General features: G+C 53.9%; 47 protein-coding genes and 5 pseudogenes (2 of these 52 cut by a window edge). 33 read left to right on the top strand and 19 right to left on the bottom strand.

The window, feature by feature from the left end; genetic code table 11:
• The 4 genes and pseudogenes from GOW92_RS04415 to GOW92_RS04400 all read left to right on the top strand — a co-directional run.
• On the top strand, window positions 1-848 hold the 3' portion of the coding sequence (locus GOW92_RS04415; RefSeq protein WP_170558333.1) for an L-idonate 5-dehydrogenase. It extends 211 nt beyond the left edge of the window; 848 of the gene's 1,059 nt are visible here — the last part of the coding sequence; its start codon lies off the left edge, out of view; its stop codon occupies window positions 846-848.
• 4 nt (window positions 849-852) lie between these two features.
• The gene (locus GOW92_RS04410) at window positions 853-1,659 is read left to right on the top strand and encodes a phytanoyl-CoA dioxygenase family protein (protein ID WP_254452894.1); all 807 of its coding nucleotides are present in this window, start codon (window positions 853-855) and stop codon (window positions 1,657-1,659) included.
• A 306-nt stretch (window positions 1,660-1,965) separates the two neighbouring features.
• Window positions 1,966-2,672 (top strand): annotated as a pseudogene (locus GOW92_RS04405) (IS6 family transposase).
• A 54-nt stretch (window positions 2,673-2,726) separates the two neighbouring features.
• Window positions 2,727-3,327 (top strand): annotated as a pseudogene (locus GOW92_RS04400) (IS6 family transposase); the annotation flags it as partial.
• 587 nt (window positions 3,328-3,914) lie between these two features.
• Here GOW92_RS04400 and GOW92_RS04395 read toward each other — a convergent pair.
• Together GOW92_RS04395 and GOW92_RS25305 are read right to left on the bottom strand one after the other, a co-directional pair.
• Window positions 3,915-4,574, bottom strand: coding sequence for a LysR substrate-binding domain-containing protein (locus GOW92_RS04395; RefSeq protein ID WP_368040260.1), 660 nt, complete (start codon window positions 4,572-4,574; stop codon window positions 3,915-3,917).
• A 42-nt stretch (window positions 4,575-4,616) separates the two neighbouring features.
• Window positions 4,617-4,787: pseudogene (locus GOW92_RS25305) on the bottom strand (LysR family transcriptional regulator); the annotation flags it as partial.
• Between the two features lie 38 nt (window positions 4,788-4,825).
• Between GOW92_RS25305 and GOW92_RS04390 the strand changes: the two are divergent.
• From GOW92_RS04390 to GOW92_RS04380, 4 genes and pseudogenes are all read left to right on the top strand, one after another.
• On the top strand, window positions 4,826-5,779 hold the full coding sequence (locus tag GOW92_RS04390) for a TauD/TfdA dioxygenase family protein (protein WP_217356498.1): 954 nt from the start codon (window positions 4,826-4,828) through the stop codon (window positions 5,777-5,779).
• A 54-nt stretch (window positions 5,780-5,833) separates the two neighbouring features.
• Window positions 5,834-6,223: pseudogene (locus GOW92_RS25300) on the top strand (alcohol dehydrogenase catalytic domain-containing protein); the annotation flags it as partial.
• A 138-nt stretch (window positions 6,224-6,361) separates the two neighbouring features.
• Complete coding sequence (locus tag GOW92_RS25295; protein ID WP_368040259.1) at window positions 6,362-6,862, top strand: zinc-binding dehydrogenase; 501 nt, start codon at window positions 6,362-6,364, stop codon at window positions 6,860-6,862.
• A 78-nt stretch (window positions 6,863-6,940) separates the two neighbouring features.
• Window positions 6,941-7,834, top strand: coding sequence for a YegS/Rv2252/BmrU family lipid kinase (locus tag GOW92_RS04380; RefSeq protein WP_170558324.1), 894 nt, complete (start codon window positions 6,941-6,943; stop codon window positions 7,832-7,834).
• Between the two features lie 126 nt (window positions 7,835-7,960).
• On the opposite strand, the gene GOW92_RS04375 is transcribed toward GOW92_RS04380, so the two are convergent.
• The gene (locus GOW92_RS04375) at window positions 7,961-9,055 is read right to left on the bottom strand and encodes an AI-2E family transporter (protein WP_170558322.1); all 1,095 of its coding nucleotides are present in this window, start codon (window positions 9,053-9,055) and stop codon (window positions 7,961-7,963) included.
• Window positions 9,056-9,539: 484 nt separating this feature from the next.
• Between GOW92_RS04375 and GOW92_RS04370 the strand changes: the two genes are divergently transcribed.
• The 3 genes from GOW92_RS04370 (at window position 9,540) to mgrA (ending at window position 11,743) form a co-directional block, all read left to right on the top strand.
• Window positions 9,540-9,809: an HlyU family transcriptional regulator gene (locus GOW92_RS04370; RefSeq protein ID WP_170544884.1), complete on the top strand. Its 270-nt coding sequence runs from the start codon at window positions 9,540-9,542 to the stop codon at window positions 9,807-9,809.
• A gap of 216 nt (window positions 9,810-10,025) precedes the next feature.
• Window positions 10,026-10,550 (top strand): hypothetical protein, encoded by a 525-nt coding sequence (locus tag GOW92_RS04365; protein ID WP_254452893.1) that lies wholly within the window; start codon window positions 10,026-10,028, stop codon window positions 10,548-10,550.
• Window positions 10,551-10,675: 125 nt separating this feature from the next.
• Window positions 10,676-11,743 carry an L-glyceraldehyde 3-phosphate reductase gene (gene mgrA / locus GOW92_RS04360; protein WP_170559341.1) on the top strand — a complete coding sequence of 356 codons (1,068 nt, stop codon included), beginning with the start codon at window positions 10,676-10,678 and terminating at the stop codon, window positions 11,741-11,743.
• Between the two features lie 577 nt (window positions 11,744-12,320).
• On the opposite strand, the gene GOW92_RS04355 is transcribed toward mgrA, so the two are convergent.
• Entirely contained in the window at window positions 12,321-12,545 is a 225-nt protein-coding gene (locus GOW92_RS04355) for a DUF1127 domain-containing protein (RefSeq protein ID WP_254452892.1), read from the bottom strand.
• Complete coding sequence (locus tag GOW92_RS04350) at window positions 12,535-12,759, bottom strand: DUF1127 domain-containing protein (protein ID WP_170558318.1); 225 nt, start codon at window positions 12,757-12,759, stop codon at window positions 12,535-12,537. The genes GOW92_RS04355 and GOW92_RS04350 overlap by 11 nt, the downstream gene beginning before the upstream one ends.
• A gap of 100 nt (window positions 12,760-12,859) precedes the next feature.
• On the opposite strand from GOW92_RS04350, the gene GOW92_RS04345 reads away from it, so the two are divergent.
• On the top strand, window positions 12,860-13,783 hold the full coding sequence (locus GOW92_RS04345; protein ID WP_254452891.1) for a LysR family transcriptional regulator: 924 nt from the start codon (window positions 12,860-12,862) through the stop codon (window positions 13,781-13,783).
• 546 nt (window positions 13,784-14,329) lie between these two features.
• Here the strand turns inward: GOW92_RS04345 and GOW92_RS04340 are convergent.
• Genes GOW92_RS04340 through GOW92_RS04330 form a run of 3 tightly spaced genes read right to left on the bottom strand, consistent with a single transcriptional unit; the run spans window position 14,330 to window position 23,084 of the window.
• Complete coding sequence (locus GOW92_RS04340; RefSeq protein ID WP_170558316.1) at window positions 14,330-15,355, bottom strand: adenylate/guanylate cyclase domain-containing protein; 1,026 nt, start codon at window positions 15,353-15,355, stop codon at window positions 14,330-14,332.
• Window positions 15,348-15,689, bottom strand: coding sequence for an Hpt domain-containing protein (locus GOW92_RS04335; RefSeq protein ID WP_170558314.1), 342 nt, complete (start codon window positions 15,687-15,689; stop codon window positions 15,348-15,350). The genes GOW92_RS04340 and GOW92_RS04335 overlap by 8 nt, the downstream gene beginning before the upstream one ends.
• A gap of 3 nt (window positions 15,690-15,692) precedes the next feature.
• The gene (locus GOW92_RS04330; protein ID WP_170558312.1) at window positions 15,693-23,084 is read right to left on the bottom strand and encodes a GAF domain-containing protein; all 7,392 of its coding nucleotides are present in this window, start codon (window positions 23,082-23,084) and stop codon (window positions 15,693-15,695) included.
• Between the two features lie 869 nt (window positions 23,085-23,953).
• On the opposite strand from GOW92_RS04330, the gene GOW92_RS04325 reads away from it, so the two are divergent.
• From GOW92_RS04325 to GOW92_RS24840, 3 genes are all read left to right on the top strand, one after another.
• Window positions 23,954-24,160, top strand: coding sequence for a cold-shock protein (locus GOW92_RS04325; protein ID WP_170558310.1), 207 nt, complete (start codon window positions 23,954-23,956; stop codon window positions 24,158-24,160).
• A gap of 114 nt (window positions 24,161-24,274) precedes the next feature.
• Window positions 24,275-24,844, top strand: coding sequence for a fatty acid desaturase (locus GOW92_RS24845; protein ID WP_368040245.1), 570 nt, complete (start codon window positions 24,275-24,277; stop codon window positions 24,842-24,844).
• Between the two features lie 19 nt (window positions 24,845-24,863).
• Window positions 24,864-25,244 carry a fatty acid desaturase gene (locus tag GOW92_RS24840; RefSeq protein WP_254452889.1) on the top strand — a complete coding sequence of 127 codons (381 nt, stop codon included), beginning with the start codon at window positions 24,864-24,866 and terminating at the stop codon, window positions 25,242-25,244.
• Here GOW92_RS24840 and GOW92_RS04315 read toward each other — a convergent pair.
• From GOW92_RS04315 to GOW92_RS04305, 3 genes are all read right to left on the bottom strand, one after another.
• Entirely contained in the window at window positions 25,236-25,484 is a 249-nt protein-coding gene (locus GOW92_RS04315) for a ParB N-terminal domain-containing protein (protein WP_170357377.1), read from the bottom strand. The two genes, GOW92_RS24840 and GOW92_RS04315, sit on opposite strands and share 9 nt — an antisense overlap.
• 74 nt (window positions 25,485-25,558) lie before the next feature.
• Window positions 25,559-26,248, bottom strand: a complete 690-nt coding sequence (locus tag GOW92_RS04310; RefSeq protein WP_170558308.1) for a hypothetical protein — start codon at window positions 26,246-26,248, stop codon at window positions 25,559-25,561.
• Between the two features lie 189 nt (window positions 26,249-26,437).
• A complete protein-coding gene (locus GOW92_RS04305) occupies window positions 26,438-27,220 on the bottom strand; it encodes a hypothetical protein (protein WP_170558306.1) in 783 nt (260 codons plus the stop codon).
• A gap of 555 nt (window positions 27,221-27,775) precedes the next feature.
• Here GOW92_RS04305 and GOW92_RS04300 point away from each other — a divergent pair.
• Window positions 27,776-28,561, top strand: coding sequence for a hypothetical protein (locus GOW92_RS04300; protein ID WP_170558304.1), 786 nt, complete (start codon window positions 27,776-27,778; stop codon window positions 28,559-28,561).
• A 150-nt stretch (window positions 28,562-28,711) separates the two neighbouring features.
• Here the strand turns inward: GOW92_RS04300 and GOW92_RS04295 are convergent, their stop codons facing one another.
• A complete protein-coding gene (locus GOW92_RS04295) occupies window positions 28,712-30,478 on the bottom strand; it encodes an adenylate/guanylate cyclase domain-containing protein (protein WP_174822408.1) in 1,767 nt (588 codons plus the stop codon).
• A 328-nt stretch (window positions 30,479-30,806) separates the two neighbouring features.
• Here GOW92_RS04295 and GOW92_RS04290 point away from each other — a divergent pair, with 328 nt between their 5' ends.
• A complete protein-coding gene (locus GOW92_RS04290) occupies window positions 30,807-32,039 on the top strand; it encodes a flavin-containing monooxygenase (RefSeq protein ID WP_170558302.1) in 1,233 nt (410 codons plus the stop codon).
• 55 nt (window positions 32,040-32,094) lie between these two features.
• On the opposite strand, the gene GOW92_RS04285 is transcribed toward GOW92_RS04290, so the two are convergent.
• Window positions 32,095-32,991 carry a LysR family transcriptional regulator gene (locus tag GOW92_RS04285; RefSeq protein WP_170558301.1) on the bottom strand — a complete coding sequence of 299 codons (897 nt, stop codon included), beginning with the start codon at window positions 32,989-32,991 and terminating at the stop codon, window positions 32,095-32,097.
• A gap of 155 nt (window positions 32,992-33,146) precedes the next feature.
• Between GOW92_RS04285 and GOW92_RS04280 the strand changes: the two genes are divergently transcribed.
• The 4 genes from GOW92_RS04280 to GOW92_RS04265 all read left to right on the top strand — a co-directional run bounded on the left by GOW92_RS04280 (window position 33,147) and on the right by GOW92_RS04265 (window position 35,436).
• Window positions 33,147-33,557 (top strand): GFA family protein, encoded by a 411-nt coding sequence (locus GOW92_RS04280; RefSeq protein WP_170558299.1) that lies wholly within the window; start codon window positions 33,147-33,149, stop codon window positions 33,555-33,557.
• Between the two features lie 32 nt (window positions 33,558-33,589).
• Entirely contained in the window at window positions 33,590-33,784 is a 195-nt protein-coding gene (locus GOW92_RS04275) for a DUF1059 domain-containing protein (protein ID WP_058272354.1), read from the top strand.
• A gap of 232 nt (window positions 33,785-34,016) precedes the next feature.
• Window positions 34,017-34,637 (top strand): DUF1326 domain-containing protein, encoded by a 621-nt coding sequence (locus GOW92_RS04270; RefSeq protein ID WP_170558297.1) that lies wholly within the window; start codon window positions 34,017-34,019, stop codon window positions 34,635-34,637.
• Window positions 34,638-34,665: 28 nt separating this feature from the next.
• Window positions 34,666-35,436: a DUF2182 domain-containing protein gene (locus GOW92_RS04265; protein WP_170558295.1), complete on the top strand. Its 771-nt coding sequence runs from the start codon at window positions 34,666-34,668 to the stop codon at window positions 35,434-35,436.
• Window positions 35,437-35,617: 181 nt separating this feature from the next.
• On the opposite strand, the gene GOW92_RS04260 is transcribed toward GOW92_RS04265, so the two are convergent.
• The 4 genes from GOW92_RS04260 to GOW92_RS04245 form a co-directional block, all read right to left on the bottom strand.
• Window positions 35,618-37,327 (bottom strand): adenylate/guanylate cyclase domain-containing protein, encoded by a 1,710-nt coding sequence (locus GOW92_RS04260; RefSeq protein ID WP_368040258.1) that lies wholly within the window; start codon window positions 37,325-37,327, stop codon window positions 35,618-35,620.
• Window positions 37,328-37,531: 204 nt separating this feature from the next.
• Window positions 37,532-38,152, bottom strand: a complete 621-nt coding sequence (locus tag GOW92_RS04255; protein WP_170558291.1) for a class I SAM-dependent methyltransferase — start codon at window positions 38,150-38,152, stop codon at window positions 37,532-37,534.
• Window positions 38,153-38,356: 204 nt separating this feature from the next.
• Complete coding sequence (locus tag GOW92_RS04250) at window positions 38,357-39,169, bottom strand: hypothetical protein (protein WP_170558289.1); 813 nt, start codon at window positions 39,167-39,169, stop codon at window positions 38,357-38,359.
• 347 nt (window positions 39,170-39,516) lie between these two features.
• Entirely contained in the window at window positions 39,517-40,149 is a 633-nt protein-coding gene (locus GOW92_RS04245) for a tyrosine-type recombinase/integrase (RefSeq protein ID WP_170559336.1), read from the bottom strand.
• 301 nt (window positions 40,150-40,450) lie between these two features.
• Here GOW92_RS04245 and GOW92_RS04240 point away from each other — a divergent pair, with 301 nt between their 5' ends.
• Window positions 40,451-42,160 carry a sulfatase-like hydrolase/transferase gene (locus tag GOW92_RS04240; RefSeq protein WP_217356497.1) on the top strand — a complete coding sequence of 570 codons (1,710 nt, stop codon included), beginning with the start codon at window positions 40,451-40,453 and terminating at the stop codon, window positions 42,158-42,160.
• A 442-nt stretch (window positions 42,161-42,602) separates the two neighbouring features.
• Here the strand turns inward: GOW92_RS04240 and GOW92_RS04235 are convergent, their stop codons facing one another.
• Window positions 42,603-43,496, bottom strand: a complete 894-nt coding sequence (locus tag GOW92_RS04235) for a LysR family transcriptional regulator (protein ID WP_170558287.1) — start codon at window positions 43,494-43,496, stop codon at window positions 42,603-42,605.
• A 105-nt stretch (window positions 43,497-43,601) separates the two neighbouring features.
• Between GOW92_RS04235 and GOW92_RS04230 the strand changes: the two genes are divergently transcribed.
• Both GOW92_RS04230 and GOW92_RS04225 read left to right on the top strand, forming a co-directional pair.
• The gene (locus tag GOW92_RS04230; protein ID WP_170558285.1) at window positions 43,602-43,892 is read left to right on the top strand and encodes a putative quinol monooxygenase; all 291 of its coding nucleotides are present in this window, start codon (window positions 43,602-43,604) and stop codon (window positions 43,890-43,892) included.
• 81 nt (window positions 43,893-43,973) lie between these two features.
• Complete coding sequence (locus GOW92_RS04225; protein ID WP_170558283.1) at window positions 43,974-44,987, top strand: zinc-binding alcohol dehydrogenase family protein; 1,014 nt, start codon at window positions 43,974-43,976, stop codon at window positions 44,985-44,987.
• A 292-nt stretch (window positions 44,988-45,279) separates the two neighbouring features.
• Here the strand turns inward: GOW92_RS04225 and GOW92_RS04220 are convergent, their stop codons facing one another.
• The gene (locus tag GOW92_RS04220; protein WP_170558281.1) at window positions 45,280-45,738 is read right to left on the bottom strand and encodes an Lrp/AsnC family transcriptional regulator; all 459 of its coding nucleotides are present in this window, start codon (window positions 45,736-45,738) and stop codon (window positions 45,280-45,282) included.
• A gap of 114 nt (window positions 45,739-45,852) precedes the next feature.
• Here GOW92_RS04220 and GOW92_RS04215 point away from each other — a divergent pair, with 114 nt between their 5' ends.
• The 9 genes and pseudogenes from GOW92_RS04215 to GOW92_RS04175 all read left to right on the top strand — a co-directional run.
• Window positions 45,853-47,055: a methionine gamma-lyase gene (locus GOW92_RS04215; RefSeq protein ID WP_170558279.1), complete on the top strand. Its 1,203-nt coding sequence runs from the start codon at window positions 45,853-45,855 to the stop codon at window positions 47,053-47,055.
• Between the two features lie 10 nt (window positions 47,056-47,065).
• Window positions 47,066-49,456 carry a 1-deoxy-D-xylulose-5-phosphate synthase N-terminal domain-containing protein gene (locus GOW92_RS04210; protein ID WP_170558277.1) on the top strand — a complete coding sequence of 797 codons (2,391 nt, stop codon included), beginning with the start codon at window positions 47,066-47,068 and terminating at the stop codon, window positions 49,454-49,456.
• A gap of 156 nt (window positions 49,457-49,612) precedes the next feature.
• Window positions 49,613-50,316: pseudogene (locus GOW92_RS04205) on the top strand (IS6 family transposase).
• 438 nt (window positions 50,317-50,754) lie between these two features.
• Complete coding sequence (locus GOW92_RS04200) at window positions 50,755-51,756, top strand: Gfo/Idh/MocA family protein (RefSeq protein WP_170558275.1); 1,002 nt, start codon at window positions 50,755-50,757, stop codon at window positions 51,754-51,756.
• Entirely contained in the window at window positions 51,756-53,327 is a 1,572-nt protein-coding gene (locus GOW92_RS04195; protein WP_170558273.1) for an acyl CoA:acetate/3-ketoacid CoA transferase, read from the top strand. Before GOW92_RS04200 ends, GOW92_RS04195 begins: the two co-directional genes overlap by 1 nt.
• Window positions 53,324-54,091: an enoyl-CoA hydratase/isomerase family protein gene (locus GOW92_RS04190; protein ID WP_170558271.1), complete on the top strand. Its 768-nt coding sequence runs from the start codon at window positions 53,324-53,326 to the stop codon at window positions 54,089-54,091. The genes GOW92_RS04195 and GOW92_RS04190 overlap by 4 nt, the downstream gene beginning before the upstream one ends.
• Before the next feature lie 4 nt (window positions 54,092-54,095).
• Window positions 54,096-55,619, top strand: a complete 1,524-nt coding sequence (locus GOW92_RS04185; protein ID WP_170558269.1) for an aldehyde dehydrogenase family protein — start codon at window positions 54,096-54,098, stop codon at window positions 55,617-55,619.
• Window positions 55,620-55,675: 56 nt separating this feature from the next.
• Window positions 55,676-56,926 carry an ABC transporter substrate-binding protein gene (locus GOW92_RS04180; RefSeq protein ID WP_170558267.1) on the top strand — a complete coding sequence of 417 codons (1,251 nt, stop codon included), beginning with the start codon at window positions 55,676-55,678 and terminating at the stop codon, window positions 56,924-56,926.
• A gap of 101 nt (window positions 56,927-57,027) precedes the next feature.
• On the top strand, window positions 57,028-57,671 hold the 5' portion of the coding sequence (locus GOW92_RS04175; protein WP_170496900.1) for a carbohydrate ABC transporter permease. 250 nt of this gene lie beyond the right edge of the window; the window shows 644 of its 894 coding nt (coding positions 1-644); it begins with the start codon at window positions 57,028-57,030; the stop codon falls past the right edge of the window.

The raw sequence follows: 57,671 nt of genomic DNA, 5'->3' as shown, positions 1-57,671 counted from the left end.
AAATCGTGAAAGTCGGGTCAAGTGTGCAGGGGCTGCACTTAGGCCAATTGGTTGCAGTTTCTCCATCCCGCCCTTGCCAAGCCTGCATTTATTGTCTGAACGGGCAGCAAAACCACTGTCTTGATATGAAGTTCTATGGCAGCGCGATGCCGTTCCCGCATATCCAAGGCGCTTTTCAAAGCAAACTCGTGGCGAAAGCCAGTCAATGTGTTCCGGCAGATGGGTTGAGCCCTGCGCAGGCCGCTATGGCCGAACCTGTGGCTGTCTGTTTGCACGCGATTAAACAAGCCGGGAACCTCTTAGGCAAAACGGTACTTATAACGGGATGCGGCCCGATTGGCTGCCTCACGATCTTGGCGGTACGCCGTTCTGGAGCGGCCAGAATAGTGGCGACGGATATCTCGGACCAGACCCTCGCTCTGGCGCGTGAATGCGGGGCAGACGATGTCATCAACACCTACGCCGATCCGCAAAAACTGGAGCAGTTTGAAAACGACAAGGGCCAGGTTGATGTCCAACTGGAGTGTTCTGGGGCTCAATCGGCTCTGGCTTCTGGCGTCGCATGCTTGCGACCGGGTGGAACATTGGTTCAGCTTGGTCTGGGTGGAGATATGACTGTGCCAATGCAGGCGTTGACTGCAAAAGAGATAGTGCTTCGCGGGTCTTTCCGTTTCCATTCCGAGTTCTCAGTCGCGGTCGAGATGATGCGAAGCGGACTAATAAACGTCGACCAGTTGGTGACGCATTCCTTCGAAGTTGGCGAGGCTGTTACTGCCTTTGAGGTCGCGTCTGATCGAAGCCAATCAATGAAAGTGCAGTTAACGTTTCCGGAAAATGACGATGGATAGGCGAATGCGTGATATTGCAAAGACTTATGAAAGAGACGGTTTCGTAGCTCCGCTGGATATCCTGACAGCTTCCGAGGTCCAAACGCTGCGCGATGATTTTGAGAAAGCAGAGCTTATTCTCAGAGACGACCCAGAGAAACTCAAGCTTCTATATTCTTATCCAGACAGGCTGATACCATCATTCGATGCACTTCTTCGCCATCCGAAGCTGATTGAGGCTGCTTCAAAAGTGTTGGGGCCGGACCTCATGGTTTGGAGCGGTGCACTTTTCGTAAAAGAAGCGCGATCATCGAAGATAGTCTCGTGGCACCAAGACTTGACCTATTGGGGTTTGGATGATGCTGAAGAGGTAACCTGTTGGGTTGCGATTTCAGAAGCGTCTGAGCAAAGCGGGTGTATGAGGTTTGTTCCTGGCAGCCATAAAAGCCGGATCGTGCCTCACGTGGACACCTTCAGCGAAAACAATCTTTTGTCACGTGGGCAGGAAATCGCAGTCGATGTGAACGAAAAAGATGCAGTTGCTGCCGAATTGCGTGCAGGGCAGGCATCCATGCATCACGGGCATCTCTTTCACGCATCAGGGCCCAATAACACGGACGATAGACGCATTGGTGTGGCGTTGCGTTTCATAAAGCCCTCAATGAAACAGCAAAACGGAGTGAAAACTTTGGTTGCGCTAGTCGCAGGGCGAGATGATTTTGGGCATTTTTTAGTTGCGTCCTCCCCTCAGGGTTTTTTGCATGAGAACGATTTCGTTTTGTGTCAAAGGGATGCAGATCGCAAGAAACAAATACTCTTCGCCGGAGTGTAATGACTCCCTTCGCGAGCTCAGACCCATTGCTATATCGACTGAGAAACCGCCCTGAATCGCGAAAACTAGTAGACAATTAAAAGTTAACATAGTCGCTAAGCTTTTCTTCCACTGGGCGAAAAGTTGCAGAGGAAGTCTACGGCAGGTTCGAAATCAAAATAGTCATTACAAACTCTAAAAGTATTCTGTTTAATTTCTATTTTGCGATCGTTGCGCTTAGCGCCTCTTCCTTTGTTTTGACCATTTCGGGGTCTTGTCAGATTAACTTTGCTTGAGCGGGGCAGGGCGGGTGCATAACATTTAGGAATGACCAAACCTGCCACCTTCAAGTACTTCAAAACCAGTCCTGAGATCATCCGCCTGGCGGTGATGCTGTATATTCGGTTTCCACTCTCGCTTTGGAATGTCGAAGATCTGCTGCATGAGCGAGGCATCGAGGTGAGTCACGAAACTGTCCGATATTGGTGGAACAGGTTTGGCCCAATGTTTGCTGCCGAGATCAGACGAAAGCGTGTTCAGCAACTCCGAGCCTTTTCAAAATGGAAGTGGCACGTTGACGAGGTTTTCGTGAAGGTAAATTGCAAACGCCACTATCTCTGGGGGCTGTTGATCACGAAGGCGAGGTGCTGGAAGCCGTTGTCACGAAGCGCCGAAACAAAGCTGCAGCACTGAAATTCCTCAAAAAATTGATGAAGCGGCACGGCAAAGCTGAAGAAGTAGTCACAGATCGCTTTGCATCCTACAAGGCGGCGCTCAGAGACTTGGGTGCGTTGGAAAAGCAAATGACGGGCAGATGGCTCAACAACCGTGTTGAGAATTCGCACCTGCCGTTCCGACACAGAGAACGCGCCATGCAACGGTTCAGGCGTATGCGAAGTTTGCAGAAATTCGCTTCCGTCCACTCCTCCGTTTACAACCATTTCAACCAGGAAAGATCGCTAGCCAGCAGAGACATCTTCAAGCTGACACGCAACGCCGTTCTTACCGAATGGCGCGAACTTGGTGCGGGATAAAGGACAGCGTCACTGGCCCAATAGAGACGAGTTCGAATTCGTCCGACAGCACCGTATTTTCGGTTTCCACTCTCGCTTCGAAATGTCGAAGATCTGCTTCATAAGCGAGGCATCGACGTGAGCCATGAAACCGTCAGATACCCGAAGAAAGCGTGTTCAGCAGCTGCGCGCATTCTCGAAATGGAAGTGGCACGTGGACGAGGTTTTCGTGAAAGTGAATGGCAAGCGACACTATCTTTGGCGGGCCGTTGATCACGAAGGTGAGGTGCTGGAAGCCGTTGTCACCAAACGTCGAAACAAAGCTGCAGCATTGAAATTCCTCAGGAAATTAATTAAGCGGTACGGCAAAGCTGAAAAAGTAGTCACAGATCGCTTCGCATCCTACAAGGCTGCGCTCAGAGAAATGGGTGCACTGGAAAAACAACGGACGGGCAGGTGGCACAACAACCGCGTCGAGAACTTGCAACTGCCGTTTCGACGACGTGAGCGCGCGATGCAGCGTTTCAGGCGCATGCGAAGTTTGCAGAAATTCGCCACCGTCCACTCCTCCGTCTACAACCACTTCAACTAGGAAAGATCGCTCGCCAGTCGAGACAACGTCAAGCTGACCCGCGCCGCCGCTCGTAGCGAGTGGCGTCAACTTTGTCCTGGATAGTTTCGCGGTTTCCGCAGCAAACTGAGACTGGTTCGAATTAGTCTGACAGCACCGCCACTCATACCTGTCTCGCTTCAGCTGTGTTTTCTGACCCGGAATTGTGTCGTAATTCCCGCGAGTTGGCGCATGCGCTTTCAATCAGAGACGAAGCAAACCGTACACTCAGAGTGCAATTCAAGCCCAAGTTTCAGTGACGCAATTTGGCGGGGTCGCTTTGGACTGGATTTCCCTGATAACCTGCAATTTACAGGGAGTTTTCGTGAGATGGGTTCGAATGCAGGTGTTTTGCATGTCAGAACTGTATGTTTTTCAGCAAAATAGACTGCAAATAATGAGCGTAAATACTGTTTTTCCGGCCATACATTGCCTCACCATCTCTCAATTTTGCATTGGATAATGCCAGAGATACTTTGCAGAACGGCAAAACGACATCGGATGAGTGTTCGTTATGGGCTCGAAGCCGTTTTTCTCCACGTTGCATGCTAATGACTGAACCAAGCCCAATTTTGACTTCCAGTTTTCTTGGTTCAATTGGTCGAAAGTGTCTTCTGGATACCTTTTGGAGTGCCAACTCCCAGATAAACCCGCTAACTATCTGCTGCTTCCAATAGCGCCGCCGTAACTGCGTCGATCATTTTGGTGTGAGGCGACGCCGTCATACTTGCCAAGCCAACAATGCGCTTAGGTCCGTTCGTTTCGAGGGGGATCCTTTTGAGCCGCAAGTGGTCATATGCAGCTAAGCGGCTGTCTGGTATGATTGATACGCCAAGTTCAGCGGCCACCATACTTGAGATTGCTTCAAGGCTCTCTAGCTCCATGGCGTCTTTGACTTCAATGCCCTTTCTTTGCAGCCAAGTCTCGATTTGCCTTCCTACAACCGCATCACGCGTAAAACGAATAAAAGGTGACGCACCAAGCAGTTCTTTCGGAGGCAAATCTGAGGTGTTTTCCGAGACAAGCAGGACCAATTTCTCGGCTACAATTTCAGAGAATTCCAACGTGTTTGGCAGAACATCTGGTCGGGAGATGATCGCCGCTTGAATCTGCCCGCGGTCCAACTGTAGCAAAAGCTGATTGGTCAAACCTGGGACAATCCGTACATGGATATCGGGGTGCACCGACTTTAGCCTCGCTAGCGCAATCGGCACTAATCCAGTCAGGGTCGTTGGAACGGCTCCCAAAGTTATTTCACCCGAGAGATCGTTGTTCGACTTCACCTTTTCCGCCAAACCGTCATAAGCGGCCACCACCGCAGCGGCCTCTCCGACGAACGTTAGCCCGGCATGGTTCAGTTTGGGTGATTTGGCCGATCGGTCAAACAAAACGAGCCCCAACGTGACCTCCAGATTCCGCATCTGGTGACTGACCGCCGACGGAGTTAGATGCTCCGCCTCTGACGCGGCACGGAAGCTACCATGTCGATGAACTGCGATCAGAGTTCGCAGTGACCGGATGCTCATTTCGATAATCTCACTACCGCCTAAACCGTGATCAATACGTGAAAGTTTTTCACCGATTAGTCAAAGATTTTTCGTTTTTGTTCATTTTTGTTGATGTGTACCTTGCGCATAGCATGCCCACGAAACCAAACCCAGAGGTGCTTATGGTTGCTCCCAAATCCAACGCCTATGATTCCATCGTTGCCAAACCCTTCGCACCAAACCTTGGAGCTGAGATCTATGGAGTCGATCTAAGCCGGCCCGTGCCTGACAGTCAGTTTGCGGAAATCTGCGACGCCTTTCACACCTACCAAGTGCTGTTCTTCAAAGAGCAGAAGGAAATTCCACCTGCGCAGCACATCGAATTTGGGAAACGTTTTGGGCCGCTTCATGCGCACCCTGCAGCCCCAACAATGGACGGGTATCCGGAGATTTTCGAAATCCATGCAACCAAGAATTCCAAGGTAGCAAACGGTGAGTTCTGGCACTCTGACGTCTCTTGCGATGAGACGCCGCCCCTTGGAACTATGCTACAAATCCATATCGCCCCTCCCTGTGGTGGGGACACTATGTTCAGTGATATGTATGCGGCCTACGATGATCTTTCTGAGCCGATAAAAGATATGATCAACGGGTTATCTGCACTTCATAGTTCAGAGCATATCTATAAAGGCCGATATAGCGACCGGGGCCAAAAAGACAGCGATATTGATTGTCCCGAAGCGGTTCATCCGATTGTTAGAACTCATCCGGAAACGGGCCGGAAATCGTTGTTTGTGAACCGAACATTTACGACAAAAATTGTGGGCTTGTCGGATAAGGAAAGCGATGCGATCCTCGACCTGCTGTTCGAGCATGCGGAACAAATCAACTATCAAATCCGGTTCAGGTGGTCGCTTAACGACATGGCCTTTTGGGACAATCGGTGCTGTATGCATCGTGCTATCTGGGACTATTGGCCCGCAGAGCGAAAAGGGCGACGTGTGACTGTGAAAGGCGATAGACCTGTTTAATCTCGACCGAACCGAATTGCTCGATCAAAGAAACCAAATCTTTAGGAGCGCTAAGTGCGAGCTGCAGTCGTAAGAGAATTTTGTGAAGACCTTTCGATTGAGACGGTCCCGGATCCAACTTGCCCAGGCAATGGAGTGGTCCTTGAGGTCGCTGCCTGTGGCGTATGCCGCTCGGATTACCATGGATGGTCTGGTGCACACCCCAAGGTTCAAAATGGCTCCATCTTAGGGCACGAATATTGTGGGACTGTGGTAGAGGCAGGGCCTCAAGCGAAGCACAATGTTGGTGACCGCCTCATAGCTCCATTCATCTTGGGGTGCGGCAGCTGCAACGCTTGTCAAACAGGCGTATCAAACACTTGTGCTAATCAAATCGTTCCTGGATTTGGAACGCCTGGTGCCTACGCAGAATACGTTGCAGTGCCTTTTGACCACAACTTGGTTCACTTGCCAGAAACGCTGTCTCCTGCCTTGGCGGCAGGGCTTGGGTGTCGCGTAACCACTGCTTGGCATGCTTTGACTGACCGTGCAGATGTTACAGCTGGTGAATGGGTGGCTGTCCACGGAACAGGAGGGATTGGCTTGTCCGTTCTTCTATTGGCAAAAATGCTCGGATGCCAAGTTGTTGTGGTGGATGTCGTAGATGAAAAACTTGAGCATGCAAAGCTTCACGGTGCGGACGCCACAGTAAATGCAAGCAAAGAAGACGCCGCCGCAGCGATCCGAGATATCACGGATGGAGGAGCACAGGTTTCCATAGAAGCGCTGGGGATCGAAACAACGACGAACGCATCCTTAGAGTGTCTCGCTATCCTTGGTCGACACGTGCAAATTGGTATGCCGTCGGGCGACGGCCAGATGCAGGTGAACATGCGGGCAATCTATTCCAAACAACTCTCGTTTTTCGGCACTCGTGGTATGCCTTCCTGGAAATACCCCCGCCTTCTGGGAATGATCGAACGTGGCGAAGTGGATATCCAGCCAATGGTTGCCAGAGAAATCCGATTGGAAGAGGCTAGCAATGAACTTCGCGCCATGAATGGACCGACGTCCCCAGGAACCGCTGTTATCACAAGGTTTTAGCCGTGATCAGCCCAAACGCCTCTGACGTAGAACTTTTAAAGCAGTTGCCCCAACGTGCCAGAGTTTTATGCTGGAACCATGGCCAAACGTACCCTGCTAGTTCTCAATAGGAAGTCCGCAGCAAGACCCGATCTGCGTTCTGCTGTCCGGCCATTAGAAAAAGAGCTTGGCATTAGGGTGTGTATTCCTTGGTCAGGAAAAGACTTGAAGAAGACACTCCGAGAAGCCGTGGGCGATGGGGTAACCCGGATAATCGCTGGCGGTGGTGACGGCACTTTGAACTCGGTCGCGAGTGCTGTTTTGAAGTTGAAGACAAAATCGCCTGTCTCGCTGGGCCTTGTTCCCTTGGGGACGGCGAACGATTTCGCCCGGTCATATGGTGATAAGGGGGTGGATTTGGCGACATCTGTTCGAATTGCCGCATCGGGGGACGCGCGGCCTATCGATGTCGGATACATAAACGGCAGGGCGTTTGTGAATGTCGCCAGCGGCGGTTTTGGAGCGATGATCACCGCAACGACACCCAAAGAAATGAAGAAAAGACTCGGTGGGCTTGCGTACACGCTATTTGGGCTTGCTCGTCTATCTGATGCGAAGTCTGTTCCAGCGAAAATCGCAATCGATAATGGAGACCCGTACGACGTTTCCATTTCCGCGATCGCGATTGCGAACAGCCGCTATGCAGGCGGAGGTTTTGACGTGGCGCCTGAAGCGGAAGTGTCCGACGGGTTGCTCGATTTAAGCGTGCTTTCCGCAGAGCGTTTAATGCCAGAAAATCTGCCCTTTGGCAGACTGCCGGATATCTCGGATCCCAAGGATGGTATTGTACAGCGCTCTCGTCTGAGATCTATGGTTCTGGAAACCTCCCAACCGTTTCACATGAATTTGGACGGCGAGCCGATGATCGATCAACGCTTTGAGGTTTCAATTAAACCAAAAGCGCTGAACTTCGTTTTCCCAAGCGGTAAGTAGTGCGGGTTTCTCCTTAAACTCAGACTTGGCACGGTGTTTCGAACGTTCCATGCGGGGCTGACACATACACTCGCAGATAGAGTCAGGTAAAAAGCCGCCATCCAGTTTGGCGAACGTCTTTCGCGCTTAGCTGTTCACTGCGTTAGTGTTGTTTACCTTACCATCACCGGACATCAGTATCGCGATTGGCTGCGTAGACGGGATATTCGAAAGTACAATCATGATGCACACGGTGATCGGGACGCTCATCAACGCCCCGGCAATGCCCCAGATCGCAGTCCAAAACGTGAGCGCCAAAATGACCATGAATGGCGACAAATTCAGGCTTTTCCCAAGCAGCATTGGCTCCAGGATATTGCCGATAGAGAATTGAACTGCGCCACAACCAATCAGAACCACAAGAAAGGGCACGACTTCTTCAAACTGTACCAGTGCGACAATTGAAGGAAGCGCGACGCCGACGATAGAGCCGACTGTCGGGATGAAATTCAACAAAAACGCAAGAACGGCCCAGGTTTCAGAGAAGTCTAGGCCGACGGATGCCATTACGGCATAACTGCCCAAGCCAGTCAGGGCACTCACCAGCGTTTTGATGCCAACATATCTTTGAATGCTGTCTGACGTGCTCTCAAGAACGCGATGAACTTTTTCAGCGGCTTCCCTGTCTTTGATTGCAAGCTTAATTTTAGCGCGCATTGGAACGCGTTCGACCATCATAAATGGCACATAGAGCAGCACCAGGAAAAACGCGCTTAAGAACGCCCCGGCAGACCCGATCACTCCTTTCGCGAACCCAGTCAGGTTGATTTGCTCCAAGGCCTTTACCGCGGCTGCATAGTTGTCTTGCCCAACCAGTGATACCAGCTTTGCGACTATGCTGGAAAACCGTTCCTCATAGCGCGGAAACGCTTCCGAAACCTCGCCGGCTTGACTGGATAGTATCGACAACACAAGCGAGAGGCCGATTAACACAATTGAAATTGCGGCCAAATGCGCAAGCCATTTCGGGACGGTACTTCCGAATATCTTGAATCTGCTGATACGATCCGCAGTCGCTGTAAGGAGAACGAACAAGAGGGCCGCAAAACACAGAGGGACCAGTACAGACGAAGCGAGGACTAATGACGCTATTGTCAAGAACACCAGCACGACCAACTGATACCAGAACGTGAGCCCTAAGAAGTTTGGAGCAGGATCTTTATGATGCATACTCTTTTTCATTTGTAGGCTCCCTACAGGACAGAGCGTTGTCCAGCCGCTTTCTGAAATGAAGGTATATTAGCTCGCCTTGAAAGTAACTTGGCAAAAGGTTCAGTTACTTCTCTCGAGAACGAATAGTAGAGATTTCCGGTGAAGACTTTCATATTTTTGCCGTGAACTTGCTGTCGATCTGAAATCTCAATCTCAACGGTTATCAACGAAAGCTTGGTTCTTCAGCCACCTACTGAGATCGGGTATTTGATAGTTCGCTTTGGGCTTGAAGCGGTCGTTGGCGGCGGCGAGTCAGAATGGCGATTTTGGGCCGCCCGTGCAAGGGAGAGTGGTGCGGGGGGGAATGGACTTTTACCGCGGATCTGAACGTATGAGGCAACGCAAAAAGCGTGGCGCCGGATCGAAGACAAGTGTTCTGGTAGCAAGACATGCTTCACGCCTGTCCCAAGCGGCGCTATTCTCCCGTCATAGCAACGCTGAAAGGAACCACCCAATGTCCCTCTTCTCTAAACTCTTTGGTGGTGGTGAAAAGTCGGAGCTGGAGCCAGTCTCTTACAGAGGGTTCGAAATCTTTCCGGACCTGATGCCCGAAGGTGGCAAATACCGCCTTCTAGCCCGTATCGAAAAGACCATCGACGGAGATCGCAAGACCCATACTGTGATCCGGGCGGATGTTTTTGAGACCCGTGATCAGGGCGAAAGCTTCAGCATCGCAAAGGCGAAACAGGTGATCGACGAGCAGGGCGAACGCATTTTCGATTAAGCAAACAGACAGCCTAATGTATGCGATGCAATCGACGGATGGTTCTGCAAAGTGGACATCCGCCCCGATCTGGCGAAAGAACGCTAAGCAGTCATTGGAAGTCTTAGATACCCGATACATGCAGCTGCAATCTGGGTCCCAATTTCGTCTATTTTACAGCCTGTGCTACCCTGTTGCATTTATCGTATGCAATTGGGGGCTGAAGATATGTGGAACATGGAACAGTTTGTAGCTGACTGCCGGACCGCAGTAGATCAGGACGCGTCTCACAAATCGGTGGCTGAGGTGGTGGACCGGGCGATGCGCGATCCCGCGGGCGTGACGCAAGCATTGGGAGAGCCGACCGAAAGCGGTATCTTTCCCATTTACAAGTCAGGTGATCTGACAATCGTCAACGTCGTATGGAAGCCAGGAATGACCATAATGCCCCACAATCACGAAATGTGGGCCGTGATCGGTATTTATGGTGGCCGCGAAGATAACATTTTTTGGCGGCGCGTAGCAGATGACCCTCACGGACGCATTGAAGCGGCGGGGGCTCGGGCATTGTCGACGGGTGAATATGCTCCGCTTGGTAAGGACCTCATTCACTCGGTTACAAACCCTATCCCCAAGTTGACCGGAGCAATCCACGTATACGGCGGGGATTTTTTTGAAGCTGAGCGAAGCGAATGGGATCCTGAAAACCTGACGGAACATGCCTATGACATGTCGAAAGTTCGCGCGTTATTCGAGGGCTAGTTTGCAGTTTGACAATCTGCGCTGGCAATGCCTGAGGCATGTTCCGTCTATACAGCAGGCTTCGCTGATTGCCGATTACTATCTCGTTGAATTGACACGGGGTGATGATCTCGGATTATGGACAGATGAGCAACTTACAACGCCCCCCGAAGCCTCGGCCACGCCCATTTCTTCCTAATCCGGACCGCTACGAGCAAATGGTCTATCGCCGTTGTGGACAGTCTGGCATAAAACTACCCGCGATAAGTCTTGGGCTATGGCACAACTTTGGTGGGGATACCCCGCACCAGACAAAGCGCGATCTCTGCCGCACTGCTTTTGACTTGGGTATAACGCACTTTGATTTAGCAAATAACTATGGCCCACCACCGGGATCGGCGGAAGAAGCATTCGGTGAAATTTTAAAAACTGATTTCGCAGGCTATCGGGACGAACTCATCATATCTACCAAGGCAGGGTACGATATGTGGCCGGGCCCCTATGGGGAGTGGGGATCACGAAAGTATCTCGTGGCCTCTTGTGATCAGTCGCTCAAGCGGATGGGGTTAGAATACGCAGATATCTTTTATTCCCACCGCTATGATCCAGATACCCCTCTGGTAGAAACTATGGGAGCCTTAGACTATATAGTGCGCTCTGGGCGCGCACTTTACGTCGGAATTTCAAGCTACAACTCGCAACGAACGCGCGAAGCGCTGGCCATCTTGAAAGACCTTGGCACGCCGTGCCTGATTCATCAGCCGTCGTATAACCTACTCAACCGTTGGGTTGAGCGGGACGGGCTGTTGGATACGCTTGACGAATTGAACGTGGGATCGATTGCGTTCACGCCACTTGCCCAGGGTATTTTGACATCGAAGTATCTAAACGGCATTCCCGAAGACAGTCGTGCGACCCAAGGCAAGTCTCTATTGGACGGCATGATCAACGAACGTTCATTGGCGAGTGTCAGGGCTCTAAACGACATAGCGGCGTCACGCGGTCAATCGTTAGCTCAGATGGCACTTGCTTGGGTGCTGAGAGGGGACCGGATTACGACAGCCCTTATTGGCGCTTCGCGACCTGAGCAGATCGTGGATTGCGTAGGTGCGGTCCAGAATTTGGAATTTACCGAAGCGGAACTCGCTAAGATTGATGAGGTCAGCTCGGAAGAGGAAATCAATCTCTGGGCGCGATCCTCGGAAATTGAGTAAGATTGTTGACAACTGATTTTTGGTGCTAGCAGGTCTTTCTGCTTAATCGCATGGCGTTTCTGCTTTGGGCTCACGGCAGTCATTTGACTCTTTTGGTCAGATGACGGCTTCGGAATGGATAGCGGCCATTGCTGGTGGTTATTCCGAAAAAATTTCGCCTGGAGGTTTGCATTGGGTCTTGTCAGAAGAACTTGGGTTGAGACGGGCAAACGATACTGTCGTACCGAAGGACATTCTGCGCGCAACCCAAATCCCCTTTATTGGTAACGGTTCCACAAAACCATGCGCGCCGAGTCTGGTCATCTAATCGAAGAAAAGGAACACAGATGCTATCTTGATCGCCGAAACGGAGACGACGAACGATCGGGTCTCGTGATGTTCTCCTGCCTCTCATCTTTCGCGGCTCCTGCTTGGCAGGGTGGTTTGGGCCAGCATTTTCGGGAGGAGGTGAAAATGCTGGCCCTTTGCGTTGGCGCTCCCTGTTGGCTTTTTCGCCTCCGCTTTTGCTGGTTTACTCTGGGAGGAGCGAGGACCAGCAAATTTCGTGTGAGATTCTGACCTGAGGGCCTCTGCTCTATTAATCAGCCATTAATTTCGCTGCATATTCCGGGATACCGGATCGCAAAATTCCAATCTGTGCGAGTTGGTCGTCGCTCATTTTCGAAAGTGTGGAGAGCATCCGGGCCATTTGAAGCGTCTTCAAGACGGCATTTGCCGTGGCTCCGATCCACACCAGGAAGCTGATTGATAGAGCAATGGCGTGACCACGATCTGTACCAGCCGTATGGGTATTAGCAGCCATACGCAGCCTCCATAGCAAGTCTTTTGATGCTACTGCGTGGAATGCCCAGATCTACTAAGTCACGGTCAGATAGCACCGAGAGCTCATAATACGTTGCGCGATAAACCCTGCGTTTAGCCTGTGCCCTGCGTATCGTGTCCAGCTTTTGATGAAAGAACGTGCGGCCAGCTTCGAAAACGACATCTAGCCCGCTGTTTGATCGAGTAATTGCCATGATATTGCCTTGTCCGTTGCTGCGGTGCGGTAATTATGCTGCAATGCAGAGATAAAAGTATTTGGTAGCGCTCACAATTCGACAATTTGGCAAAGGCCCCATGCCATTTTGGAACAGCAAAGGTCACCACATGGACATTTCTGCGCAAATGCTAATTTTTGCGACGGTTGTCGAGCAGGGCAGCATCTCTGCGGCTGCAAGATCAATGGGGCAGACCCCATCAGCAGTAAGTAAGCAGATCGGGTTTCTTGAAGATCAGATTCACTACCGCCTTCTTAATCGCACCAGAACGGGTGTCTCTCCGACGCGAGAAGGCCAAGATTTCTATGAAAAATGCAAAGCGATGGCTGACAAATTCAATGAAGCCAAAGCGATGATCCATAGCTTTGACGGTGTCCCACGCGGAGAACTCAGGATCGCGTGCACTGTTGCATTTGGTAAGTCCCAACTGATTCCTGCCTTGCCAGAGTTCATGAATGAGAACCCAGAGGTTCAAATGTCTCTGGATCTGACCGACCGAGAAATTGATCTTCGGAGTGAAGGGTTCGATGCGGCGATCTGCTTTGCGGAACAACGCAAAAATCCAGATATGGTCATCAGGCGCATTATGCAGAGTCGAAGGGTACTATGTGCCTCACCTGAATACCTTGAGCGTTCTGGAACACCGTCGAATTTTGCCGAATTGGCTGAGCACAATTGCTTGAGAGTTGCTGGGAGAAGCCAACGGAACGCTTGGAACAGCATCGAACAGAACGCAGGCGAAAAATTTGAAGCAACGGGCAGTTTTGAGGGAAACAGCACCGATGTCGTCTTTCGAGCCGCTCTTGCTGGCATCGGGATCGCACGGCTGCCCTGCTATATGGCAAACATTAAATTTAGCTCCGGCGAACTTGTCCACGTCATGCCGGAGTATGCACCACCCAGCACAGATATTGTCGTAATGTTTGCCGAAAGGCGGAACCTGGCACCAAAAACCCGCGCGTTTGTGGATTATCTCGCCCGGCGGTTTCGGGATTCTGAATAAAACCAAAGGAACGGCTAACTACGTATAGAAACGATCGCAGTTGTCCACGTTTATCCGATCCAATCTGCTGTGACTGTTTAAAAGCCCAAGGGTCAGCAAATTGCAGAGATTGGTAGATCTTTCTCAGCGCTTTAGTTCCGAAGGTATGTCTGCTTTGTCCGCGGAGCAGACATTCGTCCAAACTCTACGAGCGACCGCTTCGAGCCCATAGACGACCTTAGAGACCAGCGCAGCATTCGTCGTGATGGGCGGAATGCGGAAGTTCGCTGCGGTGCAAAGCAAATGTTACACTATTGCAAAGCGGCCATTGAATCGGACAAATTGCTTAAAAAACCCGGATGATAATCATCTATCACAGTTCGCTTCATCTGCTCTCCACGCATCGAATGAAGCCCGATTTTGTCTGTGGCAATAGGTCCATGGCCAGGCGAAAAAATACGACCTGTTTTAGCAAAACCAAGTTCACTGGCTGCGACGGCGGGGTGCTTTGATCCTAAGCGAATTTTCAGGAAATGATATCTGAGAAACGATACTCGTGTCGGAAGATCACAAAGCGTGAATGTCGAATGGATCGGAGAAGCCCTTGATCTGTGTCCCGCCAAAAGTCTCCTGAATATCAACTCCGTCGAGCAGATCCAGGGTCTCTTGATCGACCAAAATCCGGCTTCCGGTGTTCTGGGTTTCCGCTTCCAATCGGGCTGCGAGATTTACCGCGGATCCGATACAGGTATAGGTCGCCCGGTTGTCAGTGCCGGCATAGCCCGCGACGACTTCGCCTGTGGCGATACCGATACCGATCCTGAGATTCCGTTCTCCATCTGCGAGCCGGTCGTGATTCAGCATCTCTATCATGCTATGCATTTCATGCCCTGCAGCTACTGCACTTTGCGCAGTATTGTTCAGAGGTTGTGGAACACCGAAGAGAGCCATCAACCCGTCTCCCAGCATAAGGCTGACAATGCCGCCATTGCTGGTCACTGCCTCGAACATCAACGTGTAGAAGGTGTTGAGCAGATCAATTGTTGCCTCGGGTGCTAGGTTTTCTGAAAGGGCTGTGAAACCGCGAATGTCGCAAAAAAGAACCGATGCGTTTGCACGTTTACCACCGATGGCAAAGCCAGACTCTTGCAGGTCTTGCGCAACTTCGGTGGTCGCGAAACGCTCGAGCAGGCGTCTTTGTTCGTCCCGCAATCGCTTCTTTTCAAGGCCGCTGGAGACGCGGGCGCTGAGAAGCGTCTTGTTCACCGGCTTGGGCAAGTAGTCTTCCGCACCTAACTCGATACAGCGCACAATATTGTCGAGCCCTTCGACAGAGGAGGTCACAATTACCGGTAATTCGCGCAGGTCGGGGTCCGCATTGATTGCCTCCAGAACCTGAAACCCGTCCATTTCCGGCATTTCGATATCGAGTAGAAGCAGGTCATAGGACTGACTCGACAACATCTCCATCGCGACGAGGCCGTTCTCCGCAACAGAGGCTTTGTGCCCCAACAGTTCAACATTGCGAGACAGGAGTAGCCGATTGACTTTGTTGTCATCAACGATGAGGAGATGGCCGGGTACATCAGTCATTGTACAGGGTCCGCAGGGCCACAGCAGCTTTGGCGAAAGCGGTCTCTAGAGCTTTCGCATCTGTAAAGTCGCCAGTCGCGGGCATGTCCCCGAGCTCGATTTTTCTTGCCAACTCGGCCAGCGTAGTCGCACCAAAGGTGTTTGCATTCGATTTAATGGAATGAGCCGCGCGGCGATATCCATCGGGGTCGGACGCGTCGGCAGCCGCTTTCAATTCGGCAATCATGCCGGGGGCTTCGTCGAGAAAGGTGTTTACAAGCTCGGCGGCAAATTCGTCGCCAGTCGCGTCCTTGAGTTCAGCAAAGATATCAAGATCAATTGGGCCGTTTTTCATGGATTACTTGCTTTTCCTTGGAACATTCAAAAGGGCTTCGATAAGAATAGGCAGGCGGATCGGTTTGGCGATGTAGTCGTCCATTCCGGCATCTAAACACATCTCGCGGTCGCCTTGCATAGCGTTAGCGGTCATGGCGATTATACGCGGTCGGTCTTCCCCGGGGAAATCTTTGTTTATGCAGCGTGAGGCTTCGAGCCCATCCATTTCGGGCATCTGCACGTCCATCAATACGACATCGTATGCTTGCCGGTTCACGCTTTCGACCGCCTCAGCGCCGTTGCTGGCCAGATCAGCGCGATAGCCCATCTGTTCAAGCAGGCGAAGCGCAAGTTTCTGGTTCACCAAATTATCCTCAGCCAACAGAATACGCAGAGGGTGGCGTTTTGCCATCTCTGGATCGGTCTGGGGTTTGTCTACGGGCTTGGCCGGCTTCACTGGGGTATCTTCGGTTGAAAACAACGTGACCAGAGTGTCAAAGAGATGCGACTGACGCAGCGGCTTGGTGAGGTTGGCAGCAAAGAGGCCGTCTTCGAGGTCAATGTCGCGCGGACCAAGAGAACTAAAGAGGATCAGCGGCAAGTCCGGATGCTTGGCCCGAATTTTCCGGGCAAGTTCCTCACCATCCATTTCTGGCATGTGCATGTCGAGAATTGCCAGATCGAACTTTTGAGCCTTCTCAAGTGTGGCCAGCGCATCGGACGGGGTTTCGCAGGTAGTGGTTTTAGTGCCCCATTTCTCGGTCTGGAGCGACAAGATTTTACGGTTGGTGGCGTTGTCATCCACCATAAGGATGCGTTTGCCTTCAAGCTCGGACTGAACGCCCACCAGATCGCGCGACGATGATTTGACCGGTTTGGAGGGTTTGGCCCGGATCGTAAACATAAAGGTCGAACCATGCCCTTCACCGTCACTTCGTGCCCACATGGTGCCGCCCATGAGTTCCGCAAGACGCTTGGAAATTGCCAGGCCGAGTCCGGTGCCGCCATATTTGCGGGTTGTTGAGCTGTCTGCCTGACTGAAGGACTGGAACAGACGGCTCATCCCCTTTTCGCTCAGTCCAATACCAGTGTCACGGACTTTGAAAGTCAGCTCAAGCGATCCGCGTTTATTGGCGGTTTGTTCAACAGATAGAACTACTTCACCGCTTTCAGTGAACTTCACCGCGTTAGAAAGCAGATTCAGCAGGATCTGCCGCAACCGGGTCAAATCAGCGCTGATTGCAAGAGGCAGAGCGTCGTCAAATTCATAGGCCAGATCAAGCTGCTTCTCCGCAGCTCTGCCGCCTATCAGATCAAGCGCGCCTTCGATACAGTCACGCAGGTCAAAAGGATGGCTCTCGATGTCCATCTGCCCGGCTTCGATTTTTGAGAAATCGAGGATTTCGTTGATTATGCCCAGTAGTGCGTCGCCACTGTCGCGGATCGTGTTGGCGTAATCGCTTTGCTCGGCGTCCAACTCAGTATCCATCAAGAGCCCACTCATCCCAATGACGGCATTCATCGGTGTGCGGATTTCGTGGGACATGGTGGCGAGGAACGCACTTTTTGCTTCGTTAGCAGACTCGGCCACCTCACGGGCCTTTTCGGCCTCGCGGAATAGGCGCACGTTCTCGATGGCAATAACAGACTGATCTGCAAAAGACTCAGCCATCGCAATATCGTCGTCTGAGAACGGTATTTTTGATTTCCTGATGAAATAGAGCCCGCCTAAACACTTGTCTCCGCGCATCAACGGTACGCCAAGGAAAGCTTCAAATCCGCTTTCTTCATGTAGCTTCTTGGCCAACCGCGGTAAGCCCTGCGACGACAAATCGTGTACATGCATGGTTTTCCCCGACAGTAACACGGACGACAGAAAATTATCCTTCGGGTCCAACGGGTGTTGGGTTCTTCCGAAATCACGCAGAAGACCTTTTGGCGTGGCCAAAGCCACTTGCCACCAGAAACTGTGATCTGACAAAGCGGCGCCTGCCATGTCACAAGAAACAAGCTGTGTCGCGGAATTCACAATCGCCTCAAAAACAGGTGTCGTATCTGAGGGCGATTGGCTGATTACCCGCAGTACATCAGCACTGGCAGTCTGGCGCGCTAAGGAAGCCTGAGTTTCATTGAACAGACGCACGTTTTCCAGCGCGATGATTGCCTGATCGGCAAACGACTCGGCAATGGCCACGTCATCATCGTTGAAAACTGTGGATGTTTTTCGAATGAAAACCAGGGCGCCAAAACACTCCTTCCCGCGCATCAAAGGCACGATCAAGGATGACTTAAACCCTTTCTCGCGGATGATCTTTTGGTCGCGCGGAGGGAGCTCATCAAACCGCCGCTCTGGCATGTGCAGAGTCTTGCCGTTTTTTATTGCCTGGGACGGTAAGTTATCTTCAGGGTCGATTGGGAGCCGCTCTTCCCAAGTGACTTCTTGGGCTCCGTCCGGAGTTGCTACGGCAACCTGCCAGAGTTCAGACTCATTGGCTTGAATGGCAATCGACAAGTCACAGTCGATCAGTGCGGTGGCCAGTTCAACGATCTTCTCAAAAACCGGTTTGGTATTTGTCGGAGATTCCGAGATCACTCTGAGGACATCCGCACTTGCAGTTTGGCGCGAGAGTGCGACTTGCGTGTCGTTGAACAATCGAGAGTTTTGAATCGCTATGATCGCCTGCGATGCAAAGGTCTCCATCTGCTTGATTTGCTTGTCCTCAAAGGCGGCTTTATTTCGGCTGCCCATACTGATGACACCAATCGTGTCACCGTCGCGTATCAAAGGTACAGAGAGAACCGACCTGTATCCTTGCAAGTTGGACCTAAGGACCGGATCATAGTTAGGGTCCGCTTGAGTATCCTCAACGTAGTCGGCGCGCCCATATAAGAGCGCCCGGGCGGTCGCCGACGTTTCGCCCGGTTCAAATGGATGCGACTCGAGGAATTTGGCAAAACTCTCTGTGAGATTGTGCCCGGCAAAGAAATGAAATTTTCCATCCTCGGGTTTCTTAAGCGCCACGAAAGCATCCTGCAGGCGGCAGATGCGCGACGAAACCGCTACCAACGCTTCCAAAACCGGCTCTAAAGCGTCAGGGGAACGGGAAATCACCTCGAGCACTTCGGATGTCGCCTTCTGATACCCCAATGCCTCTTCAACTTCTGCAGTGCGGGCCTGCACTTCTTTGAACAGTCGCGTATTGTTGATGGCGATCACGGCCTGGGACGCGAAGGTTTCGAGTAGGCTGACTTGTTTGTCGCTAAACGCAGCTGCCTGCCGATGCGCCATAACAATAACGCCAACGGTTACGCCATTGCTGACCAAAGGGACACCAAGAGTGGTAAGATAGTCCCCGATCTCAGCCGCTTTTTTCCATGTGTAAGTCGGATCCCTGCGGGTGTCTTTTATATAGACCGTCTTGCCTTGCAGAGCCGTGCGCCCGATGCAAGACCCCTCTTCTGGCGCGATAGGGTTGTCGGACAGGAATTTGAGAAAAGCATCACTTACATTGTGGGACATGGCCACGCGGTATAGGCCATCGTCAGCATCCTTCATTGCAAAGAACGCGTATTCCGGTGAACAGATACGCGACGAGACCTCAAGAATGGCGTCCAAAACCGGAGGAAGATCGTTGGGTGAGCGCGAGATGACGTCGAGCACTTCAGACGTCGCCGTCTGATACTTCAGCGCCTCCTCGACTTCAGCAGTGCGTTCCTGAGTTTCCCGAAATAGCCGTGCGTTCTCGATGGCGATGCTGGCTTGATTCGCAAAACCCTGAACGAGTTCGACGCTGTTTTGTTGCGGCGGTCCTGCCTCGGCCCAACCGACAATTATGACGCCCCAAATCCGCGCCTCTGCCCGGATCGGTACGGCCATCAAGCGCCGATACCCAGCCTTTCGGGCAAGCTCTGGGCTGAAATACTCGGGCCCCCGTGCATCTGCTAGATGCTGGACTTCGCCGCTTTCCACGACCAATGGAGCCAGATGACCCTTGGAAGCTTTCAATGGATAGTCCGAAGTCAGTGCCTTCAAAGTAGCCTTCGGAAACCCGTATTGTGCGCAGAAATGATAGAGATTGCCGTCAAAGCGTTCGAGAACGCAGAACTGCGCCCCACAAAGCTCAGCGGATTTTTGCACGACAAGGTCGAACACAGGCTGGATTTCGGACGATGCTTCGTTGATGAGGTGCAAGATTTCAGCACTGGCACGTTCGCGCACCAATGCCTCTTCGACCTCGGCCGTGCGCGCCCGAACTTGTTCAAAAAGCCGTGTGTTATTGATAGCAATCAACGCTTGGGAGGCGAACGTTTCCAAGAGCGCGATCTGTTTTGAATTGAATGGTGCAACTTTGTCGTGGCAGAGCACGATCACACCGACCACAACCTTTTCCTTGACCAATGGGACACCCAGAAGCGAGCGATACTTGCCAATACGTGCGGCTTCCTTCCAGGCGTATTCGTTAGCTTCAGTGTCCTCGTAGTAGACTGTTTCTCCACGTGCAGCTGTTTGGCCAATACCGCTCCCATGACCTGCCGGCACTGGGTGTGCCTTCATGAACTTCATGAAATCACTGTCAAATTCGAGCATGATGTCAGTATGGTAAAGGTTGTCTTGGGGATTCAGAATCGAGATTGCCGCATATTTTGGCTCGCAAATCCGGCTGGCGACTCTAAGTATCTCCTTCAGTACCGGCTCCAGCTCATTCGGAGATCGCGAAATCACCGACAATACGTCTGAAGTGGCGGTCTGATACTCCAGCGCCTGCGTGACTTCTTCTGTCCGCTCCTCCAACTCGTGGAAAAGGTTTGCGTTGGTAATCGCGATAACCGCCTGATCCGCAAAAGTTTCCAGCAGTTTGATCTGTTTGGCGGAAAAACCCGAGACCACTGGCGCCCCAAGAGAGATAACGCCTACGACTTCCCCGTTTTTTACCAGCGGAAGTCCAAGCAATGATTTGTAATCACCCACGCCGCTTTCTTCCAACCAGGTATAGGTGTCATCTGCTTCGACATCTTCGACATAGCTTGTGCGTTTCGACAAGATTGCACGCCCGCTTACACCGTTCTCCGCTGGCGAAATCGGGTGAGCTTTGACGTACTCTGCAAAGGCCGTGTCTTGTGTGAGCGTCGAGTGCACATGAAAAAGCCCATCGTCCGGGTCGAGCATTGCGACATAGGCATCCTGCAATTCGCAGATGCGCGACGCTTCTTTAAGAATGGCGTCCAGAACGGGCGACAGTTGATTGGGAGACGCTGAGATCACACGCAGCACTTCGGATGTTGAAGTCTGATACTCCAAGGCTTGCGTGACTTCCGCGGTACGGTCCTGCACCTCTCGGAACTGGCGTACGTTATCCATTGCGATCACGGCTTGGGCCGCAAAGGTTTGGACCAGAGCGACATCATCATCCGAAAATGGCGAAACTTCACGGCGATAGAGAACGATCACCCCAAGACCCGTGTCGTCTTTCATCAACGGTACCGCAAGGACCGAGCGAGCCCCTTCCACTTCAACCATCTGAACCCGTTTTGGATCGCGATCCTGATAATAAAGCGGATCATCTGCAATATCGTCTTGCCGGATGACCTGGCCATCGATCATAGGGCGGATTGCAACGAGTTCCGTGCGCGTCAAGGGCTCCACGAACCCCTTCAGGGCCTCATCAAAATCCGTTCGCGCACCGATATTGGCCGGAATTGTTGCGAGGCCACGTTCGTGATCGGCGACACACAGAAAGGCCAGCGGCGCTTTGCACAAACGGCTGGCATTTTCGAGTATGCTATTGAAGACAGGGCTATCGTCATCGCGACTGCGGCTGATGACTTCGAGGATTTCGCGCGACGCTTCTTCCCGTTCAAGTCGTTCCTGAACTTCACGAAACTGGCGCGTGTTTTCGATGGCAATGACTGCATGCTTGGCGAATTCTTCAATCAACTGCACGTCAGGGTCAGCAAATGGCCGCACCTCACGGCGGCTGACCGCGATGGCACCGATGGCCTGATCTCCTTGCATCAGGGGGACTGTAACGCGTGACCGAATGCCTTCGATCTCAACCATCATGGCAGCTGTAGGATGGCCCGAGCGATAAAAATACGTGTCGGTCAAATCATCGATGCGACCAACCTTACCTGTTCGTATCGCAGTGGCTATTGGAATCGATTCATCCAACTGCCACTCGTCTCCAACATCAAATTCGGTTCTCTGATGCCCCCAATTCGCAGCCAACCTCCCGTGGGTCCCTGCAGCGTTGATCAAAATAAGTACCGCCTGATCTGCATCACATACCTTGGTGGCCTGCTGAAGCACTGAATCAAAGACGCGCGCATCGTCATCACGGCTTTGGCTAATGACCGTCAGAATTTCCTGCGTTGCCGTCTGACGCTCCAATTGCGTGTGCAGCTCATTCAATTGTCGCGTGTTGTCCAAGGCGATCACGGCCTGGGCGGCAAAGCCCTCAACCAGAGAAATCTCGTCGTCTGTAAAGGCCCGAACCTCACGTCGGTAAATCCCGATAACGCCCACGGGCGTGCCATCTGCCGACATTAATGGGACCGTCAGAAATGACCGGACACCTTCTTCGTCTACAAGTTGACGGCGCCATGGGTCGCCCTTGATATACTGGTCAGTCAGGCGCAAATCGACATTGTGAATAACGCGTGCCTCGCGAACGGACTCCGCAATCTGGAGATGTGAGACCAGTGACCAACGATCTACGCCAACCTCGTAGGTCGCCAACTGATCACCGAAATGGGCCGCATATTCGAGGTGGGTTCCTGCTTCATTCAAAAGGCTTAGTGTGGCGACATCCGTTTCGCAAAGCCGGGCTGTGTTTTCCAGGATCGTCTGGAACACCGGCGTCTCATCTTCCCGCGATCGGCTAATTGTCTCGAGAACTTCACGCGTGGCGCCTTCGCGTGCCAGACGGATCTGCAATTCGCGAAATTGGCGAGCATTCTCAATGGCGATTACCGCTTGGGCGGCAAAGGTTTCGACGAGCTTGACCTGATCGTCGGTATAGGGCCGCACCTCGTCTCGCGCCAACATCAAGCATCCGATTGCACCGCCATCCACCTTTAACGGAACAAACAGATTGCTGCGGCACCCATGCTTGTCGACAATCAGCTTGAACCGCTCATCACCGGATTTGTGGAAATCAGTGTCTCCCATATCCACAACGCGTCTGGTCTCGCCGCTGAGGATTGTTTCAGTCACCAGAGAATTGCCCGGCTCCATCGTGTATTTGCCGTCGCGCCAGAGCTGCTGAATGTCAGGGTGCAGGTTAACACTGGCCACGAGCCGCTGAAGAGCGTCGCCTTCCTGTCCAAGAACCAGACCAGCAAAAACAGCGTCGCAAAGGTCTTTGGCAAGCGTAACAATCAGATCGCAAACCGGCTGAACGTCGTCCTTGGTCACAGAGATCGCCTGCATCACCTGAGCGGTGGCTTCAAACCGCGCCTGTTGATCAGCTGCGCTTAACTCCGAAATTGGCGCAGATGATGGCGCGGGACTTATTGGGGTCCCTGAAGCCTTTTTGTCGCCCAATTGAGCCCAAACTCCCACGTCAATTCTGACTAACAACTGCCCGGAGTTTAGAGAACATGTAAGAGAAGTCACTGGAATTCTTCACGGAAGATGCCCTTTGCATTCATGCACGCGCGAGAACGGCCCACTTAGCTCGGATCATCCGGCTAGTCAGCGCGATGAATCAAAAGCGCCGTGCCAAGGCGCTGGATAGCCTTATAGGCCTAACTGTTCTGGCACTCCATATGCGCCTCGAAATCGTCAGGACGCTCGATCTCTGAGGCGCTCCACCCAGCGTCATTGTTTAAACCCAGACTTCTGTTGGCGAAAGGCAGCGTGTGCTGGGCACGCAAGTGGTCCTGAGGGCGCGAAGGTCTGCGATGCGCAGAAAGCGGACTTTGCAAAGTCTCGCCAAGGCACCAAAACGGACGCTTATCGCTGTCTCGTATGCAGCAGGATAATTTCCCAAAAATGATCGTTAGTCTTCTGTGCCGCTGACCCAAGCCACCTTCAAGTTTGGATCGAAGAGCAACGGTTTCACCTCTACTTGCCTAGTTCTAAGCCAGACAGGCTCAAATTCTCTGTTGTCCGCAAAAGCATCAAGGCTTGTATCGTGCGTAGTCGAAGTCCATATACACGAGGCTTACGTTTTTCTTTTTCGACCTGCTGTCTCCCCAATTCGGCGTTCAGTCTTTCGATTCAGACCGACCACGCCGAGTCGCCGCAATGATGCGGGCGGCACGTATTAGGAGACTTCCACCATGGCAAATGGCACAGTAAAATGGTTCAACTCAACCAAAGGTTTTGGCTTTATCGAGCCTGAAGATGGCAAGCGCGACGTGTTCGTGCATATCTCAGCAGTTGAGCGTTCCGGCATCAGCGAACTGAAGGATGGCCAAAAGGTTACTTTTGACGTCGAGGCTGGCCGTGACGGACGCGAAAGCGCCGCCAATCTGGCACTCGCCTGACCTTTTACGGGCACCCTTTCTGGGTGCCCGTTTGCACACTGGGCTACTATACGCCGTTGGAGAACAAGTAAGTTGCAACCAGAAGACTAGACGCGGGCGCTCGCGCAATACCGTGTGCCCGATGCAAAGCGCAGTGTTTATGAAATTGCGATCACCGTTGTCCCCTTATTCGCGCTATGGGCGCTAGCGTGGATAGCTTTATCTATTAGTGTCTGGATCGCAATATTACTGGCCATCCTAAATGCCGCATTTCTGGTGCGTACCTTCATCATTATGCATGATTGCGGTCATGGATCTTTCTTTAGAAGTCGCACTGTTTGCAATTGGACCGGCCGGGTTCTAGGTGTACTTGCCCTGACACCCTATGACGTTTGGCGGCAAAGCCATGCGATTCACCAAGCCTCAACCGGTAACCTTGATCGGCGTGGTATGGGTGACATCCCTACATTGACCACTGAAGAGTACCTGAAGCGGAGGTGGTTCGGGCGTGCCGCGTATCGTCTGACGCGGAACCCCGTCTTCCTGTTCGGTGTTGCGCCGATCTATACGTTCTTTATTCAAAACTGTTTACCTCTTGGTTTCATGCGTTCTGGCTGGCTGTACTGGGCAAGTGCGATGGGAACAAACGCTGCAATTGCAGGGATATTGGCCCTTTTTTTTCGGCCGGAGGCATTGAGGTTTTAGCGTATGTTTCCTACCAACCATGATTGTCGCATCATCGATTGGTATTTGGCTTTTCTATATTCGACACCAGTTTGAACACACGACCTGGGAACGGGAAGAGGGGTGGAACCTTCAGAACGCCGCATTCTGTGGAAGTTCTCATTATGCCCTACCAGGCATCCTTCGGTGGTTCTCTGCTAATATCGGCGTACACCATGTTCACCACCTGGCCAGCCGCATACCGTTTTATCGGCTAAACGAGGTTTTGCGTGACCATTCTGAGTTGGAAAATTGCCAGCGTACTACTCTATATGAGAGTTTTCATTGTGCACGCTTGCATCTTTGGGATGAAAAAAGTCAACGTCTGCTGACATTTTCCGAGGCTTTGTCGAACGCCAATTCCAATAGGCATTTAGTGTAGTCTGGCGCGTACCAGATAGGCTTCGACCGTATCACCGCCCAGGGCGCGAATGGCCTCTAGTCGGTGAAGGCCTTCAATCAGCACGAACCTTTTGTTGTCAGCGCGTATTTGGATCGGGGTCTTCTGGCCGTTCTTCAGGATATCTTCGGCCAGCGTCAAAACTTTCTGTTGATCAAGCGTTTTCGCTCGTTTCACAGGTACATAGATCAGGTCGAGCGGATATGGTCTTTTCTCCAACATAAGCTACGTGAGCAACCTTTCGTGCATTTGTTCCGGTTCAGAGCTCGCTTCGAAAGCGGGGGCTGGAACGTACGTCATAGAACCGAACGAACAGCGTCGCGCAGTTCCTGATGCATAATCCAAGTTGCTGGCTCATCGTCACTTTCGATGTGAGAAAATGCAATTACCTGCGCGGCGCCATCATTCTTTGCCGATCCGGCTTCGGGAAGTTCGAGCTCTAGATACTCCGCAATCAATAGTCCGACTTTCTTAAAGACCTTGATGGAGGCCTCGCGCGATTTGTAACCGGCCGCCTGAGACAAGTGACCAATGGTCAGACCGTCCTTGCCCGCGATTGTAAGTGCTTTGAGCAATGTGACCTGCGCAGGGGTGAACCTGATCTGGCGCAATGCCTCGGCATATTCTCTTTCACTGGGAACGAGGGTGCCGGAGTTTCCCTCCAAACGGCGTTGACAGCCGCGCATCCTGTCTCGTTCTTCGAGAATTCCTTTTAATGCTTCAATGGCCAATGCTGGTGTTTCTCCAACTGCATCGGCAATCATTGCCTGCGTTTTAGCCGGCGGCTTGGGAAATGCCCGTGCGACACTATTGCCGCTCAGAACGCCAGCCTTTATCAAGTACTTTCCAAATTCTTCCTCAATCACTCCTGATACGTCAGCGTTCCGCGACTTACGAACACTGCGGTCCTGAAATGCTCTTTGTTCCAGACCAAAAGTTGACATCTTTGAGTCCGGAAGGGTCACTTGAGGGGCATTTTTACGCATTAGAGAAACACCACCACAATTATGGCCGCGACAAACACCGCTAACGCGATAAACATCTTCACTCTATAGGACCAGAGATGCGCCCTTTCGGCTTTGAGCATTTTGCCCAGATTTTCGTCAATCGAGTTATAGTTCACGGCTTGGTCCTTCCGGATATTTCAGGCGGTATTGATTTCCACCAACCTATTGTCACGGCACATTTTCGGCGCACTTATCGTTCTGTCTTGTGAACGGCCGATTACATTCCCAACCATCACCTCTTCGATTCAAGTGAGCGTTTGAAGGCACAAGGATCGCAACGCAACTGTCCCGGTTTGCGCGAAAACCACGTTCGCATTTCCATCCGGAATAAGTTTCAGGCGCGAGATATGCATGCTGTGGAACAAACACAGGCTCACAGCCGCTATCCGCTGCCCGGTAACCTCTGATGCACACCCAACCATTCGCGCTGTTTTTGTCAGTCAGGCGGCCGTTGCTCGGGACATCTATTGCAACACAAGTCTGGCCCTCCTTCCGAAATCCCCAGTTACAGTGTGTTTCCTGCACGCCAAACCGGGTTTCGACGTATCCATTTTGAGGTGCAATCACTTCTTCACATTCTGCGCCGACACGCTGGAACAGCCGATTGCACTCCCACTGATCTCCGGTTGATGCCAGATAGGCATTTTCAGGAACTCTTATCTCCTCACAAAGTTCTCCGACATTCTGAAAACCGTGATTGCATTCCCAGCCGCTGCCGAAGGAGCTACCCGTCAAATATGCGTTTTCTGGTAAGTCTGTTCTTTGGCAGAATCCGTTCTTGTTTTCGGAACCTTGGTCACAAACCGATCCTTCGGCATTGCCTGCAACTTGGGCAGGAAGCTGCGTTCCTGAGAGCAACACAAAGAGTGTCGGGATCAAACAGAGAATGCAGCGCGTAAACACGATGATTGACTGATTAAAACGGAGCCTGAGACCTGATCTATCCGGCATCGCGTACGCGATTTATTAGCCATGTTCTGTTCATACGGTGCCTTCTTTGATAGGTCACGCGATGACTGGAGCATGTCAGGTGACCGTTGCGAATGCTTACGAGGAACGAGCTCATAGCGAAGACCCCAGCGAAACCCGTTCCTACGCTGGGGCGCATGCTACAATTAGTCTGAAGGCCATTGGATCATCGAAGCCGGCAGCATCGCGGCGACGAGTAATTTTTTAGCAATACACTCTTGTCGTTCCTAGTCTGTGAAGAGTCAAGGAAGCACGCTCGTCAAGAAGCGTGTGCTGCGGAATGATTAATTTTTGAGACCGGCGAGTTATTAGGTGGTTAAGAGAATAACTGAGAGGCAAAATTCACTTTGGGGCAATTTAGGTTGACATTTCAACTGTGAAATCGCCGGATTTCTTGGGCAACAATCTTGGAGGTGGTGAACGCTCGCCGCTCCAGCCTATTGCCGACACCGAATTAGGAGATTCGCAATTTCTATCGACAGTTTTGCGGACACTGAGATTGGAAGACACCTGACCGACGCTGCACGTCGTTGCCGCATGGTTTTCTTCACTGGATTACCAGCATCAGGAAAGTCATTCCTGTTGCGTCAGCAGATATCCATTTCGGTCTCCTTGGGACGTCGCGTGCAAATTATGCGTTGGGATACAGGTCTCGCGGCGTTTCAGACCGAAGATATACTCGCTAGGTATCCAGATGTTTCGGATGGAACTCATCCGTTGATCCGAAAGGCTGCCGGGCTGTGGGGTCGGAGAGCCCTGGCGCGATGGCTGGTGGAGGATACCGACCCCACAGACTTGATTGTCGGAGAAGTGCCTATAATCGGAAACAGGTTTTCCGAGTTCATCCAGGCGCAGCCGGATCAGGTTGAACCAGCCTTAGCATCCGAGGAAACCACATTCATCTATCCCGTTCCTACAAAGAGCTTGCGTGCCAATCTCGAAGCCTTCCGAAGGTCTACGTTTGCGAACCCAAAACATCCTGATGAGGCCAGAGATGCGCCTCCATCGACAATGGAACTGGCTTGGCGTTTGACATGTGCCAAGGCCGCAGAATTGGGTTTGATCTCTGAAGCGGACAGTCATTCTCCGTACGAGGAGATGATTTATGTGCGGTTTTTTGAGCACCTACTGCAACACCGAAACGCCATCAGAATTGGGGTCGATACGATTTATTCAGTTGCCGGGTCAGCCCATGATCTAGGGGCGAGTATTTTTGAACTCAATGCAAGCCCGGATGAAGTACGGTGTGTAATCGCAGAGGTGGAGGCTGCTTTTACAGTCGAGGAAGCTACCCGAGACGTTGAAAACTGGTATCGGGTATAGCCCTCGTGCAAAAGTTCGCTCTTTGGCGTCTTGGAAACTGCAAAGTCTAACTGTGCATGTCCGCGTTGGGTTCGCGCCGCCGAAAAAACAGAGCGTAGAGAAATGCGTAATTGAGGCCGCGCTGTTTGGACAAAGGAGTTAATGTCGGTGTCAGCCGGTCAATCCTGCCGCTCGTAGCCCATTGGCAAGACGTTCAAAATCATCCGGTCGCCGCCACATAGACCGAAACCCACGGGCAAGGCTTTCGACCGTCTCATCCTCAACCACAATACCTCGACTTGTGAATTCATCGTGACGATCGGTGACAAATTCTCGCAACGCGTCGGAGGCGTCTCGCGCTCGTTCGAGCTGCGTGTAAGACGCGGCTACAAATGCAGTGGCCAACGAGTTAAGCCGCGCTGCTCCCATTAGAAAACTAAGTGCTGCTTCATAGTTACCGTTGAAAAATTCGACCTGCCCCATAATCCAGTCGATGGCAGGCGGATGTAACGGGTCCAGCGCCATAGCTTCCGAGACTACATCGTGCGCCTTTTCGTGCTGGCCGAGCAGTAGGAGAGCATAGCCGCACCAAGCCATCGACTCCGCTTCGGTTTCTATCATGGAAAGTGTCTTGTTGAATTGCGCTTCGGCCTCACCCCACAGTCCGGCGCAGAGATAAGCAAACCCAAGCTGGTCCTGAATGTAGACGTCCCGGTTATCCAGTGCCACGCCCTTGCGGGCGATTTTCAACGTGTGCGTGGGTGCGTCAGCGTCTGCCAGCCCTAGCCACAAGTCTATGACATATGTGTCTGAAAGATACATGTAAGATCGCGCGATGGTCGGATCGAGTGCGACCGCTCGTTCCAACAAAGCTCTCGCCTTGGCCGTATCTCGTGCGTTCAGGCCGTCGCGCAATGCCTTGCCCTTAAGCATCAGTTCATAGGCCTTCATCTGATCCGCTGGTTTCTGTGTCGAACGGTCGACGACATCGTGCTGGACCCTGCCAGGCAACACTGCGACGATATTCCGGGCCACCTCGTCTTGTACTGCCAGAACGTCCTCCAGTTCATGGTCGTATCGATCCGACCAGAGTTGAGTCCCCGTTCGTGCGTCAGCGAGTTGTACCGATATTCTGACGCGACTACCGGCCTTCCGCACGCTGCCTTCAACCAGGTAATCTGCGCTGAGCGCCTCCGCGATTTTGGCCGGATCTGTGTCTTGTGTTCGGAACCTGAATGACGCGTTTCTGGAAACAACCTTAAGCGTCCGAAAACGCGATAAACCCACAATAATGTCTTCCGCAATCCCATCGCTAAAGAATGCCTGCTCGGGATCATCGCTCATGTTGTGTAGAGGCAGGACCGCAATAGTGGCTTTTCCTGAGGCTTCAGGCCGAGGCGGTTCAGCGCATACTGCGCTTAACCCGCCAATGTGCCAAGCATGTACCGGATCGGCAACGTTCTTTACCGTGTGCTGACCAGCATCCTCCCAGGCGACCGGTATACGATTTCCGACCACACGATATACAGCGTCCGACACCAACACACCGCCGGGCGGGGCAAGCTGCTCCAACCTTGACGCAAGGTTCACACCGGACCCAAAAACATCTCCGTCGCGCATTATTATGTCCCCAAGAGTAACGCCAATGCGAAATTGGAGAGAGTCCTTACCTGCCGCTGATGCGTTTTGCCATTCGACCGCGCAGGAAACGGCATCGACTGCGCTGTCGAAGCTGGCGAGCAGACCGTCACCCATCTTTTTTACGATGCGACCGTGATGCCGACCGACAAGCGGAGCAGCAATATCGTCAATGTGCGCTGAAAGAATTTCGAGCGTGCCTTTCTCGTCCCGCTCCATCCGGGCGGTAAAGCCGACAAGGTCGGAAATCAGGATGGCCGCCAGCTTTCGCTCCACGTATTGTCCTCCTTTCTGTTTCATACTGGTCGCTATGTGTTTAGACCATGCGAAAGTGCACAGGGGCGAATTCTGACCTTGGTTTAAACGGGGTTCAACGTCGGGAAACACTCAGATAAGTCTGCGCGAAAAGCTTAAGGACAAACAGCCGATTTGTCCTCGCCTTGAGTTGCGCCATGTCCGCTTTGGGCTGACAGCGGTCATTCCCAAGCATATTCCAAATGGCGGCTTTGTCCGCTGAGCAGTCGTTCAGATCTACTGCAGCGAAGGTCCGCATCGAGCCCTGAGCGGACATTGATACGTTGAAGCAACTAGCTGTCGCCGATAGAGTTTCATAGAGAGGTTTGCTGTTATGTACACCCTGATTGACACTGTGGTTGTGGGCGGAGGTCAAGCTGGTCTTTCCGTTAGCTGGCACTTAAAGCAGGCTGGTCTTGATCACGTTGTTTTGGACCGCGGGCAGATTGGCGATACATGGCGTAACCGCTGGGATTCGTTCTGCCTAGTCTCTCCTAACAAACTCTGCCGACTTCCAGGTTTCCATTACAATGGAGATGATCCCGATGGTTTCATGCTCCGCGATGAGATTGTTAAGTACATCGAAGACTATGCGAGAAGTTTTGCTCCGCCCTATCGAGCGGGCGTCGAGGTGGCTAGAATCGAGGCAAGTGCAGGACCGGGTCGTTTCAAACTAACCACATCAGATGGCGAAATCAGAGCGCAGAACTTGATCGTCACCGTCGGCACGCATCAACACCCGAATATACCAAGTTGGCATTACGATCTGCCTGAAAGGGTTACTGGCATACATACGTGTGACTATCGCAACTCAGCGAGCCTACCGGATGGTGCGGTATTTATTATTGGAAGTGGTCAGTCAGGGTGTCAGGTCGCTGAGGACCTGCACTTATCCGGGCGCGACGTACATCTCGCAGTGGGCAGTGCTGGCCGCATCCCACGTCGCTATAGGGGTCGCGACATTTTTGAATGGGACTTGGCGACTGGGTACATGAACATGGCGGTAAAGGACCATCCCAAAGGGACAGCTATCCGGTTCAAGGCCCATCCACATCTCTCTGGGCGAGAGGGTGGTCGTATTATTGATCTGCGCCAGATGGCGCTCGACGGGGTCAAGCTACACAGCAAGGTTGAGGGTGTTCAAGACGGGTGTCTGATTTTGGCGGGCGGACTTGAAGAGACGCTCAAGGCAGTGGACGATGTGTGTCGCGCGGAAATGGAGAGCATCGACACGTTTGTTGCAGAGAACAGACTCGATGATCCCAAGGAAATTGTTGTCCCGATCAACTGGCAGCCTAAACCTGAACTACCGTTCTTCGACTTGGCTGCAGCAAATGTTTCAACCGTCATATACGCAACTGGGTTTCACCGCGATTTTGGATGGATCGACTTGCCGGTCTTCGATGAGACTGGCTATCCGCAATATGAGCGAGGTATTACGGATATAGCAGGCCTGTACTTCTGCGGATTGCATTGGATGCACACACAAGGGTCAGGCCTGTTTTATGGCGTGGGCGAGGACGCGGAGTATGTAGTTGATCACCTGATTTCCACTTCGAACAAATGAGGTGCGCGACAGCCTCGAGCCTAGCTTGGTTCGAAAGTTTCCAACTGCAACTGGATCAGTTTTCGGACGTGTTTGCCGAGACGACTTGCGACTGAGATATAAGCCAGTTGACGAACACATTAGCCTCGGGACGCTGAAATTCTGCTTGAGTCTGGATGTAGTAGACGCCGAAGAGTGGCTCAGAGAACAATTCAATCATCCGACCAGATGAAAGATCTTCCTCAAAAAAAGCTCTGGCAGAATACGTGATACCGTCACCCCGGCGAACCGCAGTCATGATCAGGTTCCCCGGCATGTGATTTATGGTCAATGGCTCGGCAGGAACAACCCCGTGATAGGTGAACCAGTCAGCCGCCTCGTTGGTGCCCAGTTCCTGTAACCAGGGCAGCTTCGTTAAAGAGGCCGGGTCACGCAGGTCTTGGTCTCTCACCAATGAAGGTGCTCCGATCACTACCATGTCGGTGACAAGGACAGTGTCCTCCTCTTTTCTTGGCATGCGTCTGTCGTGATACCGAATGGCGACATCTATACCGCCGGGGCGTATCTGAACCAGTTCCGAAGTTGGGTTCAGCATCAAAGTGATCTCTGAGTGTTCACGTTGAAAGTCTGCCATTCTCGGCAATAGCCACTCCACCGCGAATGCTGGTGACATGGTCACTTGAACGGGACGCTTTGCTGTGTGTTCTGCCAGTCGTTCGACACCCCTTCCAATGATTTCAAAGCCGATACCCAGTTCACGTGCAAGCATGATGCCTGGCTCGGTCAGCTCAATGCTGCGCCCCCGTTTAGCAACGAGAGCTACACCCAAATGCTTCTCCAACGATTTCACCTGCTGGCTGACAGCCGCTTGGGTCACGTTCAAGCGTTCAGCCGCCACGGCGTAACTCCCTGCTTCCGCAACCGCTGAGAAAGCGCGCAAAGCGTTCATCGGGGGAAGGTGCAGCCAATCCATACTATAGTTTTTCTTATGTATCCTCAGACTATTTGTTTCGCATGATATCGGTTTTCTTGACAATATTCACAGTGAAATCTGTATTTTTGTTGGGGAAAAGGCGAACGCTTCAACGCTGATGTTTGCAGAGCCGCACGTCAGGAGAGTTTGATACGATGGAAAAACTTCAAGGTGGATGTTACTGTGGTGCCGTTCGGTATCAGATAGCGACCCCGCCAGTTTGGTCGGGTCATTGCCATTGCCGTTCGTGCCAAATGGCCCTTGGCGGTGCCTTTGTAACTTGGGCTAAAGTGGCCGCCGAAGACTTTGAAGTGATCAAAGGCGAAATCCAACACATTGAGAAAACTCCGGGTATTCGCCGAGGGTTTTGTCGGGAATGTGGAACGACGTTGACCTATGCTGCCCTAAATGAAGTTGAGGGCCAAGACTGGAGCGCTGACGCTTGGTTTTCTGCTGTGACGTTGGATGACCCATCGATTGCGCAACCCAAGGCCCACGTCTTCGTATCACGTCAGCAGCCATGGATAAAACTCGACGACGGTCTCCCGACGTTTCCTGAGTTTTGATCAACTTTCCCGTCCAGAAAGAGGAGAAAATGATGAACACCGCATTTTCATATGCCTGCAAGGATTGCGAGGGCATGGAGGCCTGCCCAGGCAAAGTGATCGCAGCGACCAAAGATGAAGTATGGAAACTCATGGAACTCCACGCGGTGGTCGCTCATGGAGAGGACCCCAGCTCTTGGGATGCCGACACTCGGGCATATCTGGGAACATTGATAAAACCAGCATGATCAAGTCAGTTAAACTTCGAACCCAATGATATTTCGGTTTGGATCGCTTGGTGACGAATGGCGGCTTTGTTGCGAAGGACCGGCTTGGGCTGCCAACCAGCTAATCATGTAAGCTGTAGGGATAGGCCGCTCTGTGCCCTGAGGAGACATAGTTAACCTTCTGGTTGATTGGTGAAAAGCAGCCTTTCTGCTAAAATACAGCCGTGGAAAACGTGGGATGGGAGGAGAAATCATGTCTTGGAATGTTTCAGGTGAACTCGTCGAAACCTGCAATTGCAACATGCTTTGCCCATGCTGGTTCGGACAAGCTGACCTTATGCTCTTGGACCAAGGGTATTGCGCGACTTCCCTGTTAATACGCATTCGCGAGGGCTCTCATGAAGGCGTGGACCTTTCTGGCCAAAACGCGATTGTCTCATTGCATTTCCCCGGGCCGACACTGTTCGACGCCAACGGCACCGGGCGAGTGTACATTGACGAAAACGCCAGCGATGCGCAGGCGGCGGCATTGGAGACTATCTTGCAGGGTGCGTCCGGCGGCGGCATGGAGGTGCCGGCAAGCCTGTTGTCGACCTGGCTTCCGACCAAACGCGCCGGGATCAGCGTGACCGAGGCCGATGGCGAAATAACTGCAATCGTGGCAGGTGTGGGCGAGATGAAATCCCGTCGTCTGGTCAATGACCTCGGCAACAAGATGAAACTGCAGAACGCCGCGTTCAGCCTGGCCTTCGGGCATGAAGGGCATGAAGGTGATCTGGCCCCCAGTGAAGGAACCACCTGGAACGACGCGGATATGCCCGTGACCTGGACGGGCCGGTCGGGTGTGGTCGGACAAGTCGCTTGGGCCGGCTGAGGCCGGGCCGGATCGTTAGGCCGTCATAGTGAATGCTGTAGGAGTTGCACGACGAGATCGGGCGCTGGTGCTGGCAGCGCTAGCCGCGCTCACGGCGCTGGCGTGGGCCTATACAATTTACCTCGGGCTTGGTTCGTCCTCGATGACGATGGTTGGCGACATGGCCATGCCGATGATGATGCAGTGGTCCGTCGCGGATTTTGTCTTCATGCTTGTAATGTGGGCGGTAATGATGTTCGCGATGATGCTGCCTTCAATTACACCCGCCGTAATGATCTACGAGCGGGTCCGCGCGAAGCGGGAGGAGGCAGGGCGACCCTTCGTGCCAACGGGCAGCTTCGTGGCGGGGTATCTGTTGGTTTGGCTGGTATTCTCGCTGGCGGCGACGGTATTGAATTGGTGGCTGCACACGGGTGGCGCGCTTTCATCCATGATGGGGAGGGTTGCGCCGACTGTGGGCGGCGTGATGTTGATACTTGCCGGGTTGTTTCAATGGACGCCACTCAAGAACGCTTGCCTAGAGCATTGCCGCTCGCCCATGAGTTTTCTGATGGCTCATTGGCACGAGGGAACCCTGGGTGCCGCGAAGATGGGGCTTCACCACGGGGCCTACTGTCTTGGCTGCTGCTGGCTGCTGATGGTGCTGTTGTTTGTGTTGGGCGTCATGAACCTGCCGTGGGTTGCCGTACTTACAATCGTAGTGTTGGCGGAAAAGACGTTGCCATTCGGGCGGTTTCTGAGCCGAGGATTGGGCTTCGTTTTGATTGCCTGGGGTGGGTGGCTGATCACGATTGCCTGAGGAAACATTGGTGTATTCACAGGCTGGATAAAGGCCACCGCAGAGCGATCTTCAACACGTCACCGGACAAGCAATTTCTGCGGGAGTTTAAGTCCCGCTCCGAATCCTTTGCAGTCATTCGGCTTGACCTGACGCAAGCATTCAAGACAAGCGGCAAAGCAAGGGCCGATCACAAGAAAAATCAGGCGGGGATACCTGCCGTTGCAAGCCCTGCAAGGTAAAGTTCCATTTGATCGTCCCGCTTCAGATAAAACAGCTTCTTTTTTGCGAATGACCGCGAGAATTTCGGCTCTTCCACCATTAGGTTATGCACCATCTTGGCCAGATCTTTGTCCCGCCCGAGATTGGCAAGCGCCACGACTGCGTGCGCGGTGGCCCAGTATTGGCAATTTGGCACATCGCGAGCCCGCTCTGCCCAGTCCAGAGCTTTCTCGAACTGGTGATCGAAAAGCAGAGTCAGCGCGCCATAGCTCAGAAAGGCCCAAAGCTGTGGATGGTTAGGGCTCATCTCCACGGCTTTCTCGAAATTGGCAATCGCCTCTTCGTATCGTCCCTCATAGGAAAGTGAGTCTCCCAATCCGCAATATGCTGGGGCCAGCGTCGGGTTCAATTTGATTGCAGTTTCATTCTCAGCCAGCGCGCTGCGGTATTCCCGGCGGGCCAGTTGGACTCTGCCCATCAGCATGTAGAGCAGCGCATTCTGGTTATCCATTGAAACGGCGGTGCGTGCGGCAGCCAGCGCTTCGTCCATAAGGGCAGAATCCGGTTCCGTGTCCCAATACACCATCCCGAGAATCGTGGCATAGGCCCACCAGGCATGTGCCTCGGGAAAACTGGGGTCCAGTTCGCGGCTTTGGAGAAACAATCTCTGAGCTTCACGGTTGCTTACGGCAGTAAACTTGTAAAAGTGCGCAAGCCCAAGATGATAGCAGTCCCAGGCATGGGGGTTTCGGCGCGGCGTATCTTCTAACTTGCGCCGGATCGCATTTCCGACCTCGGGCTCCAGTCTGCCAACAATTGTTTCCGTGATCTCGTCCTGAACATCGAAGATGTCTTCCAACTGACGGTCATATTTTTCCGCCCACACGTGGTTGCCAGTCGATGCGTCAATCAGCTGAACCGTGACTCGAATGCGCGCGCCCGCTTTCCTGACCGAGCCTTCGACAACGTAGTCGGCGTCCAAGTCATCGGCGAGCTGCCGAACATTCGGGGATTTTCCCTTGTAGGCAAAGGTCGTGTTGCGCGCGACGACCTCGAGCCAGTGGTGTTTCGACAGAGCCGTAATTATGTCTTCGGACAACCCGTCCGAAAAATATTCCTGTTCAGGGTCGCCTGAAATGTTGTCAAATGGTAATACGGCGATCGCAGTTCCGTCAGGGGACCCGGGCGGTTCAGAATCATAAAGCGGATCTACAGACTCGGCGTCCCCCCACCACCAGACTGGCACCGGTCGATCAATGTTCTTAAGCTCACGGTTTTCTCCGCCTTGGAACGCGCAAGCCGTTTTGCTGTCCAGGCATTCATAGGCGGAGCCGGAGATGAGAACCTGCCCGGCTTCGGCAAGCGCTTCCAAACGAGCGGCGACGTTAACGCCGTTACCAAATACATCATCCTCCTCGAAAACGACTTCACCTGTGTGTATCCCAATTCTCAACTTCAGTGTATTCTCGCTGGCCAAAGAGTTCTGAATGGCGACAGCACAGGTCACAGCGTCAGAGACTGATGGAAACTCGACTATCCAACCATCCCCCATGCATTTCACTAAATTGCCGCGATGCGCGACTACAGAAGGGTCAAAAAGCCCAGATCGAAGCTCTCGCAACGCGCTGAGCGTTCCGCTTTGATCCGAGTTCATAAGGCGGGAATACCCAACCAGATCGGCTGCTAGTATGGCGGTCAGCCTGCGTTTCAGAGGTCATCCTCCTCCGAGCAAAGTGCAATTATCAAAGATTATCATGCGCAGGCTTGGAAAGAAACCGAAGGGCGACTTCGTCCGCAAGACGGCCGCCGGATGAGTAAAGTTGCAGCGAAGGCATGAGCAAGGCCATTGGATGTCACAGTCGTGCCGAAGCGCATTAGCAGCGCAACAGCAGCGCTACTGGCCCACGCGTAACAAGCTGAATTGGAAGGACTGAGAGCTTCCCCAAGGAGTATGGTGTGTGTGCTTCCGATGCGTGACCAGGGAAATACGATCGCCTAATACCTCACATAGCCCCTCTGGATCATAGCGAACGATTGGCAAACCGCTGCACTTCTTCGGACCGTCGAGCGCAAACGTTGCGATAATCGCATGGCTACCTGGGAGAAGGCAGCGGTACAACTGGTCCCGGTAGGCGGAACGGTCGTCCGCATCGACAAGGAAATGAAATACGGCGCGATCGTGCCATAGATCATAGCTTCTCTCCGGGCTCCAGGTTGTGACATCGGCTGCGATCCATTCAATCTGCTCGCCTACGGCGCCAAGTTGTCCACGAGATCGATCAAGCGCAGCTTTGGATACATCGAGCACAGAAACGTCGCTCAGTCCTCTTTCGATCAGGCGTTCTGCGAAGTGTGAAGTGCCTCCGCCTATGTCTATCACAGAGGAGGCATTATCGACGCCGACCACGTCGCAGAGCTCCAACGAGATCGAGGGATCATCCTGATGCCAACTCAGCTGGGTATCGTCTTTCTCGCGGTAGACCTCCTCCCAGTGGCTCACTCTCTCGTCTGCCATGGTGTCTCCACTTGATCCCGTCAGGTGGTGATCATGTAACTTTAGGTCAATGACTGCAATGTCCGCAAAATGGACATTCAAGCAAATTGCAACGAACGGCTGCTACGCGGACAAAGCTGCCGTTTGAATTAGTTCTGGGAATGTCGGCTTGTGTCGCACAGTTTGGAGCAGTCGCATACTCCAAAGACGCAATTAGGACACGACTTATTTGGTCAACCGCCCAGCTGCGAACACGTCCGGGTCTATCGCCATGAGATGCACGTCACTAGTTGGTGCCATCTCCAATTTTCTGCACAAACCTTCAGAAGGCGCGTTACCTTCACGGATCCCCGTGAAAAAAGTCCCAAGACCATGGAGATCACGCATAGCAAGCATTGAATTTGCGCCCATGATCAGGGCAATTCCCTCGCCCCGCCGCGACTCATCTGTCGCTAGCATACCCCACCAAGCCTGGTCGGCATTCCGGTGATCAGGATGAAACTGCGCAACGGCTGCTGTTGCCGCGACGACTTTCCCGTTGCGGTCACGTGCGAACAAACACACGCTCGGGCGTCTCAGCCCGCGGATGAACGCGCCCATCGGAAGCAGGACTCCGCATGCCTGTGTGAGCGTATCCAATTTGGCCAAGTCATCACCTGGTGTTTGCGCATCTACACGCACGAGTTCGAGATCATCGGGTAACTTGCGCGACGCCAAAACCATGGCCGCGGCTTCAAGCGATGCTGCGCTCCCTTGCCAGTCAACGAACTGATCCGTTTTCAGACCGTGCTGTTCAAGCCCTTCACGCCTACGATCGGCAGCTTCGACAGGAGTTCCTTCGGCCATGCAAACGCCCTGTAGTCGCGTCATCGCAATTTGCTTCACCAAATCGATGTCGTTCTCCGCGCTAAGGCCCACCGCGCGGCCATGGCAGGAATAAGTCGGGTCATTCTTGACCAATGTCCAAATACGGTCCGCCCTGCGTTGCAGGTCCTGCTGTTCTGGCTGGCCAAAAAATTCATTCGAAAAATCTGTCATAACTTATTCGTAGCATCAGCAAGCTTGATGGGAAGAAAAATCTAGCAACGCGCTTTGGCGACCAAATAACAGCGGACAATCGTGTGCAGTGCAGCATTCAGCAGTTTGGGCTCGAAGAGGATGTTCGCCGCACTTTTCATGAGTGACTGCTTACTTCGCACAAGCAGTCACTTGGGAGTGATGACGCCCCAGCTACTGACCTGAGCCCAGCGATCCGGGCGGGAGATTCAACTCAATCGACGACGATGGTGACGCTCGTTTCGGCTCAGAAGCCCGGTGGATGGTCGACACTCATGCGACAATTGCCAGTCACGAAAAGCGGGCGACTCTTGCCGCCCGCTTAATCTTCACACGTCGATCTTTTCTGCGATACTCAGCGCGTCTTCCAATTCAACGCCAAGATATCGAACTGTGCTGTCAACCTTGGTGTGGCCAAGCAAGAGCTGCACCGCGCGTAGATTGCCCGTTTTCCGGTAGATCAGTGCCGCTTTTGTGCGTCTCAGCGAATGCGTGCCGTAACCGTTTGGCTCCAAACCAATCGCCGACACCCAATCGCGGACTAAACGCGCGTACTGTCGCGTCGATATATGCGGCCTTTCGTGGAAGCGGCTTGGGAAAAGGAAATTGCGTCCAAGCATCTCCGGGCGACATACCCAGGTCCAGATGGACTGGCGGGTATTTTCCGAAACCTCGAATTTGACTGGCCGCTTTGTTTTGCTCTGGACAACTGTCACGCGTTCGCGGACACGATCACCAGCAACAAGATCGGCTACGTTCAAACGAACGAGATCGCAGCCTCGCAGCTTGCTATCGATCGCAAGATTGAAGAGTGCCAAGTCCCTGAGGTTGTCCGAGAGTTCAAGCCGGGCGCGGATGGCCCAGACCTGCTTCGCGAGAAGCGGGCGTTTCTGGCCTATATGGCGACCTTTGTTCCACGGCGGGCGCTTCGGTGTGATGGCAGGAAGTTGAATAATGGACATCGTTTGTCCTCCATCCTTCCCTCCCTCTCCAGGCACCGACACCGTGTCGACCAACTGAATCTATCAGGGAGCTAAAGACAGGTTTCATCAGAGTACTCGACGTTCGTTAGCAGCGCAGCGTATGACCGCATCGAGCCCGGAGCGGACAGTTTCATACTGCTGGACGTGTCGTTAGTATTGCTGTTCTATCGGACATGCATGGAGTGAAGCGGTCGTCGGCCAACCTTCTATTCCTTTGCTGGTAAGATACTCTAATGACTTTTGGTATGGTTGGAAGATCAAAAGATGGGGGGACGACCGAATGATGAAGAAGGTACTGATCGCATCCGCAGCGATGTGGGCATCTGTCGCCGCGGGGCAAGACAACCAAATTATTCACGATGCAGAGTTTTTTGTACTAAATGCACAGCATGGAGATCGCTGGGCGGAAGAGGACGCAGCCATTCAAACGAGATTGGCGGAACTCAAAGAAGAACACGGGCGGCCACCAAACATCGTCTATATTCTTTGGGACGATCAGCCGTTTGGCATCGTGGGCTTTCCGGGGATTCAACAAACTCTTGGGTTTTCGACGCCTAATCTAAACGAAATGGCGGCCGAAGGAATTAACTTCACTCGGATGTACTCTGAGCCGTCTTGCACTCCAACTCGAGCCGCATTTCTAACAGGTCGCATCCCTGTCAGACATGGCATGGGTGTTGTGGGGATGCCCCATGAGTACGCGGGGCTACGAGGTGACGAGGTTACGATTGCCGAAGTACTGTCCGAAGTTGGCTATGCAACTGCGCACTATGGAAAAGGGCATCTGGGGGACATCGAAGAAAGCTACTTGCACAACCAAGGTTTCGACGAAGCTCTTTTCACCCCGATGAACCAAATAACATCTCTCTATGACGCTATGGGTTCCGCTGCCAATGCAACGCTTGGGTTCCCCAATATTGGTCCAGAAGATCCATACAAGTTAGATGATCCGGGTCTTCTTCCTGAAGGTTGGGTTCAGACGATTGACGGACGAAAAGGCGAACTAGGGGAAGAATGGGGATTACCTAACAACGAATGGTATTCCAAAGTCGATCCCGAAAGCCAAGACAGGATGATCAACTTCATCCGACGGAACGCTGAAGCCGAAAAACCATTCTACGTACAGTATTGGCCTAATTGGCTGAATTTCCTTCAACCGGATATCGAACGAAACACATTGAATGGTGGCAAAGTCGCTGAGGCATATCACAGGCTTGATCTATTCGTGGGTCAAGTGATGGATGAACTTGAGAGCCTTGGTATCGCCGAGAACACAATCTTCGTGGCGATGGCGGACAATGGACCAATGGTTCACAATCCTCCGCCAGGGTGGGGCATGACGCAAATCATGTTTTCAGGTGGTAAAGGCGATTTTACCGAAGGCGGCGTTCGTGTGCCGGCGTTTGCGTGGTGGCCCGGTACGATTGATGGCGGTCAATTGGTCGGCGACATGGTACATGTCACAGATTTGTTTACAACCTTCGCAACTATTGCCGGAGCAACAGATCACATCCCTCGCGACCGCGTTATCGATGGCGTCGACCAGAGCTCATTGCTGTTGAACGGAGATACTTTCTCGCGCCGTGATTGGGTGCATATTTACCAAGGTCACACACTCGCGGCTACTGTGAAAGGGCGTTACAAGCAGCATTGGATATCAGCGGACCCGGGCGCCGCATCTGGTATCGGTGCGTCATACTACGACCTTTACCAAGATCCACACGAAGAAAGTCCCCACTTGGTTCCTCTCATTCACACTCTTGGACAATTCAAGATGATGCGTATGCGGCACGAGCTGCTGAAAGAACAGTATCCCGATAAACCAAACGCACGTGGAATTCCTCTGACAGGGTTATCAAACGCCCGTCCAGAAACTCTTGCAATTGCGGACAGGCTTGAACGAAATCTGCAAGGCCTGCCGGTAACCGTGCAGGAGTTTATTCAGCGTCAGCCCAGCTTCGAAATGATGGATTTTGATTGGGGAGATTGACTGCAAAAAGGGGCCCGCAAATTGCGGGTCTTCGTTGACAAACTCCACAATTGAAAAGAAACGACTTTCGAATTCAGCCTTTGGGTAGCAAAGCTGTCGTTCACGCGGCCCCCAACTCGACACCGCAGTGAACGGCAGCTTTGTCCGCATTGCGGCCGTTCGTTGCAACTTGCTTGAACGTTCGCTTTGCGGGCAAACCAGCTACTCGGCTCCCGGCGGTCAACTAGCGCTCTCGGCCCTTAGCCGACCTTGGACATTCTTCTTTCAGTGGTCCGATTTGCTCACGCAAAGGGCGGAAGATTGAGTTCACTGTTTTGCGGGCCATGAGACAAGTACATATCTGAGAGGCACTGTCAAAACAGGCAAGGCAAGCAAAACGGGCCTTTGGGTTGGTTCGGTTTAACTGCGGCAAGCATCGCAATTGTGGTATGTGCCAAAGGGCTTAAGCCGAAGCCCGTGCCATGGCATTAGTCAGCTCTTCGGCAAGTGCTTGTACACGCCGTGGCTGCGCACGGCCTGGGGGATACATCATCTGCAAGGGGTTCGCGGGCGAGGCATGATCTTCCAGTAAGGCAATCAACTTTCCTGCTTTCAGATCGGCGTCCACATCAAGCTCGGACTTCAGGATAATGCCATGCCCCGCCAAGGCCCAGTGGCGCACCAATGAGCCATCATTGACGATCTTATTTCCACGCACTGTCACGACTTGTGACGCCTTGCCAGTCCCGAAACGCCAAACATTATCCAGAGTTCTACCAAACCGCATGACCAGGCAATTGTGATCCGAAAGGTCGGACGGCTTCCGAGGTATGCCGTGCGCTTTAAGGTAGGCCGGACCTGCACACACAACGCGCCTGTATGCTCCCAACCTTCGTACGCGCAGAGTGCTATCGGTCACTGTTCCAAATCTGAGGGCCAAATCGAACCCTTCACCGACCATATCCACGTATCCATCTGACAAGGACAACTCGACCGAAACCGCCGGATGCTTCTCGGTGAAACGGGCGATCACCTCGGAAATAATGCTCCGCCCAAGATCAACGGGCGCGCTAATACGGATGGGCCCCGAAATGGCCTCCGCTCCATGGCGAATACGCGCGTCCAAGTCTTCCACCTCTGCCAACACCACCTTTGCACCCTCAATAAGGGTGCGCCCTTCATCGGTCAGGCTGAGGGAGCGTGTTGTTCGATTAAACAGAACAACGCCATAGTGGGCTTCGAGCGCCGCAAGCCGCTCGGATACCGTTGTTGCTGACAGTCCCATTTCGCGGCCCGCAGCCACCATGCTGCCTTTTTCGGCAATCTTCAAAAACAGGCGGATATTGTCGATCAACATTATACGTAATTTCCGAATTATATTTTCGCGACATGCGTGTTTATCCGGGATTATCACAGCAGTATATTCCGCTCAAGCAATCGACGCACCGAAAGGAATATAACAATGTCGAAACTGACCATCGTTGCTAACATCAAAGCCAATCCCGACCAGATCGATCTTGTGAAGGCCGAGCTTGAAAAGCTGATTGATATCACCCGCGCCGAGGATGGCTGCATCAACTACGATCTGCATCAGGACAACGAAAACCCGGCGCATTTCATGTTTTATGAAAACTGGGAGAGCCGTGAACTGTGGCAGACCCACATGAGCGCACCACATCTGGCGGCCTACATGGCAGCCACAGAGGGCGCCGTTGCTGAATTCACGCTGAACGAAATGAGCGTGATCGCCTAAGGCCCCTCGGGCGGTGGGGGAAGCCCTCCGCCACCCAAAAACAGTCGCCAACTCTGACACCGCATCCAAGAGGACATGAATATGAAAGCCGTAGGATACAAAAGCTCCGGACCGATTGACCGCACCGATGCGCTAATTGATTTCGAAGCCGCAGACCCCGTTGCCACTGGCCACGACCTTCTGGTCCAGGTGCAGGCGGTTTCTGTCAACCCAGTAGACACCAAAATCCGCCAGCGCCGCGCTCCAGAAGGCGACACGCCCGCCATTCTGGGTTGGGATGCTGCAGGCGAAGTCGTTGCCGTTGGAGGGGACGTTAACCGCTTCAAGGTGGGCGATAAGGTTTGGTATGCGGGTGCGATCAACCGCCCGGGCACGAATTCCGAATATCATCTTGTTGACGAACGCATCGTTGGACAAGCGCCAGCGTCAATCGATACGGCGTCGGCAGCAGCTCTGCCCCTGACGACGCTGACAGCTTATGAAATGCTGTTCGACCGTATCGATGTCACCCAACCTATTGCTGGAGCGGCCAATGCCATTGTCATCATCGGTGGCGCCGGGGGTGTCGGCTCGATCGCCATTCAGCTTTTGAAGGCGTTGACCGATATGGTCGTAATCGCAACAGCCTCGCGCCCTGAAACGCAGGACTGGGTCAAAGGTTTGGGGGCCGACTTTGTCGTGGACCACTCCAAACCGCTGCCCGAGCAGATCGAGGCCCTTGGCATTGGGGCGCCAGCCTTTGTCTTTTCGACCAATTATTCGGAAAACTATGTCCAGCAAATTGCCGAGTTCATTGCCCCCCAAGGCCGGTTCGGCCTGATCGATGATCCCGAGAATTTTGACATCATGCCATTCAAGCAGAAGTCGGTCTCGATCCATTGGGAGTTCATGTACACTCGGTCCTTGTTCGAAACGGGTGACATTGCGCGGCAAAGCGGCATTCTGAACGAAGTCGCCGGGCTGATCGACAGCGGCAAGGTCAAATCCACAGCAACCGAGACCTATGGCACAGTCAATGCTGCCAACCTGACCCGCGCCCATGCGCTGCTGGAAAGCGGCAAGGCCAAGGGCAAGATCGTGCTGGAAGGCTTCTGAATTGCAGAGGCGGCGTTCGACTGCAGGCTTAAGTAAAAAGGTCTTAGATTTCACCGCCAATGATTGAAAGACAACGATTTTCCGCGGAGACAGCGAGCATGGGGGCCCGCGCAAAGCAACTTAGCACTGTCTGGCATCGCCTAATGTGGCCGTTGCACCAGATTATCCGTCATGCGAACCACCTGTGCCCCGAAGTTCACACGATCAAATGGCGTGCCTTCTTCAGGAACAGATTGTGCCAATTCCCCGGGCCACCTGCATTGAATGGATATGGCCGCCGCTATAGGGGCGGTCAGTCGATTGCTGGAAACACGTTGGTCTTCTTTACGGTAGAATAAACGAAACTGGTATCGATTGAGGCAATGCCTCCGATGGGATGGATGCGATGGCGGATGAAATCCTCATAGGCATCCAGCCCGGGGACCACCACCCGCAACTGATAATCAGAGGCTCCGGTCAGGACATGGCACTCAAGCACTTCGTCAATCGCATGGATCCTGCTTTCGAAGCGCCGTACATCGTCTTCATTGTGGCGCTCCAACCGGATGCGCACAAAGACCGTGATCGGCAGCCCATAGGCTTTCGCGTCCACCTCGGCGCTGAATCCCCGGAGCGTGCCGCTTTCCTCGAGGTTGCGCAAGCGGCGCAGGCAGGGCGACGGCGACAAGTTGACTGCGGCAGCGAGGTCCTGATTGGTCATACGCCCATTTGCCTGCAGGGCGCGTATGATCTGTCGGTCTTTGGCGTCCATTTCACCCCCTTATTGGCAGATAATGCCAAAATTCATTCCCGCCGCAGCATAATTCGCAATCACTCCCCTGCCAATACAACGCATCCTGCCTCAAACACCATGAGAGAGGTTGCCATGAACTCACCCAAAGGCTTCGCCACCCGCGCCATCCATCACGCCTATGACCCCCAGCAGAACGAAGGCGCGCTGACGCCGCCTCTGCATCTGACATCGACCTTCGCGTTTGAGACCGCCGAGGCCGGTGGCGAGATGTTCGCTGGTGAACGCCAAGGGCATATCTACAGCCGTATTTCGAACCCGACCTGTGATCTGCTTGAAAGCCGTATCGCGACTCTTGAAGGAGCCGAAGCAGGGCTAGCCCTGTCATCAGGCATGGGGGCGATCACCGCTGTGTTGTGGACCTTGTTGTCCCCCGGGGACGAGGTGATCGTGGACAAAACCCTTTATGGTTGCACCTTCGCTTTCATGCGGCATGGGCTGGAGAAATGGGGAGTGACGATCACCCATGTGGATATGACCGATCCCGAAAACCTGCGCGCGGTGATTTCAGAGCAAACGCGAGTGGTCTATTTCGAAACGCCGGCCAACCCAAATATGCGATTGGTCGACATCGCGGCCACCGCCGCAATCGCGCATGAGGCCGGGGCACAGGTGGTCGTCGACAACACCTATGCCACCCCCTTTCTGACACGGCCGATTGAGCTGGGTGCAGATCTCGTGGTGCATTCTGCCACCAAATACCTTGGTGGACATGGCGACGTGGTCGCCGGGCTGGTTGCTGGAACAACCGAACAGATCACCGAGATCCGGCTTGTTGGAATGAAAGACATGACTGGCGCTGTCATGGCGCCGTTCAACGCAATGCTGATCCTGCGCGGGTTGAAAACCCTGTCGCTGCGGATGGAGCGCCATTGCGTTTCGGCCCAGATTGCTGCCGACTACCTCCAAAATCACCCGTCGGTGCGTGCCGTGCATTTCCCCGGGTTGGAAAGCTTTGCCCAACATGCACTTGCCACGCGCCAAATGTCCAAACCCGGTGCAATGATTGCCTTCGAAGTCGACGGTGGCATGGCGGCTGGCGTTGAGTTCATGAACAATCTGAACATGATACAGCGGGCGGTTTCTCTTGGCGATGCCGAAACGCTGATCCAGCATCCGGCTTCGATGACCCATTCGACCTATACGCCCGAAGAGCGCGCAGAACACGGTATAAGTGACGGGCTGATCCGCCTGTCAGTCGGGTTGGAGGATGTCGCGGATATTATTGCCGACCTGGATCAAGCCTTGCCTCGCCCCCTGCATCACGCCGCCGAATAAGGAGAGCCTCATGCCCACGGACATCACCCACCTGAAGACCATCGAACAACGCCTTTTGTGGCTTTCACATTGGATGATCCACCACGCCAATCACGTGCGCCCAAAGGTGGACGGTATCAAGGTCGGTGGGCACCAGGCTTCGTCGGCCTCGATGGTGTCGATCATGACGGCGCTCTACTTCTCGGCCCTGAAGCCTGAGGACCGCGTGGCCGTCAAGCCTCATGCATCACCGGTCTTTCACGCAATGCAATACCTGATGGGCAACCAGACACGCGAGAAAATGGAGAACTTCCGGGGCTTTGGCGGGGTGCAGTCCTATCCCAGTCGGACCAAGGATACAGACGATGTGGACTTCTCGACCGGCTCGGTCGGACTGGGTGTTGCGATCACCTCTTTCGCCTCGATTATCCAGGATTACATCAATGCCAAGAGCTGGGGAAGCGATGCCCCGATGGGGCGCATGGTTGCGTTGGTGGGCGATGCCGAACTGGATGAGGGCAACATCTATGAGGCCCTGCAGGAGGGATGGAAAAACGACCTGCGCAACACGTGGTGGATCATCGATTACAACCGGCAGTCGCTGGACGGGATCGTGCGCGAAGGGCTGTTTGCACGGATCGAGAAGATTTTCGATGCCTTCGGATGGGACGTGGTGCGGGTGAAGCACGGGGCATTGCAGCGCGCGGCCTTTGAGGAGCCGGGCGGCGACAAATTGCGCGACTGGATCGACGCCTGTCCCAACCAGGAGTATTCGGCGCTGACGTTTATGGGCGGAGCAGTCTGGCGCAAGCGGTTAATGGATGATCTTGGAGACCAGGGCGATGTCTCTGCCCTGATCGAAAGGCACAGCGACGACGAACTGGCTGACCTGATGGAAAACCTCGGCGGTAACTGCGTCCAGACCATGGCGGAAACCTTTGATGCCATCGATCACGACCGCCCTACCTGTTTCTTGGCTTACACGGTGAAAGGGTGGGGTACGCCCATTGCCGGCCACAAGGACAATCATGGGGGGCTGATGAACAATGCGCAATTCACCACCTGGCAACAGCATATGGGCGTGGCAACAGGCGATGAGTGGGAGCCTCTGGCCACGGTCGAAAACCCCTCCGCAGTGCGTGACTTCCTGACCAAGGTTCCCTTTTTTGCCAAAGGCATCCGGCGGTATCACGATGACAAGCTTGCCGTGCCCGCCATCGAAATTGATACCTCCCGTGAGACCTCGACCCAGATGGCCTTTGGCAAGATCCTCGACGAACTCTCGAAGGGGAACAGTGATCTGGCTGCCCGGATCGTCACCACGTCCCCGGATGTAACGGGGACCACCAACCTTGGACCTTGGGTGAACCGGCGCAAGCTTTTCGCCCGGTCCGAACAGGCAGATGCTTTTGTCGAAAACCGCATCCCGTCGACTGCCAAATGGGAATTCACGCCGGAAGGACAGCATATCGAGCTGGGCATCGCCGAGATGAATCTGATGCTGCTTCTGGGCGCCGCTGGCCTGTCGCATTCGATCTTCGGCAAGCGGTTGATCCCCATCGGCACCGTCTATGATCCCTTCGTGGCGCGCGGCCTGGATGCGCTAAACTACGCTTGCTACCAAGATGCCCGGTTCATCTTGGTGGGCACCCCCTCTGGCGTCACGCTGGCCCCGGAAGGCGGAGCGCACCAATCGGTCGGCTCACCTCTGATCGGGATGAGCCAGGATGGGCTTGCCTCGTTCGAGCCTGCCTTTGCTGATGAGCTTGCAGTGATAATGAAATGGGCCTTCGACTATCTTCAACGCGATGGAGAGGGTGATCCCTGTGAGCGCACATGGTTACGTGACGAAACAGGAGGCTCGGTTTATCTCCGCCTGACCACCAACCCGATCGAGCAACCCGGCAAGCGCCATGACGACGCGTTCAAACAAGGGGCTATCGACGGGGCCTATTGGTTACGTAAACCCGGACCGAACTGCGAGATCGTCATTGCCTATCAGGGCGCTGTCGCCCCCGAGGCGATCAAGGCGGCTGGGGTGATCGGAGAGGGGCGCAGGGACGTCGGTGTGCTGGCAGTGACCTCGGCTGATCGGCTCAACGCAGGTTGGACCGCTGCCCAACGTGCCCGGTCTCGCGGGAATAAGTCTGCGCAGTGCCATATCGGGACCCTGATGAGTGACCTTCCGCCTCATTGCAAAGTCATCACCGTCATTGATGGTCACCCGGCGACGCTGTCCTGGCTTGGCTCTGTTGCTGGCCATCAGACCATCCCGATGGGTGTTGAACACTTCGGCCAAACCGGCACGATTGGCGACCTCTACCGCCATCATGGCATCGACGCCGATGCCATCGTCGAAAAGGTAAACGGATTGACTGTCGGGAAATATGTGAGCCGCGGTAATTTGGCGCGCTCGGCCTAAAACGAACATCGCACCAAAGCCGTCATTCGATCCTGCTGTGGCGAATGGCGGCAACCCGCCCACATTGATGAATGCTGCGTAGCAAACCAGTGTCCAGTTGGTCTTGTCAGAAGAACTTGAGTTGAGGCGGGCAGGGGTCTTTCGTAGCTTTTAATCATGAAAAGACCATCGCCATTCAAGTATTTCAAAACCAGCCCGAGATCATCCGCTTTACGGTGATGATGTATGTTCGGTTTCCACTCTCGCTTCGGAATGTCGAAGATCTGCTGCACGAACGAGTCATCGACGTGGGCCACGAAACAGTCCGCTATTGGTGGAATGGGTTCGGCCCGATGTTTGCCGCCGAGATCCGAAGAAAGCGAGCCCAGCAGCTGCGTGCGTTCTCGAAAGGTAAGTGGCACGTGGACGAGGTGTTTGTGAAGGTGAACGGCAAGACACACTACCTCTGACGGGCCGTTGATCGCGAAGGTGAATTGCTTGAGGACGTCGTCACGGAGCGTCGGAACAAAGCCGCATTGAACTTCTTCAAGAAATTGATGAAGCGGCACGGTTGCGCCGAAGAGATCGTCACAGATCGTTTCGCTTCCTACAATGCGGCGCTAAGGGGGCTTGGCGTTACAGAGAATCAGAAAACGAGCAGGTGGCAGAACAACTGCGTTGAGAATTCGCACCTGCCATTCCGACGACGCGAACGCGCCAAGCAACGGTTCAGGCGGATGCGAAGTTTGCAGAAATTCGCCTCCGTTCGCTCCTCCACCTACTACCATTTCAACCAGGAAAGATCACTCACCAGTCGAGACACCTTCAAGCTGACACGCGCCGTTGCTCTTACCGAGTGGCGTGAACTTGGCGCGGGATAAAAGACAGCGTCCCCAGAGACTGGTTCGAATTCGTCTGAAAGCACCGCTGATTGTGGTCGTCGTTTTGTTCGCCAAAGTGGCCACTATGGCTAATCGACGTTGGCAGGCAGGGGGCGTCGCCATTTGGGATAACTGAGCAACGTGGCACAATGCGACAATCGGCTACCATGGTTTTCGACGTCCTATGCATCGGGTGACGGTTGAAGGGGTTGCTTTGAAGCAGTGGGGCAAGTGGTAAAAGGCTGCCCTCTGCGACTCAGTTTGGGTGCGACGACGCTGTGACACACCTTCGATTCCCGATGCCCTTTTGAAAAAGGGCGGTCGTTATCTTATTTTCCTCTTACTTTCTGATAGATAGAAATTCTGTCGAATTTTCTCTTGTCACAATTGGAACGTTCCATTAGTTAAATTGGAACGTTCCAATTGTGGGGTGAGAGGATGAATTGGGCATTTGTCGGAGCGAGCACAATAGCTTCGCAACACATGTTGGACGCGGTGCGTCGGCAGGCAGGCAACAACGTGACCTGGGTTGTCAGTAATTCTCCAGAACGGGCTCAGACCTGGGCCAAGGAACACGGAATTCCCAACGCAACGACGGACTTGGACGCTGCGTTTTCTGACGAGAACGTTCAGGCTGTGTATGTTTCCTCGACCAATGAGAAGCACCACGGTCAGGCAATGGCAGCCGTTTCGGCTGGTAAGCATGTTCTGTGTGAAAAGCCGCTTGGGATGACGCAGGCTGAAGCTGTCGAAATGGTGCGGGCGGCCGAAGCGGCTGGCGTGACATTTGGTACAAATCACCACCTGCGATGCTCTGGCAGCCATCGAGCCATTCGTGACCTCATTGCAGACGGGCGTGTCGGTGACGTTCTTTCGCTGCGTATACATCACGCGGTACATTTGCCGGGGAACCTACAGGGGTGGCGCATCAACTCAGCAGATGCTGGCGGCGGCGTGATCCCCGACATCGTCGTTCATGATGCGGATGTCACGCGGTACCTGCTCAATGAGGACCCGATTTCTGTCGTCGCGCAAATGGCCAGCTCTGGGATGGGGCAGGGGGTCGAAGACTCGTGCATGTCCGTCTGGGCTATGCCTTCGGGCGCGATGGTCATGACGCACGAAAGCTTTACGCACCCCTTTGCCGGGTCAGGCCTGCAAGTGCACGGGACCAAGGGCTCGATTTTTGCAGATGGCGTCATGACACAGCGCCCGGTTGGGACAATAAAACTGGTGACTGAAGCCGGAAGTGAAGAAATCCCGTTTTCAGATCACTCGCTCTATGCTCAGGGCGTTTCCGAATTTGTCGCCGCGACGCAAGGGCAGGGCCGTCCAGCCGCGGACGGACCCGACGGAGTGAAATCGCTGTCCGTCGCGCTGAGCGTTCGTGAGGCCGCAGCGTCAGGTAAGCGCATCAACGTAGACTATGGTGGCTTGTGATGACAAAGCTCGTTTCCGTTTCCGAGGCCGTTTCCCGCATTCCTGACAATGCGGTGGTAACCGTTTCATCGTCCTCGGCACTGGGGTGCCCTGACCTTGTGCTGAAGGCGCTAGGAGAGCGGTTTCGCACGGAGGGGCATCCGCGCAACATAACAACGCTGCACCCTATCGCCGCCGGGGATATGTATGGCGTGAAGGGCATGGATTATCTGGCGCAAGATGGTTTGCTAAGCCGCGTTCTTGCCGGATCGTACCCGTCCGGCCCCTCCAGCCTTGAGATGCCGGAAATCTGGAAAATGATCGTCGAGGATCGGGTCGCCGCATATAACGTGCCGTCGGGTATTCTGTTCGACATGCATCGCGAGGCCGCAGCGCATCGGCCCGGTGTTCTGACGCAGGTCGGGCTTGAAACCTTCGTGGACCCTGTCCGCGAAGGATGTGCGATGAATGCGCGTGGCGCGGCAACGCCTATCGTGAACCGGAGAGAGTTCGACGGTCAGACCTGGCTGCATTTCCCAAACATCAATCCGAACGTATGTATTTTGCGCGCTACCACGGCGGATGAGTTCGGAAACCTGACCTATGAGCATGAAGGCGCTTATCTGGGCGGGCTAGAGCAAGCGATCTGCGTTCGCAACCACGGTGGGATCGTGATCGCACAGGTTCAGCGGGTGACTTCAGCTGGCAGCCTGCGTCCCCATGATGTACGCGTGCCAGGGCATCTGGTCGATCTGATCGTTGAAGACCCAGAGCAGATGCAGACGACCGAGACGTCCTATGATCCAGCGATCTCTGGCCAGATCATGCGCCCTTGGGACAGCTTTTCGCTGGCTGAGCATGGCGTCGAAAAGGTCATCGCCCGTCGCGCCGCCCAAGAATTGCGCAGTGGCATGAGCGCCAACTTGGGCTTTGGCATCAGCGCAATGGTCCCGCGTGTTTTGTTGGAAGAGGGGCATCCTCAGGCAGTGACATGGGCGATCGAGCAGGGGGCCGTCGGTGGTGTCCCACTAACCGGCTTTGCCTTTGGCTGCGCATCCAACGCACATGCTTTCGTGCCGTCCCCACAGCAGTTCATATATTTCCAGGGCGGCGGCTTCGACATGTCGTTCCTCTCGTTCCTCGAGGTTGATGTCGACGGCAATGTGAACGTCTCCAAACTTGGGAAGAAGCCCTACCTGACTGCAGGGTGCGGAGGTTTTGTCGATATCACCGCGCGGGCCAAAAAGATCGTGTTCTCGGGCTGGTTTGAAGCTGGCGCCAAGATTGATCTGGCGGATGATGGTATCCGTGTGAATGCCCCCGGAAAATTCACCAAGATGGTGGATCAGGTTGAACATGTTACATTCTCAGGCCGCCGAGCCCGCGAGACCGGACAGGATGTTCTGTATGTGACCGAGCGTTGCGTCATTCGCCTGACGGATCAGGGGCTAGTCGCGACGGAAATCATGCCTGGCATCGAGGCGCAGCGCGACATTGTCGAAGCGTCGGGCGGTCGCGTCAAAGTCGCGGAAAATGCGGCTCAGATGCCCAAGTCACTGTTCGCAGTCGGCCCGATGGGGATGCAACTGTGAGCAAGCTTGGGTTTCATATCGAGGGTCTGACCGCCGTCCTCACTTTGGACAACGTGTCCAAGCTCAATGCTCTGACCGTGGACATGCTGGACGCGCTGGAGGCTCGCTTGCAAGAGGTCGAGCGTGACGCGTCCATTCGTGCGCTTGTTCTGACTGGCACAGGAGAAAAAGCGTTCTGTTGCGGAGCCGATATCGGAGCATGGGGTGGTCTGAGTCCCGCCGAGTTTGCCCGTCACTGGGTCCGTGACGGGCATCGCATCTTTGACCGTCTGGCGCGGATCGGCAAACCGACAATTGCAGCGATCAACGGTCACGCCTTCGGCGGCGGGCTGGAGTTGGCCAGTTGCTGCGATTTGCGCCTGATGACCCCGCGGTCCACGCTGGCTTTGCCGGAAGCTCGGGTTGGGATCGTGCCGGGTTGGTCCGGGACGCAACGGTTGACCCGGCTGATCCCCGAAGCTGTGGTCAAGGAGATGGCACTCTTCGGGCGCCGTATTGGTGCCGACCGCGCGCTGGCTTTAGGCTATGCGACCGAGGTGACTGACGATGTTCTGGCGCGCGCGCTTGAGATCACTGTCGAACTTAGCGACCTTTCGCCCCGCGCCACCGAAATCTCAAAAAACATGATCCATGCAGCGGTCGGTGAGGACACTCATGCCGTGGTCGAAGCCCTTGGTAGTGCAGCAATTGCCGCCTCAGCGGACCGCGAAGAAGGCGTTGCTGCGTTCATGGAAAAACGAAACCCCACATTTTCGGGCCTTTGACGATATGAAAGACATCACCATCAACCCAGCTATCCCGTTCGAGTTGCCGCCTCTGTTTGAAGGCCGGCACCTGATCGACGGCGCATGGGAGGACAGCGCGTCGGGTGAGACGTTCGAGCGCCGCTCACCGTCGCACGGCCATATCGTCAGCCGGTCGGCCATGGGGGGAGAGGCTGAGACCGAGGCTGCGATCCAGGCGGCGCGCAAGGCGTTCGATAGCGGTGTCTGGAGTCGCGCATCGGGCAAGGAACGCGCGGCGGTCCTGCTGAAAGTTGCGGACCTGATTGAACAGAATGTCGACCGGATCGCCCTGATCGAAACGCTGGAAAGCGGCAAGCCGATCAGCCAATCCAAGGGCGAGGTTGGCGGTGCCGCGGATCTGTGGCGCTACGCGGCATCATTGGCGCGCAGTACCCATGGCGACAGCCACAACACGCTGGGCGCTGACATGATGGGCGTCGTGCTGAAGGAACCCGTCGGTGTCGTCTCCATCATCACGCCATGGAACTTTCCGTTCTGGATCCTTAGCCAGAAACTGCCATTTGCACTGGCCGCAGGCTGCACCGTTGTTGTGAAACCGTCTGAAATGACGCCGTCGACGACCTTGATGTTGGGCGAGTTGCTGGTCGAAGCCGGATTGCCCGCCGGTGTATGCAATATCGTGCTGGGTTACGGTGTTCCTGTCGGAAGCGTGATGTCCAGCCATGACAGCGTGGATATGATCAGCTTTACGGGCTCGACGGCCGTGGGCAAGACAATCAGTGCAGTTGCGTCGGACACGCTCAAGAAAGTAGCGCTGGAGCTTGGGGGCAAAAACCCGCAGGTCATTTTTCCCGATGCCGATCTGGATGCAGCCGCTGATGCGGTTGTGTTTGGTGTCTATTTCAATGTTGGCCAGTGCTGCAATTCAAGCAGTCGCATCATTGTGCACGAAGACATAGCCGACGATTTCCGTGAGCGTGTCGTTGCCCTGTCGCGCAAAGTCAAATTCGGCGATCCTCTGGACCAGACGACGCAGGTTGGTGCTATCGTAACGTCCGAGCACAACTCAAAAATCGACGCGTACGTCAAACAGGCGCAGGCTTCGGGTGCAACTATTGATCTGGGTGGTGAGCCGCTGGAGGTCGAAGGCTTGGGCGCTCAGTTCTACCAGCCGACGGTGATTTCTGATGTCTCGCCCGACATGCCAATAGCCCGGGATGAGGTATTCGGACCGGTTCTTTCTGTTTTGACGTTCAAAACACTGGACGAAGCAATCGCGCTAACCAATGATAGCGCTTACGGTCTGTCGGCAGGGGTCTGGAGCGAGAACGTCCATACCTGCCTGGAATTCGCCCGTCGTGCAGAAACGGGAACGGTCTGGACCAACACCTGGATGGACGGGTTCCCCGAGGTTGCATTCGGTGGGTTCAAGCAATCCGGGCAGGGGCGGGAAATCGGACGTTACGGGTTCGAGGAATTCTTCGAAGTGAAATCAGTGGTCATGCGCATCGGCAACAACCGAGCGCCATGGGTTCCGCAAGATTAAGACCGGGCACCTGATTGGTCCCGAATAAGAAGAACGCATTAAGGGAGGAAACAAGAATGCGTAAACTGCTGAAGACAAAATCGCTGTTTGTGGCCGGTCTGCTGTGCACGACCAGCCTTGCGCACGCTGAGGACGTGGAAGTTCTGCACTGGTGGACTTCAGGTGGTGAGGCCGCAGCGTTGAATGTTCTCAAGGACGACCTGTCCGGGCAGGGAATCGGCTGGACCGACATGCCTGTTGCGGGCGGTGGTGGCGAACAGGCGATGACCGTTCTGCGCGCACGCGTCACCGCTGGCAACGCTCCAACAGCCGTTCAGGCCCTTGGTTTTGACATTATCGACTGGGCTAATCAGGGGGCGCTGGCCGATCTGAACGATGTGGCCGCCAAGGAAGGTTGGGATGACGTCGTTCCAGATGCTTTGAAAGCCTTTGCCAAGCATGACGGTAAATGGGTCTCAGCCCCGGTAAACGTGCACTCGACCAACTGGGTCTGGGCTAACAAGGCGGTGCTGGACGCCAACGGTATTGCACAGCCCACCAACTGGGACGAATTCGTCGCGGCAGTTGAGGCGTTGAAAGCTGCCGGTGTCACTCCGATCGCGCATGGTGGTCAGGCTTGGCAGGATGCGACCATATTCGATGCGGTGGCTATGTCGACACTTGGGCCGGATGGCTACAAGGCAGCCTTCGTTGATCTTGATGAGGAAACACTTGGCGGCGACGCCATGAAAGAAGCGTTCGACCGTATGGCGTTCATTCGCGACAACGTTGATGAGAATTTCTCGGGCCGCGACTGGAACCTGGCGACGGCAATGGTCATCAACGGTGAAGCCGGTTTCCAGATGATGGGGGATTGGGCCAAAGGCGAGTTCCTGAACGCGGGCAAAGTGCCGGGTGAGGATTTCCTGTGCTTCCGCTTCCCCGGCACTCAGGATCAGGTCACCTTCAATGCTGATCAGTTCATGATGTTCGATCAGGGCGGTTCGGTATCGGCTGAACAGGCCGCTCTGGCCAGCGCGATCCTGTCGCCATCCTTCCAGATTGCCTTCAATAAGGTGAAGGGCTCTGTCCCGGCTCGTACTGACGTGGACGGTAGTGATCTGGATGCTTGTGGCCAACAGGGCATGAAGGATCTGGCAGCAGCGGCTTCGTCGGGTAACTTGTTTGGCTCGATGGCGCACGGCCATGCCGCGCCGGCATCGGTGAAGAATGCGGTCTATGACGTCGTCACAGCCCACTTCAACGGCGAGTATGACAGCGAGACAGCTGTAGTCGAACTGGTCGACGCAGTATCGATCGCCAAGTGATCTAAATGTGATCCTCCCGATGGGGCGGCGGGTTGGCCGCCCTGTCACAAAGTGGGCGCAATCGCTCCGACTTACAACTACTCGAACGAGGAGGGCGCGCCATGGCTGGTTCAGCCGACGCGGATTTCAAGACACGCCTTCAGAACTGGATTCCCAAGCTAGTCCTGTCTCCATCGATCGCGATGATGACGGTCTTTGTCTACGGTTTCATTCTGTTTTCGGTCTACCTGTCCTTTACTGACAGCCGCATTCTGCCGACCTTTGGTTGGGTCGGATGGGAAAACTACGACAAGCTGTGGCGGCTGAGCCATTGGGAAACATCACTGATCAATATGGGCATCTACGCCAGCCTGTATATCGTGATCTGCACATGCCTTGGGCTGGGTCTTGCAATTTTCCTCGACCAAAAAATCCGCGGTGAGGGGTTGCTGCGCCCGATCTACCTGTACCCGATGGCGCTGAGCTTCATCGTCACCGGCACCGCGTGGAAATGGTTTCTGGATCCCGGCATCGGCTTGGAAAACGTGATGCACACATGGGGTTGGACCAGTTTTGAATTCGACTGGATTAAGAATCGCGACTACGCCATCTACACGGTGGTTCTCGCGGCGGTCTGGCAGACCAGCGGCTTCGTTATGGCGATGTTCCTGGCCGGGCTGCGAGGCATCGACAACGAAATCCTGCGGGCGGCGCAGATGGATGGGGCGTCGAACTGGAACCTCTATCGCCGGATTATCATCCCGCA

This window comes from Ruegeria atlantica, assembly GCF_013032505.1.
Taxonomy (GTDB): domain Bacteria; phylum Pseudomonadota; class Alphaproteobacteria; order Rhodobacterales; family Rhodobacteraceae; genus Ruegeria; species Ruegeria atlantica_F.
The sequence above is the reverse complement of the archived record's forward strand: the minus strand, read 5'-3'. Positions and strand labels throughout refer to the sequence as shown.

What these genes read in the sequence shown, in the direction of transcription:
- GOW92_RS04295 (WP_174822408.1), bottom strand. Translation starts at nt 30,478, where the DNA reads ATGAAACAGAAAGGAGGACAATACGTGGAGCGAAAGCTGGCGGCCATC.
- GOW92_RS04200 (WP_170558275.1), top strand. Translation starts at nt 50,755, where the DNA reads ATGAATTGGGCATTTGTCGGAGCGAGCACAATAGCTTCGCAACACATG.
- GOW92_RS04355 (WP_254452892.1), bottom strand. Translation starts at nt 12,545, where the DNA reads ATGGCTGCTAATACCCATACGGCTGGTACAGATCGTGGTCACGCCATT.
- GOW92_RS04210 (WP_170558277.1), top strand. Translation starts at nt 47,066, where the DNA reads ATGCCCACGGACATCACCCACCTGAAGACCATCGAACAACGCCTTTTG.
- GOW92_RS04310 (WP_170558308.1), bottom strand. Translation starts at nt 26,248, where the DNA reads ATGCGTAAAAATGCCCCTCAAGTGACCCTTCCGGACTCAAAGATGTCA.
- GOW92_RS04240 (WP_217356497.1), top strand. Translation starts at nt 40,451, where the DNA reads ATGATGAAGAAGGTACTGATCGCATCCGCAGCGATGTGGGCATCTGTC.
- GOW92_RS04350 (WP_170558318.1), bottom strand. Translation starts at nt 12,759, where the DNA reads ATGGCAATTACTCGATCAAACAGCGGGCTAGATGTCGTTTTCGAAGCT.
- GOW92_RS04275 (WP_058272354.1), top strand. Translation starts at nt 33,590, where the DNA reads ATGAACACCGCATTTTCATATGCCTGCAAGGATTGCGAGGGCATGGAG.
- GOW92_RS04270 (WP_170558297.1), top strand. Translation starts at nt 34,017, where the DNA reads ATGTCTTGGAATGTTTCAGGTGAACTCGTCGAAACCTGCAATTGCAAC.
- GOW92_RS04365 (WP_254452893.1), top strand. Translation starts at nt 10,026, where the DNA reads ATGGAACAGTTTGTAGCTGACTGCCGGACCGCAGTAGATCAGGACGCG.
- GOW92_RS04375 (WP_170558322.1), bottom strand. Translation starts at nt 9,055, where the DNA reads ATGAAAAAGAGTATGCATCATAAAGATCCTGCTCCAAACTTCTTAGGG.
- GOW92_RS04410 (WP_254452894.1), top strand. Translation starts at nt 853, where the DNA reads ATGCGTGATATTGCAAAGACTTATGAAAGAGACGGTTTCGTAGCTCCG.
- GOW92_RS04255 (WP_170558291.1), bottom strand. Translation starts at nt 38,152, where the DNA reads ATGGCAGACGAGAGAGTGAGCCACTGGGAGGAGGTCTACCGCGAGAAA.
- GOW92_RS04300 (WP_170558304.1), top strand. Translation starts at nt 27,776, where the DNA reads ATGGTTTTCTTCACTGGATTACCAGCATCAGGAAAGTCATTCCTGTTG.
- GOW92_RS04305 (WP_170558306.1), bottom strand. Translation starts at nt 27,220, where the DNA reads ATGCCGGATAGATCAGGTCTCAGGCTCCGTTTTAATCAGTCAATCATC.
- GOW92_RS04315 (WP_170357377.1), bottom strand. Translation starts at nt 25,484, where the DNA reads ATGTTGGAGAAAAGACCATATCCGCTCGACCTGATCTATGTACCTGTG.
- GOW92_RS04290 (WP_170558302.1), top strand. Translation starts at nt 30,807, where the DNA reads ATGTACACCCTGATTGACACTGTGGTTGTGGGCGGAGGTCAAGCTGGT.
- GOW92_RS04220 (WP_170558281.1), bottom strand. Translation starts at nt 45,738, where the DNA reads ATGGACGCCAAAGACCGACAGATCATACGCGCCCTGCAGGCAAATGGG.
- GOW92_RS04340 (WP_170558316.1), bottom strand. Translation starts at nt 15,355, where the DNA reads ATGACTGATGTACCCGGCCATCTCCTCATCGTTGATGACAACAAAGTC.
- GOW92_RS04285 (WP_170558301.1), bottom strand. Translation starts at nt 32,991, where the DNA reads ATGGATTGGCTGCACCTTCCCCCGATGAACGCTTTGCGCGCTTTCTCA.
- GOW92_RS24840 (WP_254452889.1), top strand. Translation starts at nt 24,864, where the DNA reads ATGATTGTCGCATCATCGATTGGTATTTGGCTTTTCTATATTCGACAC.
- GOW92_RS04235 (WP_170558287.1), bottom strand. Translation starts at nt 43,496, where the DNA reads ATGTTGATCGACAATATCCGCCTGTTTTTGAAGATTGCCGAAAAAGGC.
- GOW92_RS04280 (WP_170558299.1), top strand. Translation starts at nt 33,147, where the DNA reads ATGGAAAAACTTCAAGGTGGATGTTACTGTGGTGCCGTTCGGTATCAG.
- GOW92_RS04335 (WP_170558314.1), bottom strand. Translation starts at nt 15,689, where the DNA reads ATGAAAAACGGCCCAATTGATCTTGATATCTTTGCTGAACTCAAGGAC.
- GOW92_RS04370 (WP_170544884.1), top strand. Translation starts at nt 9,540, where the DNA reads ATGTCCCTCTTCTCTAAACTCTTTGGTGGTGGTGAAAAGTCGGAGCTG.
- GOW92_RS04180 (WP_170558267.1), top strand. Translation starts at nt 55,676, where the DNA reads ATGCGTAAACTGCTGAAGACAAAATCGCTGTTTGTGGCCGGTCTGCTG.
- GOW92_RS04195 (WP_170558273.1), top strand. Translation starts at nt 51,756, where the DNA reads ATGACAAAGCTCGTTTCCGTTTCCGAGGCCGTTTCCCGCATTCCTGAC.
- mgrA (WP_170559341.1), top strand. Translation starts at nt 10,676, where the DNA reads ATGAGCAACTTACAACGCCCCCCGAAGCCTCGGCCACGCCCATTTCTT.
- GOW92_RS04325 (WP_170558310.1), top strand. Translation starts at nt 23,954, where the DNA reads ATGGCAAATGGCACAGTAAAATGGTTCAACTCAACCAAAGGTTTTGGC.
- GOW92_RS04230 (WP_170558285.1), top strand. Translation starts at nt 43,602, where the DNA reads ATGTCGAAACTGACCATCGTTGCTAACATCAAAGCCAATCCCGACCAG.
- GOW92_RS04185 (WP_170558269.1), top strand. Translation starts at nt 54,096, where the DNA reads ATGAAAGACATCACCATCAACCCAGCTATCCCGTTCGAGTTGCCGCCT.
- GOW92_RS04245 (WP_170559336.1), bottom strand. Translation starts at nt 40,149, where the DNA reads ATGTCCATTATTCAACTTCCTGCCATCACACCGAAGCGCCCGCCGTGG.
- GOW92_RS04225 (WP_170558283.1), top strand. Translation starts at nt 43,974, where the DNA reads ATGAAAGCCGTAGGATACAAAAGCTCCGGACCGATTGACCGCACCGAT.
- GOW92_RS04215 (WP_170558279.1), top strand. Translation starts at nt 45,853, where the DNA reads ATGAACTCACCCAAAGGCTTCGCCACCCGCGCCATCCATCACGCCTAT.
- GOW92_RS04380 (WP_170558324.1), top strand. Translation starts at nt 6,941, where the DNA reads ATGGCCAAACGTACCCTGCTAGTTCTCAATAGGAAGTCCGCAGCAAGA.
- GOW92_RS04250 (WP_170558289.1), bottom strand. Translation starts at nt 39,169, where the DNA reads ATGACAGATTTTTCGAATGAATTTTTTGGCCAGCCAGAACAGCAGGAC.
- GOW92_RS04345 (WP_254452891.1), top strand. Translation starts at nt 12,860, where the DNA reads ATGCCATTTTGGAACAGCAAAGGTCACCACATGGACATTTCTGCGCAA.